Annotated in this window: 37 protein-coding genes and 1 pseudogene; 26 read left to right on the top strand and 12 right to left on the bottom strand. The window is 59.7% G+C overall.

Features of this window, described 5'->3' with window-relative positions; all coding sequences use genetic code 11:
- The 3 genes and pseudogenes from K8W16_RS08380 to K8W16_RS08370 all read left to right on the top strand — a co-directional run.
- A pseudogene (locus K8W16_RS08380) lies at positions 1–112 on the top strand (IS5/IS1182 family transposase); the annotation flags it as partial.
- Entirely contained in the window at positions 91–237 is a 147-nt protein-coding gene (locus K8W16_RS08375; RefSeq protein WP_304122693.1) for a hypothetical protein, read from the top strand. The pseudogene K8W16_RS08380 and the gene K8W16_RS08375, both read left to right, overlap by 22 nt.
- Before the next feature lie 67 nt (positions 238–304).
- Positions 305–1000 carry a Crp/Fnr family transcriptional regulator gene (locus tag K8W16_RS08370; protein WP_304122692.1) on the top strand — a complete coding sequence of 232 codons (696 nt, stop codon included), beginning with the start codon at positions 305–307 and terminating at the stop codon, positions 998–1000.
- A gap of 77 nt (positions 1001–1077) precedes the next feature.
- On the opposite strand, the gene K8W16_RS08365 is transcribed toward K8W16_RS08370, so the two are convergent.
- Both K8W16_RS08365 and K8W16_RS08360 read right to left on the bottom strand, forming a co-directional pair.
- Positions 1078–1941 (bottom strand): VIT1/CCC1 transporter family protein, encoded by an 864-nt coding sequence (locus K8W16_RS08365; RefSeq protein ID WP_304122691.1) that lies wholly within the window; start codon positions 1939–1941, stop codon positions 1078–1080.
- A gap of 213 nt (positions 1942–2154) precedes the next feature.
- Positions 2155–4155 carry an FAD-dependent oxidoreductase gene (locus tag K8W16_RS08360; RefSeq protein ID WP_304122690.1) on the bottom strand — a complete coding sequence of 667 codons (2001 nt, stop codon included), beginning with the start codon at positions 4153–4155 and terminating at the stop codon, positions 2155–2157.
- A gap of 166 nt (positions 4156–4321) precedes the next feature.
- Between K8W16_RS08360 and K8W16_RS08355 the strand changes: the two genes are divergently transcribed.
- Complete coding sequence (locus K8W16_RS08355; RefSeq protein WP_304122689.1) at positions 4322–5254, top strand: LysR family transcriptional regulator; 933 nt, start codon at positions 4322–4324, stop codon at positions 5252–5254.
- Positions 5255–5412: 158 nt separating this feature from the next.
- Here the strand turns inward: K8W16_RS08355 and dctP are convergent, their stop codons facing one another.
- From dctP to K8W16_RS08340, 3 genes are all read right to left on the bottom strand, one after another.
- A complete protein-coding gene (dctP, locus tag K8W16_RS08350) occupies positions 5413–6462 on the bottom strand; it encodes a TRAP transporter substrate-binding protein DctP (RefSeq protein ID WP_304122688.1) in 1050 nt (349 codons plus the stop codon).
- Positions 6463–6507: 45 nt separating this feature from the next.
- Positions 6508–8406, bottom strand: coding sequence for a TRAP transporter large permease subunit (locus K8W16_RS08345; RefSeq protein ID WP_304122687.1), 1899 nt, complete (start codon positions 8404–8406; stop codon positions 6508–6510).
- 145 nt (positions 8407–8551) lie between these two features.
- Positions 8552–9418 carry an amidohydrolase family protein gene (locus K8W16_RS08340; protein ID WP_304122686.1) on the bottom strand — a complete coding sequence of 289 codons (867 nt, stop codon included), beginning with the start codon at positions 9416–9418 and terminating at the stop codon, positions 8552–8554.
- A gap of 224 nt (positions 9419–9642) precedes the next feature.
- Between K8W16_RS08340 and K8W16_RS08335 the strand changes: the two genes are divergently transcribed.
- Positions 9643–11409 (top strand): formate--tetrahydrofolate ligase, encoded by a 1767-nt coding sequence (locus K8W16_RS08335; RefSeq protein WP_304122685.1) that lies wholly within the window; start codon positions 9643–9645, stop codon positions 11407–11409.
- Between the two features lie 150 nt (positions 11410–11559).
- Here the strand turns inward: K8W16_RS08335 and K8W16_RS08330 are convergent, their stop codons facing one another.
- Positions 11560–12300 carry a sulfite exporter TauE/SafE family protein gene (locus K8W16_RS08330; RefSeq protein WP_304122684.1) on the bottom strand — a complete coding sequence of 247 codons (741 nt, stop codon included), beginning with the start codon at positions 12298–12300 and terminating at the stop codon, positions 11560–11562.
- Positions 12301–12764: 464 nt separating this feature from the next.
- Between K8W16_RS08330 and K8W16_RS08325 the strand changes: the two genes are divergently transcribed.
- Positions 12765–14108: a sodium:alanine symporter family protein gene (locus K8W16_RS08325; RefSeq protein WP_304122683.1), complete on the top strand. Its 1344-nt coding sequence runs from the start codon at positions 12765–12767 to the stop codon at positions 14106–14108.
- 176 nt (positions 14109–14284) lie between these two features.
- Positions 14285–14974 (top strand): epoxyqueuosine reductase QueH, encoded by a 690-nt coding sequence (locus K8W16_RS08320; RefSeq protein WP_304122682.1) that lies wholly within the window; start codon positions 14285–14287, stop codon positions 14972–14974.
- 78 nt (positions 14975–15052) lie between these two features.
- Here the strand turns inward: K8W16_RS08320 and K8W16_RS08315 are convergent, their stop codons facing one another.
- Both K8W16_RS08315 and K8W16_RS08310 read right to left on the bottom strand, forming a co-directional pair.
- On the bottom strand, positions 15053–15481 hold the full coding sequence (locus K8W16_RS08315) for an ACT domain-containing protein (RefSeq protein WP_304122681.1): 429 nt from the start codon (positions 15479–15481) through the stop codon (positions 15053–15055).
- 19 nt (positions 15482–15500) lie between these two features.
- Positions 15501–15698 (bottom strand): twin-arginine translocase TatA/TatE family subunit, encoded by a 198-nt coding sequence (locus tag K8W16_RS08310; RefSeq protein ID WP_304122680.1) that lies wholly within the window; start codon positions 15696–15698, stop codon positions 15501–15503.
- A 166-nt stretch (positions 15699–15864) separates the two neighbouring features.
- Between K8W16_RS08310 and K8W16_RS08305 the strand changes: the two genes are divergently transcribed.
- From K8W16_RS08305 to K8W16_RS08285, 5 genes are all read left to right on the top strand, one after another.
- Positions 15865–16626, top strand: coding sequence for a hypothetical protein (locus K8W16_RS08305; RefSeq protein ID WP_304122679.1), 762 nt, complete (start codon positions 15865–15867; stop codon positions 16624–16626).
- A 2-nt stretch (positions 16627–16628) separates the two neighbouring features.
- Positions 16629–17306: an HAD family hydrolase gene (locus K8W16_RS08300; protein WP_304122678.1), complete on the top strand. Its 678-nt coding sequence runs from the start codon at positions 16629–16631 to the stop codon at positions 17304–17306.
- An 85-nt stretch (positions 17307–17391) separates the two neighbouring features.
- On the top strand, positions 17392–17754 hold the full coding sequence (dksA, locus tag K8W16_RS08295) for an RNA polymerase-binding protein DksA (RefSeq protein WP_077073906.1): 363 nt from the start codon (positions 17392–17394) through the stop codon (positions 17752–17754).
- Positions 17755–17776: 22 nt separating this feature from the next.
- Positions 17777–19333, top strand: a complete 1557-nt coding sequence (locus K8W16_RS08290) for an NFACT RNA binding domain-containing protein (protein WP_304122677.1) — start codon at positions 17777–17779, stop codon at positions 19331–19333.
- 29 nt (positions 19334–19362) lie between these two features.
- A complete protein-coding gene (locus K8W16_RS08285; protein WP_304122676.1) occupies positions 19363–20538 on the top strand; it encodes an AI-2E family transporter in 1176 nt (391 codons plus the stop codon).
- Between the two features lie 135 nt (positions 20539–20673).
- Here the strand turns inward: K8W16_RS08285 and K8W16_RS08280 are convergent, their stop codons facing one another.
- A complete protein-coding gene (locus K8W16_RS08280) occupies positions 20674–21162 on the bottom strand; it encodes a CinA family protein (RefSeq protein WP_304122675.1) in 489 nt (162 codons plus the stop codon).
- A 53-nt stretch (positions 21163–21215) separates the two neighbouring features.
- Complete coding sequence (locus K8W16_RS08275; protein ID WP_304122674.1) at positions 21216–22247, bottom strand: glucokinase; 1032 nt, start codon at positions 22245–22247, stop codon at positions 21216–21218.
- Between the two features lie 234 nt (positions 22248–22481).
- On the opposite strand from K8W16_RS08275, the gene K8W16_RS08270 reads away from it, so the two are divergent.
- The 6 genes from K8W16_RS08270 to K8W16_RS08245 all read left to right on the top strand — a co-directional run bounded on the left by K8W16_RS08270 (position 22482) and on the right by K8W16_RS08245 (position 33893).
- Entirely contained in the window at positions 22482–24578 is a 2097-nt protein-coding gene (locus tag K8W16_RS08270; RefSeq protein WP_304122673.1) for an amylo-alpha-1,6-glucosidase, read from the top strand.
- A gap of 38 nt (positions 24579–24616) precedes the next feature.
- A complete protein-coding gene (locus K8W16_RS08265) occupies positions 24617–25945 on the top strand; it encodes a glycosyltransferase family 4 protein (RefSeq protein WP_304122672.1) in 1329 nt (442 codons plus the stop codon).
- A 3-nt stretch (positions 25946–25948) separates the two neighbouring features.
- Positions 25949–27136, top strand: coding sequence for a glycoside hydrolase family 57 protein (locus K8W16_RS08260; protein ID WP_304122671.1), 1188 nt, complete (start codon positions 25949–25951; stop codon positions 27134–27136).
- Between the two features lie 93 nt (positions 27137–27229).
- Positions 27230–31507, top strand: a complete 4278-nt coding sequence (gene glgP / locus K8W16_RS08255) for an alpha-glucan family phosphorylase (protein WP_304122670.1) — start codon at positions 27230–27232, stop codon at positions 31505–31507.
- A gap of 711 nt (positions 31508–32218) precedes the next feature.
- A complete protein-coding gene (locus tag K8W16_RS08250) occupies positions 32219–33538 on the top strand; it encodes an ammonium transporter (protein WP_304122696.1) in 1320 nt (439 codons plus the stop codon).
- A 28-nt stretch (positions 33539–33566) separates the two neighbouring features.
- Positions 33567–33893 (top strand): P-II family nitrogen regulator, encoded by a 327-nt coding sequence (locus K8W16_RS08245; RefSeq protein WP_304122669.1) that lies wholly within the window; start codon positions 33567–33569, stop codon positions 33891–33893.
- A gap of 227 nt (positions 33894–34120) precedes the next feature.
- On the opposite strand, the gene K8W16_RS08240 is transcribed toward K8W16_RS08245, so the two are convergent.
- Positions 34121–34720: a nitroreductase family protein gene (locus K8W16_RS08240; protein WP_304122668.1), complete on the bottom strand. Its 600-nt coding sequence runs from the start codon at positions 34718–34720 to the stop codon at positions 34121–34123.
- 249 nt (positions 34721–34969) lie between these two features.
- Here K8W16_RS08240 and K8W16_RS08235 point away from each other — a divergent pair, with 249 nt between their 5' ends.
- The 8 genes from K8W16_RS08235 (at position 34970) to smpB (ending at position 40244) form a co-directional block, all read left to right on the top strand.
- Complete coding sequence (locus K8W16_RS08235) at positions 34970–35206, top strand: KH domain-containing protein (RefSeq protein WP_304122695.1); 237 nt, start codon at positions 34970–34972, stop codon at positions 35204–35206.
- Complete coding sequence (gene rimM, locus K8W16_RS08230; RefSeq protein ID WP_304122667.1) at positions 35206–35808, top strand: ribosome maturation factor RimM; 603 nt, start codon at positions 35206–35208, stop codon at positions 35806–35808. The genes K8W16_RS08235 and rimM overlap by 1 nt, the downstream gene beginning before the upstream one ends.
- Before the next feature lie 5 nt (positions 35809–35813).
- Positions 35814–37130 carry a tRNA (guanosine(37)-N1)-methyltransferase TrmD gene (gene trmD, locus K8W16_RS08225; protein ID WP_304122666.1) on the top strand — a complete coding sequence of 439 codons (1317 nt, stop codon included), beginning with the start codon at positions 35814–35816 and terminating at the stop codon, positions 37128–37130.
- A 28-nt stretch (positions 37131–37158) separates the two neighbouring features.
- Positions 37159–37506 (top strand): 50S ribosomal protein L19, encoded by a 348-nt coding sequence (rplS, locus tag K8W16_RS08220; protein ID WP_304122665.1) that lies wholly within the window; start codon positions 37159–37161, stop codon positions 37504–37506.
- 174 nt (positions 37507–37680) lie between these two features.
- A complete protein-coding gene (locus tag K8W16_RS08215) occupies positions 37681–38322 on the top strand; it encodes a ribonuclease HII (RefSeq protein WP_304122694.1) in 642 nt (213 codons plus the stop codon).
- Positions 38316–38768: a YraN family protein gene (locus K8W16_RS08210; protein ID WP_304122664.1), complete on the top strand. Its 453-nt coding sequence runs from the start codon at positions 38316–38318 to the stop codon at positions 38766–38768. The genes K8W16_RS08215 and K8W16_RS08210 overlap by 7 nt, the downstream gene beginning before the upstream one ends.
- Complete coding sequence (gene rsmI / locus K8W16_RS08205; protein ID WP_304122663.1) at positions 38695–39543, top strand: 16S rRNA (cytidine(1402)-2'-O)-methyltransferase; 849 nt, start codon at positions 38695–38697, stop codon at positions 39541–39543. The genes K8W16_RS08210 and rsmI overlap by 74 nt, the downstream gene beginning before the upstream one ends.
- Before the next feature lie 251 nt (positions 39544–39794).
- Positions 39795–40244 carry an SsrA-binding protein SmpB gene (gene smpB / locus K8W16_RS08200; RefSeq protein WP_304122662.1) on the top strand — a complete coding sequence of 150 codons (450 nt, stop codon included), beginning with the start codon at positions 39795–39797 and terminating at the stop codon, positions 40242–40244.
- Positions 40245–40322: 78 nt separating this feature from the next.
- Here the strand turns inward: smpB and K8W16_RS12400 are convergent.
- Positions 40323–40402 (bottom strand): IS3 family transposase (locus K8W16_RS12400; protein WP_369694453.1); only part of this gene is annotated, 80 nt, incomplete at its 5' end.

Genomic DNA, 40402 nt, shown 5'->3' with positions numbered 1-40402 from the left:
CCATCTCAAACGGTGGCGCGGCATTGCTACTAGATACGCGAAGATGCTCTCATCGTTTGAGGCTGCCGTACAAATCCGCTGTATAGCGATATGGCTCAAGCTGTTAACTTAACTCGTGTAGACACTATCTACAAAATGTCCGACATGTTCAGGCCGGGCCTCGTCATATCCGCAGCCTGGGTTGTCATCACCGTGGCCGTCATGTATCTTATCGCCAGGCCTCTCGGCCTCATGTAACCATTTCACCGCCGCGCGCCGGACGGGGACCCTCCCCGGCATATCACGGCGCATCCCCGGGAAAGCCATGTCTTCCGTCCCCCAGTCCGCCATACTCACCGCCACGATTCCGGGCATCAACGGCATGTGGGCACAGCTGCTTCATCTCGCCGCAAGACAGGAGCACGGCAGGGGAAACTACCTTTACCTGTACGACGACCCGAAGCACAGCTTCTATTATCTGGAGCGGGGGCGCATCACCATACTTCACGGCGCGGCCAACGGACAGATCCAGAATATGCTTTACATGCAGCCGGGCACGCTCATCAACGTGGCGTACGCGCTCGGCAGCTCCATGACCAGCTTCCTGGATTCCGGCTGCCAGTTCTACTGCCTCACGGACGTCACGCTCTGGAAATTCCCGGGCGAACTGCTCCACGACCGGCAGTTCATCCGCGATCACCCCGATTTCGTGGAAAATCTCATGAGCTCCATGGGCCTGAAGCTGCTGCTCATGCACAACACGCTCTCCAACTCCGGCACGGGAAACGCGCTGACCAGACTCTGCCGCTTCTGCCTGAACATGTCCCAGGCCGACAACAACGCCCTGGAACTTTCGCCGGGCATTTCCCAGAGGGAACTGGCCAACCTCCTCGGCGTGCACAGGATTTCCCTGCTGCGCTCCATCCAGAAACTGAAACGCGACGGCGTGCTGAAAGAACTGACCAGGGACCGCCTCATCATCAGCGATCTCAAGGCGCTGCGCGAGCTTGCCATGCAATGAAGCCCATCTTGCGGCAAAGCAAAACGGCACAAAAAAAGCGGGGAACTCCCCGCTTTTTTATGTATTCCTTACAAAAGTTACATCTCTATGCCCATCCAGGTCTTGGCAGCCCAGCCGATGAAGAAGGAAACGGCCGCCACGCCGAAGCTGATGACAAGCATTTCCGTAAACTGCGGGCGGAAGCTCTCGCGCCGCACCACGGCGACGAAGAACGTGAACAGGCAGATGATGCAGGCCGCATTGAACAGGCAGCAGGCCAACGCCGCATATGGAGAAGAAAACACCACATACGGCAGAAGCAGCAGGGCCACCGTAATCATGTAGGCTATGCCTGTATACACGGCGGCCTTGAAAGGATGCTTTTCTTCAGGTTCGGCCTTCTTGGCAAGGTACTCCGAAGCCGCCATGGAAAGCGTGGCCGACACGCCGGTAATGAAGCCAGCAAGCCCCACTGTGTCGTTGCTGCCGAGCGCCAGGGTAAAGCCCGCCAGAGCGCCGGTAAGTTCCACCAGCGCGTCGTTGAGGCCGAGCACCATGCTGCCTATGTACTTCAGCCTTTCCTCATCCACCATCTCGGCAAGACGCCGCTCGTGCCGCTCTTCTTCCTCCATGATGCCCCGCGCTTCCGGCACGTCCTCAAGAAGCCCGGAATAACGCCTGCCCGCATGATCTTCACCGGATTCCAGCAGATTGATGACGAAAGTCAAACCGAAAATCCAGCTCATCAAGCAGTAAAAAAGCACCTTGAGACGCTTTGCCTCGGCCTTTTTCCCGGTATAGCGTCCCCACACCTCGCAGTGGCGGGCCTCATCGGCGGCCATGCGGCGCAGAACCTCGCCGTTTTCCCCGCCCACGCGCCTTGCAAGGATGGTATAGATTTCACTGTCCGTTTTTTCATTGACCTGCATTTCTTCCAGCAGGCGCATCGTACTCTCTCTCATGATCTCTCCCCGGCGCTTACGCGCCTTTTTCTGGGGGATACGCCAAGCCGGCCCCTCTGGCAACCATGCGGGCATACGCTCGCCCCGGAATCCGGGGCTTTCCGTGCGCGTCTCTCCCGTCCTGAAAGCCGGAACTTCAACCCGTCGGAAGCGGGACATGAAAAAGGGGGAGCTTCCGCTCCCCCTTTATTACTGTTCAGGCCATGCGCCCGATCAGATGATGTTGCCCGCGCACCAGCCGCTGTCGGTGGCGTTGCGGATATTGGCCGGGCCCATGCAGTCGCCGGCGTTGATGACGTCGAACGCGGTACCCTGGAAGGAATCGCGCAGCTCCGCCAGAGGCTTGGAACCGGCGGAAATGATCACAGTGTCGGCCTTGAAGAAGACCTCGTTGCCGTCCTTGTCCTTCGCGCCCACGCCTTCGGGGGTGATTTCCGTACACAGGCAATCCACATGCACCTGTACGCCGTTCTTGATCATGTGTTCCTCAAGGCTCATGCGCTCGGCAATTTCCGACTTGGGAGCGAAGAAGTGCCCCATTTCCAGAATGGTGACCTTCTTGCCCTTTTCCGCAAGGGAGATACCGAGCTCGCAGCCCACGGAGCCGCCGCCGACCACGACGACGTTCTCACCCATCTTCTCTTCATTGCTGAACACGTCCCAGGCCATGACCACGTTCTTCCCATCAATGCCCGGAATGGGCGGAACAGCCTGTTCCGCACCCACGGCCACGATGACGGCGTCGTAGTTGGCTTCGGAAATCATGTTTGCGGTGACTTCAGATTCCAGAAGTATCTTGATGCTCTCGCGCTGGCGCACCTGATGGATGAAGTATTCGCGCAGGGCCAGAATTTCTTTCTTGAACCAGAGGTGTTCAGGATAAATGGCCGTCTGCCCGCCGAGGAAGGCGCGCTTTTCAAACAACGTCACGTCGTGCCCCTTGTCCGCCGCGGCCACGGCGGCCTGCATGCCGGCGATACCGCCGCCTATAACGGCCACGCGCTTGCGGCCGTTGAAGCGGAAGGCGCGCACGCGGGCGCTGCCCTGGCCCACCAGGGGGTTCACGGAGCAGCGGTTGTCGAAGGTGGCGTCGTTCAGGATAGTCACTTCCGTGGTGAGGGCGTTGCGGCGGCCGCCGTCCACGCAGAAGTCGCAGTGGATGCAGGGGCGGATATCCTTTTCACGGCCGGCGCGTACCTTGTTGACCCATTCCGGGTCGGCTATGGCCTGGCGGGCCATGAGGATATAGTCGGCCTGGCCTTCGGCAAGGATGCTTTCGGCAAGGTCGGGATAATGCACGGAGCCGATGACGCCCACGGGCTTCCTGACGCCCGCCTTCTTGAGGGCCATGGAGCCGTCCACATTATGGCCGGGAGTGACGAAGCAGGTGGGGTGCATCTTCGGACGGGCATGGGCGTCCAGACGGGTACCGCAGGAAACATGGAACATATCCACATATTCTTCCATGATGAGGGCCTGCTCGGCCGCGTCTTCGGGAGTGATGCCGCCCTCGGCCCTGTCGTTGCCGTTCATGCGGATCTCTATGACCATGGAATCGCCCACCACTTCGCGGATGCGCTTGATGACCATGAGCGGGAAGCGCACGCGGTTCTCCACCGAGCCGCCGTAGGCGTCGGTACGATGATTGCTCAAGGGGGAGAGGAAGTTGTTCATGAGCCAGCCGTGCCCGTAGTGCAGCATGATGGCGTCGAACCCGGCCCTCTTGGCGTCGGCTGCGGCGGTGACGTACATCTCGGCCACGTCCTCCATGTCCTTCTCCGTCATTTCGCGGACCATGCGCCCGTTGTACATGAAGGAGCTCGGCCCCATGAGGTCGCAGGTACCGGCCAGGGCACAGATGCCGGGATGATAGATTTCGCAGGCCGTGTTCATGCCGAAGGCATGGACGGAACGCTGAAGTATGTGCATGAACGTAAAGCCCTTGGACTTCTCATCCAGGCGGATGGTGCCGAAGTGGGCGCTGTGGCTGGGCACTTCCACGGGAACGGCACATGAAGCGAAGCCGCCCCGGGCAAGATCGGTATAATAGTCCACGCCATAGTCATTGATGGTGCCGTTGGCATCGGTGGAATATGCGCCGGAAACCTGCATGGGCCCCACCATGATGCGGTTTTTGTAGACAAGCTTCTTCTTACCTACGGTCAGAGGCTGAAACAGGTGGGGATACTTTTCCAGATACAGTGGCTTGGACATGGGGTTCCTCCTCAGATAGTGCGTTCAACAACAGCTTGTATCATCCTTATACGAGCTTCCCCGCTCTCCATCTATTGACCACAACATGATAGTGGTATAAAAAATTATTTGATACCAGCGGTTCTTGCCTAAAAGAAGGACCGGACTTCAGCCGCAAGGAGCAGGGATGCAGCTTCGCTATCTTGAGTATTTTGTCCAGGCCGTGGAATGCAAGTCGCTGAACAGGGCGGCACGCAAACTCGACGTCAGCCCGCAGGCTCTCTGCGCCGGTGTGGCCGCTCTGGAAAAAAAACTGGGATACGCCCTGCTGGAACGCTCCCCCATGGGGGTACGGCCCACCAAGAACGGGGAAATCGTGTTTCAGGATGCCCGCGACATGCGGGACGTCTTCCATAAATGGTTTCAGCTCTCCCATCGTCAGCCGGAAAAAGATACCGTCATGGTCAAGCTCGGAGCCTCCACTACGCTCATGCGCTGGCTGGTTCCCCAAGTCGTCCTTCACGTCAAGAGACTCTACCCGCACATTTATTTCAACCTGTATGAATCCTTTGTGGAGCAGGTGTTCCACACCGTGGTGGACCAGCGTATGCTGGGACTCATCACGTGTGTGAATGAGAGGGTGGAGAGCACCTACCGCGTACGCCTCGCCCAGAACGACATGACTTTTATGGAAGGACCGGAAGACGGCTGCGCCGTCATCATCAACAAATCGCATCCCTTCGCGAACCTGCACACTCTTACCCTGCGGGATCTTTCTGCCCTGCGCCTTGCATTCAACCCCCAGCGCGACCAGTATTTCGTCTACCGCGATATCTGCAAGCACTTTTCCCCTTCGGGCATCATCCATATCCCGGAGCAGGAAAATCTGCTCCGGCTCATTTCCATGGACGTATCCACCGCCGCCGTGCTGCCGCGCAGAGTACTGCTCGCCCCCGGAGGATGGGCGCAGAAGGTCTGCGCCATGGATGTAGCGGATTTCCCCATGCCGGGCCGCATCTGGTTCATCTACCCCGAGGACATGCGTTCTTCAGAAAAACTTGTGCAAGAAAGCATCGCGGAACTTCTGGATCTGCTGAAGAAGGAAGAAGCTGCTTCCTGACCCCAGACAGCCCTCCGACTGCCCCTTTTCATGCGTCACGCGCGGTCCGCCTGCGCAAAAAGGCCCCGCTTTCCGGCGGAGCCTTTTTTCATTGTTCATATCTGTCGGCGGCCCGTACCGCAAGCCCATGCCTCCAGAGACGGGCCTGAGCGGAAAGCCTACTTGCCGCCGTACTGGGCGTTGGCTTCTTCCATGCACTTCTCAAACAGTCCGAGGGCTTCCTTGGCGCGGGTCAGGCCGCGCTTTTCCATGGAGGAAATCCAGTTCTGCTTGAAGGGTTCCAGGAACTTCGCCATCTTGGCCTGTTCCTCGGCGGGCATTTCGTTCATGCGGCACTTGCCGTTGGAGAGCACATAATCCACGGAATCCTTGATGCTCGCATCCACGGCGACGGCAATGGCCTTGGCCATGGTCTCGCCGGTGGTCTCTTCCAGAATCTTCTGAAGATCGGCAGGAAGCGATTCCCACACGGAACGGTTCATGACCATGTAGTGGTAGCCGGGAGCGATGGGGTAGTTCAGGATTTCCGTAAGCACTTCATAGAGCTTGAAGGGCTTCAGAATGGTGAGGGCCATGAGGGATGTGTCGGTCTGGCCGCGCTGAATACTCATATAGATATCCGGCGGGGCGACGAAGATCGGTACTGCGCCGAAGGAGGTGATGAGCTCGTCCGCTCCGGAGATGTGATAGTTGATCTTCCTGCCCTTCAGGTCGGCAACCTTGGTGATGGGCGTCTTGGAGGTGAGCATCATGGGGCCGGTGCTCCAGATGGTAAGCAGCTTGATTTCCTTGTTGTCCAGTTCGGCCTTCACCCAGTCATTCTGGGTGACGTACTTGTAGAAGCCCATGGAGGCGGCCATGCTGCTCGCGCCGGGGACATTGGCTTCGCCCGTGTCGGAATAGCCGTACAGGCCGGGGTTCGCGCCGAAGAGGCTGTGGCCGATATCCACGCGACCCTTGACCACGGCATCGGGCACATCCTTGGAGGTGCAGATAGAACCGGGGCTGTAATACACGATTTTCAGGCGGCCGTTGCTGCGCTTTTCCACTTCCTGCATCCAGGGTTCCCATACCTGCTGATACACCACATGGTTTTCACGGTAGCCTTCGCTGGTGAACGCCAGTTCATAGGTGCGCTCCGCAGCCTGGGATGCGGCGGGACACAACAGAGAAAGCGCGAGCAGGGAAAGAAGCAGAGGTCGTTTCATGGTATCCATCCTTGGTTATGGGTTGCCTTCACCGGGAAGGGGGGTTCAGAAGAACTTGTTGGGCAGCCAGAGGGCTATCTGCGGGAAGAAGGTGAGAAGAAGGATGAGGAAAGCGATGCAAAGGAAGAAAAGCCACACGTCCCTGAATATGGCCCCCATGGGGATATCCTTGGCCATGGAACTGATGCCGAATACATTGATGCCCACAGGCGGCGTGATGACGGCCATTTCCGTAAGCAGTACGATGATGACGCCGAACCATACGGGGTCGAAGTTCAGGGCCTGTATGGTGGGAAACACTGTGGGGAGAGTGAGAAGAAGCAGAGGCAGCACGTTCATCATGCAGCCCATGATGATATAGAAAATGACGATGACGAGAAGGATGACGTGGCGATCCACGTCCAGCCCCGCCGCGTACTGGGCCAGGGTTACGGTAAGGCGCGTATAGGCAATGAACACGCCGAGCAGCGCCACGCACATGAGGATGAAAAGCAGCTTGCCGGCAATGTACACCGTGCTCACCAGACATTCCTTCGTCTGCTGCCAGCTGATGCGGCGGGCTGCGAGGGAAAAGAGCCACACGGCCACCGAGCCTATGGCGCCCGCTTCCGTGGCGCTGAAGAAGCCGGCAAGAATACCGCCCATGATGATGACGATGAGCAGGGCGATGGGCAGGATGCCGGAAAGGGAGGCCACCTTTTCCTTCATGGTATGGCGCTCGCCGCGCGGCAGAAGCTCAGGATGCCGGTATGCCGTGATGAGCAGCACGAGAATGAACAGGGAAGAGAGGATGATGCCCGGTATCACGCCCGCCATGAAAAGCCGTCCCGTGGAGGTTTCCGTGACTATGGCGTAAATGATGAAGCTCAGGCTGGGCGGGATAAGCACGCCCAGCGTGCCGCCGCAGGCCAGCGTGGCGCAGGAAAACGCAGGATTATAACCGTGCTTGCGCATTTCCGGCAGGGCCACGGAAGCCATAGTCACGCCGCAGGCCAGGGAATCGCCGCATATGGCGGCAAAGCCCGCGCAGCCTATGATGCTGGCAATGCCCAGGGAGGCGGGGGTACGCCCCATCCAGATGCGGGCAGCCTTGAACATGTCGGCGCTGATGCCGGAGACCAGCGAAAGTTCACCCATGAGGCAGAACAGCGGCACCACGGCGAGGGTGGCGGAAAAAGCCGAAGTATAGGAAGTCATGCTCAGGGTATTGAAGTGGGTGATGACGTCCGGCCTGAGGCACAAAAGTCCGATGAAGCCCGAGATGCCCATGGCGTAGCCCAGGGGGAAGCCGATGAACAGCACCAGCATGAAGAAGAGTATGCCGAATACGCCGAGCTGCGCGCGGGAAGGAAAGATGCCGCAATATTCCAGTATCCACGGAAGCAGCGCCACAAGCACGGTGACGGCGAAAATAACGGGGATGAACCAGGCTATGCCGTCGTGCACGAGACCGGAGAAGCAGCGCAGCGTCTTGATAAGGAGCGTCAGGGCAAAGACGGCCATACAAAAGCCGAAGAACATCATGGGAATGGACAGCGGGATATGAAGGATGGAGGTGACTTCGCCGCTGCCCGTCTTTTCAAAGGCGAGTACCAGAATTTCCCAGCCCAGCGTGGAAAAGAAGATCAGCCCCATGAACTCGAAAAGCGCATCGAGGAAGGACTTCACCTTCGGTGAAAAATGCTGGTAGAAGAAATCTATGGCGATGTGGCGGTCGCGGCAGGAAATGACGATCATGCCGGAAACGGCGAGAGCCCCCATCATGAGTTCCTGTATCTCGTAGGCCCCGGGGAAATACGACCCCGCATGGCGCAAGAACACGTCCAAAGTGACGGGCAGGGCGAGAAGCACCAAAGAAACTGCGCCGATGACCAGGGCGACCTTGTAGATAAGCGTCATAATGGATTCAAACAGGCTTTCGGCCTTGTTTTCTGCTGCTGTCATGGGCGGCTCCTGTCGGTAACAAGTTCAGCTCATCGATTCGGAAAGGTACTTTTCCAGATCGGAGTTTCCACCTACTTGTGCCATAAATAACTTGCGGCTTTTCATAGCTGGCACCGATCCGGATTTTTACGTCGGCAGATAGTGGTTACGGCTTCAGGTTCAAAAGCCGGGAAGCGTTGCCGCTCAGGGAAAGCTGAAGAGCTTCAGGCTCCCAGGCCTTTTCCTTCCACAGGCGCACGGCTTCCTCCAGCCCCCTCACCGGATAGGAGCTGGCAAAAAGCACCTGCTTTTTCAACGCGGTATTGAAGGCGGGCATGATATCCACGGAAGGCATGAACGGCAGATAGAAGAAAAAGTCGGGCACCCAGTACAGGTTGGGGTACTTAAAGGAAACGGCCGACATGGAAATGAAATGAGGCCAGCAGGCATGAGGAATAAGGAAAGGCGTGTTCCTGTGCCGGGAAACCACATGCTCCAGCCGCAGCGGATCGGAATAACTGAGATCCGGGCCGAGCAGATAGCTCATGGTAATCATGACGAACACACCCAAAGATGCCGCCGTCTCATAGATGGGCTCAAGCCTCGGATCGTCGCAATAACATGGTTCGGAGCACCAGCCCGGCTCTATGGAAATGCCGCGCATGCCCAGCTCCCGCACGCTCCGCTCCGCTATTTTCGGCGCCTGCGGATCCAAGGCGTCCAGGGCGGCCACGCCGAAGAGCCTTCCCTTATAGAGGTTGACAAGCTCATACACCACATCGGGGCTGACGTAGCCCTTGCTGAAGGTGCTGGAGCTTGTGGAGGCCCGTCCTGCGACCACGGCATAGTCGATGCCGGCGGCATCCATTTCATCCATGAATACGGAAATGTCCCTGGTCCGGACCGAACGGGGGGGAATGTAGCCGTACATCTGGCCGGGGTAGTCAGGGTCGAAGCCCGAAGCCTTCACATCGAAAGGCCCCATGGAAAGAAAATCCCCAAACGGCGGGCGGATACGAAAATCAATAATCATAACGCGGTCCTGTACCTCAGCAAAAAGAAATCCCGTAAACATTCAAGACTGCCACGATTTGATATGACATTAGCTAAAAAAATAACAAGAAAGAATACGACAATGTCTGATAGAGGAGTCAATTTTTTTTTGATACCTTGCTGCCGTCCCGGGGAAAAAGCCCTTGAGATAAAAGACCTGAGGCCGTATAACCACAGGCGAACCCCAACCACAAGGAGACGGACATGGCACTGGACCCCAAGCAGCACGCGGACTGGGAGATCGCACAGGATGCGGAAACCCGCATGAAGGATATTTACCGTATCGGCCGGGAACTGGGCCTTGAAGAGAAGGAGCTGCTTCCCTACGGCCATGTCATGGGCAAGGTGGACTACATGTCCGTGCTTTCCCGCCTGCAAGGCCGCCCCGACGGCAAATATGTCGACGTGACGGCAATCACCCCCACTCCTCTGGGCGAAGGCAAGTCCACCACCACCATAGGCCTCGTGCAGGGCCTTGCCGTGCGCGGCAAGCGCGTTTCCGCAGCCATTCGTCAGCCTTCCGGCGGCCCCACCATGGGTACCAAGGGTTCCGCGGCCGGGGGCGGACTTTCCCAGTGTATTCCCCTCACCCAGTATTCCCTGGGGTTCACCGGCGATATCAACGCCGTCACCAACGCCCACAACCTGGCCATGGTGGCGCTCACCTCGCGCATGCAGCATGAACGCAACTACGACGACGAAAAACTTCTGCGCCTCTCCCATCAGGAACGCCTGAACATCGACCCCACCAATGTGCGCATGAACTGGGTCATCGACTTCTGCTGCCAGGCCCTGCGCAACGTGGTCATAGGCATGGGCGGCAAGTCCGACGGCTTCATGATGGCCTCGCATTTCGATATTTCCGTGTCCTCCGAAGTCATGGCCATACTCTCCGTGGCCCGCGACCTGAAGGACATGCGCGAAAGGCTCGGCCGCATCATCGTGGCCTACGACCGCGCGGGGAACCCCGTGACTACGGAAGATCTGCAGGTCGCCGGGGCCATGGCCGCCTGGATGGTGGATGCAATCAAGCCCAACCTCATCCAGACCATCGAAGGCCAGCCCGTGTTCGTCCATGCCGGGCCCTTCGCCAACATCGCCCTCGGCCAGAGCTCCGTCATTGCCGACCGCCTGGGCCTCAAGCTTTCCGAATACCATGTCACGGAATCCGGCTTCGGCGCGGATATCGGCTATGAGAAATTCTGGAACCTCAAGTGCCATTACAGCGGCCTCGCCCCCGACGCTGCGGTGCTTGTGGCCACGGTGCGCGCCCTGAAGAGCCACGGCGGGGCTCCCCTGCCCCGGCCCGGCCGCGCCCTGCCCGAAGAATACCGGCAGGAAAACGTGGGCTTTGTGGAAAAGGGCTGCTGCAACCTGCTTCACCACATCCGCACCATCAAGAAATCCGGCACGTCCCCGGTGGTGTGCATCAACGCCTTTGTCACCGACACTCCCGCTGAAATCTCCCGCATCCGCGAGATCTGCGAGGCGGAAGGGGCCAGGGTGGCCGTCTCCACGCACTGGGAGCACGGCGGAGCGGGAGCGCTGGAACTCGCCGACGCCGTCATGGACGCCTGCAACGACAAGACCGATTTCCGCCCGCTCTACGACTGGAACGCCCCCTTCAAGGAACGCATTGAAAAGATAGCCCGCGAAGTCTACGGGGCCGACGGCGTGAACTACAGCTCCGAAGCGGAAAGCCGCCTTGCCGAAATGCAGGCGAGGCCCGACGCCGCAGAGCTCGGCGTGTGCATGGTGAAGACGCAGTATTCCCTTTCCGACAACCCCGACCTCAAGGGTGAACCTTCCGGCTGGAAGCTGAACATACGGGACGTCCTGCTCTACGGCGGCGCGGGCCTCGTAGTGCCTGTTTCCGGCAAGATATCGCTCATGCCCGGCACAGGCTCCAACCCGGCATTCCGCCGCGTGGACGTGGATGCCGAAACGGGCCAGGTGCGCGGCATATTCTGAGGCGTTGCATTCCGGGAACACAGAAAGGGCGCGGCATATTTTGCCGCGCCCTTTCTGTGTTCCGTCCGGTCTCGCCCCTAAGGGGCGCGCGGGCATGCTCCGCCAAAGCTCTCCGGCTCGGGGATACGGAGCACGCCCGGGCTGCGCAGCCTAGACTCCCATGCCGCGCACAAAAAGCATCGCAGCGGAAAATGCCAACATACCCAGAAGCCCCCTGCGGAAAATCCGGGGATTGACGCGCTTGATCACGGGAATGCTCACGAACACGCCAAGAACGCAGCAGGGCACTGCCCACAGGGCCCTATGCAGCATCTGCGGCGTGTACAAGCCGTCCCTCCACTGAAGAAAAACAAGAACCACCATGGCCAGTGTGGCAAGAGTATTGATCATGGAGAGGGTGACTTCCTTGCTCCAGCCGCGCAGCACGGCGTACATGGCAAGTACGGGGCCGCCCATACCGGTGGCACTCATCAGGATGCCGGAAAGCATTCCCACCGGGACAATGCTCCACAGAGGAACCCGGAGCGTGTTGCCCATACGTCCGGCCACGGCCTGCCAGACCAGAAAAAACAACAGAATCATCCCGGAGCCGAACAGCATGGCCTTCGTCGAGGCCAGCTTCAACATGACCATACCGAAAGGAACACCTGCCACGCAGGCAAGCAGAGCCATGGTGAACTCCAACTTCGGCAGCTCCTTGTGATAAAAAAAGGTAATGCTCGTGGTAATACCTGTCCCCACAAGACAGCTGAAAATAACGGCCTCCTTCGTATCCATGACCAGCGTCATAAGAGGTACGGCAAAAAGGTTGCCCCCGAACGACGTTACACCATTCAAGAATCCGGCCAGCAGCCAGACAATATTGATAAACAGTGCTGTGAACGTATCCACAAAAATCCTCCCGCGAGTGTATGATTTTTTTAGCCGGATCGGCTTATCCTGTAAAGTCCGCAGCCCTGTCGGGACAAGTTGCGGCAGGGCCGGAAGACTCCCCCGCGGCGTGCGCGGAAAATTTATTTTTACAAAAATGTTTATTGCATGTCCCAGTCTGCGATTTCCGTCACAAGGTTCCGGCAGAGGCTTTTTCGCTGATGATCCGTGTTTTCTTCAAGACGCGCATATTTTTCTTGCCATGCATTATTTTTCGATGCTATCAACAGAAATGTTAATGAGAGCATGTCCCTTTTCGCATGGGCATGAACCTTGCTCCCGGCCTTTTCCGCATGTTTGAAAAGCCCGGCCCTGCCGGGCTTCATGCACCGCAGGCGGACTTTTTATGGCCCCGCCGAAAGGGACTCCTAAGCGGAACATGCTCAAAAAAGGAAAGTTCCTGAACGGGGCGAGGAGTTTGCAACATGGAAGAGTTCTCCCAGTTTATCAAGGTGCTGGACGGATACGTCTGGGGACCTGTCATGATGGCCCTTATTCTCGGCACGGGCCTCTACCTTACCTTCGGTCTGAAATTCCTTCCCTGGATCCGCCTCGGCGCGGGCTTCCATCATACATGGAAGGGACGTACCAAGAATGAGAACGTACATGGGGAACTTTCTCCCTTCCAGGCTCTGATGACGGCCCTTGCCGCCACCGTGGGCGTGGGCAACATCGCGGGCGTGGCCACAGCCATATTCACCGGCGGCCCGGGAGCTCTCTTCTGGATGTGGTGCACCGCCATGGTAGGTATGGCCACCAAATATGCGGAAACAGTACTCGCCCAGAAGTACCGTGAAGTGACTCCCGGCGGCCATGTGGTGGGCGGCCCCATGTATTACATTAAAAACGGCCTGGGCAAAAAATGGGCCTGGCTCGGTACCCTCTTCGCTCTCTTCGGCGGCATCTGCGGTTTCGGCATCGGCAACATGACGCAGTCCCACTCCATCGCAGACGCCCTGCACGCCTCCTTCGGCATCTCACCCTTCATCTCCGCCGCCGTCATGTTCGTGCTCATCGCCCTAGTCATCCTCGGCGGCGTTTCGCGCATCGGTTCGGTGTCGGGCAAGCTCGTGCCCTTCATGTCCCTCATCTATATCGTCTGCTCGCTCATCGTCATCATCATCCACATCGACAAGGTGCCCGGCGTCTTCGCCACCATTTTCCACGACGCCTTCACCGGTACTGCGGCTGCCGGCGGCTTTGCAGGCTCCACCGTCATGCTCGCCCTTCAGATGGGCGTGGCACGCGGCATCTTCTCCAATGAGGCGGGCCTCGGCTCCGCAGCCATGGCCCACGCCACAGCCACCACCGACGACCATGTAGCCATGGGCTATGTGGGCATGCTCGGCCCCTTCATCGACACCATCATCATCTGCACCATGACGGGCCTTGCCATACTCTGTTCCGGCCTCTGGTCCGTGGAAGGGGCCCTCTCCGGCGCACCCCTCACCGCAGCCGCCTTTGAATCCGCCCTGCCCGGCATAGGCTCGACCATGGTTTCCGTGTGCCTCGCCATGTTTGCCTTCTCCACCATCCTCGGTTGGTGCGTATATTCCGAACGCTGCTGGATCTACCTTCTCGGCGACAAGGCGCTCAAGCCCTTCCGCATCATTTTCGTGTGCGTGGTGCCCGTGGGTGCGCTCATGTCCCTCGACCTTGTGTGGGATATCGCCGACGTACTCAACGCCCTCATGGCCGTACCAAACCTCATCGGCCTTCTGCTTCTGAGCCCCGTACTGTTCAAAATCTCCCACGAATACAACAAGTAAACCCCAAAACACCCTGGACGGCCTCCTTTGCGGGGCCGTCTTTTTTTGCCAACGGATCCGGACGCAACTTCTTGCCCTCACCCCACAGGAAGGATAATAAACAGAGTCTCCCCTTTCCCTCTTTGTCTGGATTTCCGTACCCCGGCATCATGCGGCGCACGCCGCAGGAGCAAGCCATGCCCCGTATCCTGCTTCATGTCTGCTGCGGCCCCTGTTCCCTCATGCCCGTCGTCCATCTTCGGGACGAAGGATTCGAGCCCACGGCCTTTTTCTTCAACCCCAACATTCATCCCGCCGACGAATGGAAAAAACGGCGCGATGCTATGCGCGAGGTATCGGCAAAGCTCAGCGTGCCCCTCCTTGAGGAAGGCGATCCTGAAAATCCCGGTCTCTGGGTGCGAGCCCTCGGCGGCATCACCCGGGAAGGGGAACGCTGCCCGCTCTGCTATCGCCCGCGCATGGAGCGAAGCGCTCTCTTGGCGGCGGAAAAAGGCTTCGACGCCTTCACTTCCAGCCTGCTCTATTCCCGCTATCAGCACCACGAAAGCATCATCGCCGAGGCGCAAAGAGCCGCCGCCCTTGCCGGAGCGACATTCCTTTACCGTGATTTCCGCCCCTGGTGGTGGGACGGCATCAATCTCTCGAAGGAGCTCGGCATTTACCGGCAGAAATGGTGCGGCTGTATCCTGAGCATGAAGGAAGCGCTTCGTCAGCAGAAGGAGGCGGCAGAGCGCAAGGCCGCACAAAAAGCGGAGAGGGCCGCGCGACTTGCCCGGGAAGAAGCGGAACGCAGGAAAAAGAAGGAGGCGCTCGCCGAAAAGGCGACGGAAAAAAAGGAAAGACGCGGAAAAAAAGTTTACGCATAACCGCAAAAGGCCCGGTTCATGGAACCGGGCCTTTTCATGATATTCGAGGGATCCCCTTAACCTTCCGGAGGGGGAAAACTATGCACCTATTTCATCCGGGCCGAGCACACGGAACCCCCGGTCAAGGAGAGCCTTGACCGCCTCATCCGTGCGGTCGAAGCGGAAAATGATGGTGGCACGCGTGGATTCCCGCTGCGTGTACGCATAAAGGTACTCCACATTGATGCCCTGCTCGGACAAAACGCCGAGCACATGTCCGAGCCCGCCGGGCCTGTCGGCCACCTCCACGGCAACCACAGGGGTGGAGCCCACGGTAAAGCCGGCCTTCACCAGTGCGTCGCGCGCTTTTTGCGTATCGTCGGCCATGAGGCGCAGCACACCGAAATCCGCAGTATCCGAAAGGGACAACGCACGGATGTTGACCTCCGCCTCCTCAAGGACGCGCGTCACGTCGCCAAGCTGACCCGACCTGTTTTCCACAAACACGGAAATCTGTTCAACGGTCATGGGAAATCCCGGCGCAGTCTTACGCCTTCTTGTCTTCGTCGGTATTGATCTTGTCCTTGGGGGTAATATCTATTTCATCCGGTTCCGACGAGGCCTGACGGAAATTGCGGATTGCGCGGCCGAGGCCCGAACCGATTTCCGGCAGACGCTTCGCGCCGAATATCACCAGCACGAGCACAAGGATAACGAGAAGTTCCTGCATTCCTATACCAAACATGGCAAACCTCCGGGGTCATTCTCTCCAAGTTCGTTCATACCCTATACGGGAGGGACAGGGCAAAGGTCAAGCATCCCTCTCCGGCGGCCAGAGGCGCGCCGGGCTTCTTTTCATTATTGCCTGAAAAGACGTCTGGCCGTATAGTAGGACAAGGAGCAATCATATTATGGATACATCCCTTCTTCTCTTCCTGCCCCGTCTTCATGCCGAGCTTTTCCCGCACGACACAAACGGCCTCACGCTCTGGCCGGGCCTTCCCGACAGACCTCCGCACGCGTGGGAACCGGCCATGCCATGGCCCGCGCCCATGGCCGCCGCCTGCCTTGCCGACTATGAACGCGCCTGCCGCGACGGCGCGAGCGGCTCCCCCGTGCTGGCCATGGGTGCAGAAGCCGCCCCGGCCGACCTTTCCCCCGCCGAACGCCGTGCCCTGCGCGAAATGGCCGGACTCCCGGTCGAACAAGAGGTCGCGCCTCTGCGCCACACCGCCCAGCAGGTACTTCTGCTCCTCTGGCTTCTGGAAAAGCAGGCCCTGGACATGGCCGCGCTGGAGCAAAAAATCAGCACGTCGCGCCAGGCCCTGGCAGGCCTCATCTCAGGCCGAGCGAAAGATTCCGTCCCTCCCGTACTGCCCTCGGAAAAAGACCTGCCGGACTGGAGGAAAGCGCTTTTCGCAGCCCTTGCCTTTGTGGAGGACATGCCCGCTTCCACCGCCGTCGCAGTCACAAGCGCCGCCATGGCCGACGCCCTTGCCGGCACGGGCGAGCCTCTGCCTCACGGAGACTCCGGCAAAAAGGCCGTGCGCATGGAAGTTTCTGCGCTGGCAGAACTTTGCGGCCGCGACGCATGCTCTCTCCTGAAACGCGGCCTCGAAGAGAAGCATTGGAACCGAACCCTTACTTTTTTCCTGCCCGAAACACACCGATAGCCATGCCACACCTCTGCGCCCCTGAACTTGCCGGCTGGATCCTTGAACAGTGCAACGGCCTGCCCTCCGGCATCATTTTCGACTGCGACGGCGTCGTCATCGACTCGCGCGAAGCCAACATCACCTACTACAACTACCTGCGCGCCTACCTCGGCCTGCCGAACCTCACCCGCGAGCAGGAAGACTTCGTACAGGCCGCCACCGTGCGCCAGGCCATGGACGCCATTTTCCCGAAGCCCCTCCAGCCTCTTCTGCGCGACGCCGCCAGGCGTATTTCCTATGTGCGTGATATCATGCCGCACATAGCCTGCTACCCGGGCCTGCACGAGGTGCTCGACTTCTGCCGCGGCAAAGGCCTCAGGCTCGCCATGAACACCAACCGCACCGACGGCATGGACATGCTTCTGGACACATGCCGCCTGCACGGCTATTTCGACCCCATCGTAATGGCAAGCCACGTCGCCCGCCCCAAGCCTGCTCCCGACGGGGCGCTGCTCATCCTCAGGCAATGGAATATCCCTCCCCGCCGCCTGCTCTTTCTCGGCGACAGCGCCTCCGACAAGGGCGCCGCGGGAGGGGCGGACATTCCCTTCCTCGCCTTCCAGACCGAAGGACTCGCCGAAGCGGCCGTAGAAGGCTTTCCCACGCTCCTTGAAGCGTTGAAAAGCCTTCCCGTGTAACACTCGGCCGCTTTACAACGGCATCTTTATGGTTTACACAACGGAAATTCAAACGGCAGGGCGCAACAGCCTGCCAGGAGGAACCTTGACCCCTGAAGATCTGGAATATTTCCGCAACCTTCTCAACCAGATGCTCGTCGAGGCCCAGCGCAACGGCGACTCCACTCTGGAAGAAATGACGGATAGCCACTCATCTTATGCCGACCCTTCCGACCGGGCCACCGCCGAGTCGGATCGTTCTTTCACTCTGCGCATACGCGACCGCGAACGCAAGCTCATCACCAAGATACAGGACGCGCTCAAACGCATGGACGACGGTGAATACGGCATCTGCGAAGAGTGCGGCGAGGATATCAGTCTCGCCAGGCTCAAGGCGCGCCCCGTGACCACGCTCTGCGTTTCCTGCAAGGCCCGTCAGGAAGAAGGCGAAAAAATACAGGGCAGCTGAGCATCTGTCCGCGCATACCGCCATGGACGCCCACCTCTTCCGCCGTTTCTGCGATGCGCTTATCCCCCGCATCATGGGTGCGCGCATGGAAAAAATCCATGCGCCGGGCCCCCATGTCACGGTATTCACCCTGTACGGGGGCGGCGGACGTGAAGGGAAACGCTACATGGTCCTCAAGGCGGACCGCAAATCGCCTTTCATCTTCGTTGCCGCGCATCGTGTGCCCGTCAATGCGGAGCCTCCGGCATTCGTCATGCGCCTGCGCAAATACCTTTCCGACAGGCGGGTAACGCATGCCGTCTGTGCGTGGCCCGAGCGGAAACTCTTTCTCGGCCTCGCCGGGGCCCCCGACGCCTGGCTCTGCCTCGATCTGCGCGAAGGTCCCTCCCTGTGCTTCGACGCGCCCCCGCCTTTTGACGATCCGCCCTGGCCCGATGCGGCTCTTCTCGCTCTTCCGCCCGAACGGTGGAAGGGGCATGCCGTGCTCACTCCCGCCCTGCGCCGCACCCTCGCCCGCCTTGATGCTCTGGACGCGGGAGCGCTGCTCATGGATCTTGAACTCGGCGGGGGCGACGTGTTCCTTTATGAAAGCGATGCCGGGCGCTGCGAAGTCTCTGCATGGCCGCTTCCCCCGGAGCAGCTTGCTTCCATGGGCGGAACATGGGCGGAACAGGTCTTTGAAGATCCGCTGGAAGCCCTTTCCCGGGCGGGAGAAATCCTCGTATATCAAAGCCTCGCACAGCAGGCCAGGGAAAACGCCGCACGGCCCTTTTCCGCCGAGGCCGCCCGCCTGAAAAAGCTCCTGGAAAAGCTGGACGGGGAGGAAACGCGCCTTCTGGCCATGAGCGGAAAGCAGAAGGACGCGCTTCTTCTGCAAAGCCAGCTCTACCGTTTTTCCCCGGAAGAAAAGGCCGCTGTCGTCACGCTGGACGGGCCGGAAGGCCCTGTCGCCCTCAGCCTCGACAGGAAGCTCACCGTGCGGGAAAACATGGCAGCCCTGTTCCATCAGGCCGGACGGGGAAAGCGCGGGCTGGAACATCTTGCAAGGCGTCGCGCGGAGGTGCGGGCGCAGAAGGAACAGGCCGAGGCCGCCATGCTGCGCAGCCTTGCCTCTGTAAGCGGCGCATACCCCGCTTCTGCGCAGGAAAAGTCCAAAACGGATAAAAAGCCCTCCGCCCTGCCCCGGGATCTGCCGAAACAGGTACAGGCCTTCCGCAGCGGAGACGGCTTTCTCATATTGCGCGGGAGGGACACGAAAGGCAACGCCCTCGCGCTCAAGCTTGCCGCCCCCCACGATTACTGGATACACACGGCCGACGGGCCGAGCGCGCACGTCATCATCCGCCGCGACTACGCAGGGCAGGAGGTACCGGAAAGGACGCTCCATGAAGCGGGTATCCTCGCGGCCCTCAAGAGCTGGCAGAAGGATCAGGAAAGTGCCGATATCCAGTATTCCCTGGCAAAATACATCCATCCCATGAAAAACGCCGCGCCAGGCATGGTGCGTATCGACCGCAGCGAGGGTGCCTTCCGCGTCCGGCTCGATGCGGGCCTTGAGGAACGGCTGGGGAAAAACTGACGAGGCCGCGCACGGCCGGAGGATATGCCATGCACGACAACATGCAGCGCTTTGAAGCGCGCGCCTTTCTTTTTCTTCTCGCCGCCTCCTCCGTGCTTTTCGGCTGGCTTCTTCAGCCTTTCTTCGACGTGCTGTTCTGGTCCGTAGTCATCGCCGTGCTCTTTTCGCCGGTGAACGCGCGCCTGCGCGACCGCTACGGCCTGCGGCCGAACCTTGCATCCCTGCTTACTGTGCTCTTGTGCCTGTTCATCATCATCCTGCCCCTCTCCTGGCTGCTCTACTCCTGCGTGGCGGAAGGCGTGGCCCTGTACGACAGGCTCTCCTCGGGAACGGCCTCCCTCATGAACGCAGTAGATCGCCTGCGCGAACACTTCCCGGAAGCGCAGGCATGGCTTGCCGAGTACGGATACACCCCCGAGCAGATCAAGGCGTCTCTGAGCAAGACGGCCCTTTCCATGGGCAGCCTCATCGCCAAGAACACCGTGGCCCTCGGCGGAAGCGCGGCGCAGCTTCTCACCAATCTTGCACTGGTACTCTATATTTCCTTCTTCCTCGTGCGCGACGGGGGGCGCATCCGCGCCCTGTTCATCCGCGCCATGCCCTTCGGGGATCACAGGGAAGAGCGCCTGTTCCAGAAGTTCGCCGGCGTCATGCGGGCCACGGTCAAGGGGAGCCTGCTCGTGGCCATGGCCCAGGGCGCTCTCGGCGGCGTCATGTTCTGGTTCCTCGATATCCGCGGCGCCGTGCTGTGGGGTGTGGTGATGACTGTTCTCTCCCTCATCCCCGTAGTAGGTTCTGCGCTCATCTGGCTGCCCACGGCCCTGTACCTCATCGCCATAGGCCATTACTGGGAGGGCGGCCTGCTCATCGCCTACGGCGCATGCGTCATCGGCCTTGCGGACAACATCCTGCGGCCCACCCTCGTGGGGCGCGACACCAAGCTGCCCGACTTCATCGTGCTGCTTTCCACCCTGGGCGGCTTCATGCTTTTCGGCATGGACGGCTTCGTCACCGGGCCCACGCTGGCCGTGCTCTTCGTCACCGTATGGCAGATCTTCATGGAAGAGTGCGAAAACGGCGTGTACGGAAAATATCTGAGAGGAGTCGTCCCCCCTTACACCCCGGACGGCCTATGCGCAGCAGAAAGCACTCCAGAGGAAAAGGCAGCTTCCAGCACCCCGCCTTCAGAAAAAGACGAATGCTGACGCACACGCGGAGCAGGCCGTCACTCGAGGCATCCCTACCCCAATCGGGGCGCAACACGCCCGCCGTGCACGGGCAGCCGCTGCCTCCCCGGATGCCGAAAGCGCCGGACATTCCTCAGCCCGGGATCCCGCGCATCATGCCTCTTCCAGCCACGCGGCAAGGCCCTCTATGGCCGCCCTTGCGGCCTGCACGCGCACCTCATCGCGGCTGCCGGGAAAATGGAAAAGCCGCGCCCGGCTCTCGCTTCCCAGCGCCCAGCCTATCCACACCGTGCCTACGGGCTTTTCCGGGCTGCCTCCGCCAGGCCCGGCCACGCCGCTGGTGGCGACGGCCGCTCCCGCCCCCGTCGCCGCACACGCGCCGAGGGCCATGGCACGCACCACAGGCTCGCTCACCGCGCCCACAGAGGCAAGGTCTTCCTCGCGCACATGCAGAAGACCTGTCTTCACGCTGTTGGCATAGGAGATCACGCCCCCCAGATACCAGTCGGAAGAACCGGGTACAGCCGTGAGCATGGCTCCCACAAGGCCGCCGGTACAGGATTCGGCGCTCGCGCAGGCAAGGCCCCGCTTTTTCAGGGCGCAGGCCAGAGATTGAACCAGGATATCGTTTTCCTCAAACATGAAAATCTCCTTCCTCCCCGCCCCTCCGGGGGGCATGAAAACGGGGCTGTCCTTCAGCAGGCCCGGACTTCTGCATCCGAAGCGCCCAGGGCCGCTCCGGCGCGGGCCGCACCCCATAAGCCGGCCAGAGGATGTCTGTTCAGCCATACGGGAATCTCGGCAAGCAGAGCCCCCTGCCCACCCCCGGCGCGGAAAAACTCGCGGGCAAACTCCCCGTGCCGTACCAGGGCCGGGCTTTTGCCCGCCACCCCCCCGGTAATCACCACGGCCTGAGGCAGAAACGCCAGAGCAGCCATACGGCAGAAGCGCCCGTAAAAACGTGCGTACAGGCCGCAACAGGCGGAATCGGCAAAACCCGGCTTTCCGGTGAACACCGCAGGCGCCTCCGCCTTTCCGCAAAGGAACTCATAAAGCCGCGCAAGGCCGGGGCCGGAAAGCACATGTTCCGCCGTAATCGGTCCTCCGCCCAGCCTCGGGGAAAGCCAGGCAGCAAAGGCGTTTTCCTCCTCCCCCTCAAAAGGAAAAGGTATGTGTCCTCCTTCAGAGGGAAGCACGCGGGTCGCTTCCCCTTTATTCCTGCCGGGCAGAAGCCAGGCCGCGCCGAGCCCCGTTCCCGCACCGAGTACCGCCACGGGTGCGCCGCTCCCCGGAAGTCCCGACAGAGAGGCCGTATCAAAGCCTGCGCTTTCCCGGGGGACGCCGCGCCCCGGCAGAATAAGCTCCGCCTCCCTCATGGCCGGAGAAAGACAGGCCCAGGCCTGGGCCTCGAAATCATTCATCACAATACAGCGCGCACCGGGAAAACGCACCCTCGCCGGGCCTTCCTCTACGCGGAAAGAGGCGTTGGTCATATCCACATGCCCCTCCTTCACCGGACCGGCGGCGGCAAAAATCAGCAAAGAGACTTTTTTAAGGCTCTCCGTATCTTCCGGCCAACATGAAAAAATTTTCCCAAGAAGGGACTCAAAACTATAATATCCCGAAGAAAGAACCAGCCCTTCTTTTATTGCTATCTCGCTGCCATTACAGGAAAACCTGAAAAAACGGCTCTCAGTGCCGCCAATATCTGCCGCAAGTATATCCATGATAACCTCCCTGCATGGCCATGCAGATAGCACAGGCACGGCAACATTGCCATGCCCGGGCAAACAAGATATCATTCTCATGGGGAAAGGGCTTTTCCGCGCTCTGAAAAGGGACTATGCTCCTTTCTTCACCTTTTGCAGTTAAAATCTTGCCATTTCGGCGCAGCGTGCCAGAATCCCGGGCGCGCCCCCTTTTTTCCTGACGGGCAGGACTTCCCCAAATCAGAGTTTTCCATGGAATATCATATTCGTCCAGATGCGTCACACCCCACCAGCGACATGAGCCGGGAATGGCTCCTTACCAACAGTCTGGGGGACTATTCCTCCGGTACCGTGCAGGGATGCAACACCCGCCGCTACCACGGATTGCTGGCCGTACAGACTCCTTCGGGGCGATATATGCTCCTCTCCTCCCTTGAGGACTCCATTTCCGTAAACGGAAGAGTCATCCCGCTTTCCAGCCGCATGCATCCCGGCGTCGTCTATCCCGAGGGCTGGCGCTTCATCAAAGAAGTCACCGGTGATCACGACAAGGTGACGTTCGCCTTCCGCCTTTCCGGCGAGGGTGAAGAGGAACTCACCCTGTACCGCACCCTCATTCTCTGCAGAGATTCCTCGCGCCTCATCGTCCGCTATGCTCTGGCCGACACTCCCGCCGCCCGCGAGCTCGGCCCCGTGCGCCTCGTACTGCGGCCCCTCCTGAACGGCCGGAACATCAATCACCTCTCTTCCGCCACTTCCTCCGCCTTTTCCATCCACTCCCTGGGCATAGAGTATGCCGACTACCCCGGTTTCTTCTTCCAGGCCGGGAAAGACATGCCGCCCCTCTACATGCAGATTTCCCACCCCGGCCTGCACCGCTCCTCCTTCGCTTCCGCGCCCGACTGGTACTTCAAGGTGCTCTACCCCGTGGAAAAAGAACGCGGCTACGACTTTTCGGAAGATCTGTTCATGCCGGGCGAATTCACCACAAACCTTGAAGCGGGATATCCCGTCTGGTTTTCCGCAGGCACCAGCGCCCTTTCCTATGCGCCGGAGACGCTGTGGGAGCGCCACACCGCAACCGCCCCCAAACCCGTATTCAAAGAAGAAATCCTGGAGCATCTGCGCCGCGAAAACGATCGCTTCCTCATCACCACGGGCGGAGAAGCCGTGGTACCCGCAGGCTATCACTGGTTCGGTCCCTGGGGTCGCGACACGCTCATCGCCCTGCCCGGGCTTACCTTCCTTTCCGGCAGGTTGAAAGAGGGAAAGGCCATTCTGCGCCAGATAGGCGGCACGGTGAAAAACGGCCTGGTGCCCAACCTCATCGGCGCGGGCAACGGGGAGCCGGCCTTCAATTCCGCCGACGCCTCGCTCTGGTACATGCTTGCCGTGCATCGCCTGGCCCTTGCCTTCCCCAAGGAAATGCCCTTCATCAAAAGGACGTGCTGGCCGGTGATGAAGAATATCATCGGACATTTCGCCGCAGGCACCATGCCCGATGAGAACGGTACGATGCTCGTTTATGCCGACGATGAAGGCCTGCTGCATACGGGAAACGCCGCGACGCAGCTCACCTGGATGGATGCGTCCACGGACGGCCTGCCCGTTACCCCGCGTCACGGCTGCGCCGTGGAGCTGAACGCCCTGTGGTTCGACGCCCTCACCTTCGCCAGGGAACTCGCCGAAAGTTTCGGGGAAATGCCTCCCGCGGCCACGGCCCTTCTGCCCCGTCTGAAAAAGGCCTTCAGCCGCGTATTCCGGCCATCGGAGGAAGATGCCGCGCTCATGGGCGGAGGCTTGTACGATACCTGGCATCCAGAGGAAGAACCGGGCAGGCACATACGCCCCAACCAGATCTTCGCCGTAGCCGTGCCGAACTCCCCCCTGCCGCAGAAAATGCAGGCGGCCGTAGTGAAGTGCGTGCGCGAACATCTGCTCACGCCCTTCGGGCTCCGCACGCTCTCCCCCTCAGACGCGGACTATCAGCCCGTTTGCCGGGGCACACAGAAAGAGCGCGACAAGGCCTATCATCAGGGCACGGTATGGCCGTGGCCCGCAGGCGCGTACATGGACGCCGTGATCAAGACGGCCCGTACGCCCAAATCCGTGCGCGACGCGCTCAATATGCTCACGCCGCTTTTCACCTCCCATCTGGAGGAAGCCGGCCTGGGAAGCATGTCGGAAATTTTCGACGGGCAGGAGCCCCATACGCCGGGGGGCTGCATAGCGCAGGCCTGGAGTTCGGCTGAAGCGCTCCGTCTGCTGCTGCTCGTCAAACAATACAACACGGAAGAATGGAAACGCTGGCTGGAGACGCTCCAGAAAAACGACCGGGACATCCGTTAGTACAGTTTTCATTATCCGATACAACGGGGGATATCATCATGCGCGTTCTGATGCTTGGATGGGAATTTCCGCCGCACATCAGCGGCGGGCTGGGCACAGCCTGCTACGGTATCACGCAGGGTCTTATGGAAAAAGGAACGGACATAGCCTTTATCCTGCCCAGCATGAAAACCGATAAATCGACCACGGGAACCTTTCTGCGCTCCGCCTCCGGGATTCCCATTTCGCGCGCCCTGAAAAAAGCCGTGGAAAAGGTGCACCATCAGCAGGAGGCCGACGAGTTCTCCCACCTGTTCATGCGCCCCGTCAATGCGAAACTCAACCCATACGGCAGCTACGACTTCGGCCAGTTCGGCATCGACCCCGACGTTTTCAGTGAAAACGACCAGTACGTTGAGGAAATCAGCCACTTCCGCGGCGGCTATCATGACGACCTCATGGACGAGGTGTACCGCTTCAGCACCGCCGCTACCGCCGTGGTACTGGAAGAGCACATGAAGAAGAAGGCCGACGTCATCCACGCGCATGACTGGATGACCTATCCTGCCGCCATAACGGCCAGCCGTCTGAGCGGGCTGCCCTTTGTGGCCCACCTGCATGCCACGGAATTTGACCGTTGCGGCGATCATGGCTATGATAAGATCTACAACATCGAACGCGATGGTCTGCAGGCTGCGGATCATGTCATTGCGGTAAGCCAGCGCACCAAGCAGGTGGCTGTGGAGCGATACGGAGTTTCTCCGGAAAAGGTCTCCGTGGTATACAACGGCGCTTTCCTGCATGAGGAAATTCCCACCTTCGAGATTCCCGAACTTATACGGGATGAAAAGCGCGTCCTGTTCATGGGCCGCGTTACGTTCCAGAAGGGGCCGGAATACTTCGTGGAGGCTGCACGCCTTGTGCTCAACGAGATGCCCGACGTGCGCTTCATCATGGCCGGCAACGGCGATCTCCTGCCGCGCATGATCCGCCGTGTGGCGGAATTGCGTATGGGCAGCCGCTTCCACTTCCCGGGCTTCATGCGCGGCAAGGAAGTGCAGCGCATGTATTCCATGGCCGACCTGTATGTCATGCCCAGCGTGTCCGAGCCCTTCGGCATCGCCCCGCTGGAAGCTTTGCAGTGCGGCGCTCCCATCCTGCTTTCCAAGCAGTCCGGCTGCGCCGAAGTGCTGCCCGGAGCCCTCACTGTGGACTACTGGGACGTGCGCCAGATGGCCGACAAGATCATCGACGTGCTGAACCATCCCGAGATGGCCGCCGAAAGCCTCAGGCTCTGCCAGGAAGCGTTGCAGACCCTCACCTGGGAACGCGCCGCCGACGGTATTCTCGATGCCTACGCCCATGTCTGCCCCAATGCCCGGAGTTGAGCCATGCCTTCCGTATGCTTTGCTTTTGAAGTTCATCAGCCCTGTCGCTTCCGCCCCTATGGTTTTTTCGATATGGGGGCGAAGAGCGATTATGAAGATGTGGAACAGAACCGCAGCATCATCCGTGAGGTGGCCCAAAACTGCTACCTGCCCATGAACGCCCTGCTTCTGGAGCTCATCGAACGTCATCAGGGACGCATGCGCGTTTCGTTCTCTCTTTCCGGCGTCGTCATCGACCAGCTTGAGTCTTATGCGCCGGAAGCGCTGGAAAGTTTCCAGGCCCTTGCGCGCACAGGCTGCGTGGAATTTCTGGACGAGCCCGACAATCACGGGCTTTCCTGCCTCTTCTCTGAAGAAGAATTCCGCGCGTCGGTACTGCGTCACCGCGAGCGCATGCAGAAGCTGTTCGGCCAGAGCCCCCGGGCATTCTGCAACACCGATTTCATCTACAACAACGATGTGGCGCACATGGTGGAGCAGATGGGCTACTCCACCATTCTTGCCGACGGCGTGAACCATGTGCTCGACTGGCGCAGCCCGCACTTCGTCTATCGCCCGGAAGGCTGCCAGAACTTGAAGCTCATGTTGAAAAGTCGTTCCCTGTCCGACGACATAGCCTTCCGCTTCTCCGACCGTTTCTGGGCGGCCTATCCGCTCATGGCCGAAACCTTTGCCGACTGGCTGCACCGCGTCAAGGGCAACGGGGAAGTCATCAACCTCTTCATGAATTACGAAACCTTCGGCGAGCATCAGCGGGCCGATACCGGCATCTTCGATTTCATGAGAGCGCTGCCGGATCAGATCCTGAGTGACCCGGAATTTGATTTCCTCACCGTGTCCGAAGCGGCGGACCGCTACGGCGCCTATGCCTCGCTGGACATACCCTACCATGTGTCGTGGTCCGAGAACGGCCTTGCCCCGTGGCTCGGCAACGATATGCAGAAGGACGTTTTCCGCGCCGTCTGCGAGTGTCAGGGACTGGTGAGCTACCTTGATGATGAAGAATTCACCGGAACATGGAGGAAACTGCAGACATCCGACAATTTCCGCTACATGAGTACTCCCGCCTCCACACACGACAGCGCCCGTCAATCTTTCTCCCCCCACAAGACGCCGCTTGAGGCTTATACCAACTTAATGAACATTCTGGCAGACTTGCGCGTACGCCTTGTCGCCAGGTCCAGCCAGTAACCATACCAAAGAACTAGCGCCTTCGGCCCCGCTTTCCCCCTTTCGGGGAAAGCGAGGCCATTCGCGTTAGAATCCACCCTTTACGGAGTTTTCATGAACCAACCTTCACGCACCCACCTTTTCGAGGTCAGCTGGGAAGTGTGCAACAAAGTCGGCGGCATCTATGAGGTCGTCGCAAGCAAGGCGCAGCAGGCTATGAGCGCCTCAAACGGCGATTATTTCCTCATCGGCCCCGATACCAAGAAAAATACCGAGTTTACCGAGACCGACGAACCTTGCTGGGACGCCTTGCGTTATCCACTGAAAGACAAGGATCTGCGCTGCCGTTTCGGGCGCTGGGAAATCCCCGGCCGCCCTCGTGTCATCCTCGTTGACTTCAACGGCCGCCACGACTCGAATCAGATACTGCGCCAGCTCTGGGAACGCTTCGGCGTCGACTCCCTTTCCGGCGGCTGGGACTATATCGAACCTGTGCTCTTCAGCTACACCTGCGGCGAAGTCATAGCCACCATTCACAAGGTGCTCGCCACCCGCAACAAGAGCCACGGCGTAGCCCACTTCCATGAATGGATGTGCGGCGCGGGCATTCTTGCGCTCAAGCAGCTCGCCCCCACCATGGGCACGGTGTTCACCACCCACGCCACCGTGCTCGGCCGCGCCATGGCCGGAGCGGGCGTGGATATCTACGCCCGCATGTCGGAAATCTCCCCCTCGCAGGAAGCCTATCGCTATAACGTCACGGCCAAGTGCTCCATGGAAACCGTGAGCGCCCGTGAAGCCGACGTCTTCACCACGGTGAGCGGCATCACCGCCGAAGAAGCCCGTGTCTTTCTCGGCCGTACTCCCGATATCATCACCGACAACGGCCTCGACCTTTCCGTCATCCACGACTACAGCGCCGACCGTGAAAGCGCCCTTGCGAACCGCAAAAAGCTTCTCGAACCCGTGAGCCGCCTGCTCCGCCGCGAGATCTCCCCCGATACCCGCATCCTCGTCATTTCCGGCCGCTACGAGTATCACAACAAGGGTGTGGATCTCTTCCTCGACGCCCTCGCCAAAGCCAAGAAGTCCATGCAGAACACCTCCAGCAAGGTGCTCGCGCTCATGCTCATGATGGGCGGCCATACCGGCGTGAACGAAAAGGCCATAAATGGTGATCCTTCCGTGGTGGCCGATCCCTCCATGCCCGGTGCCGGCTTCATTACCAGCCACCAGGTCTATGACGCCCCCAACGATCCCATCCTCACTGCCTGCCGCCGCCTCGGCCTGAACAATGAAAAGGACGACAATGTGCAGGTCGTGTTCGTGCCCGCCCTGCTCGACGGACACGACGGCTTCTTCAATATGCCCTATTTCGACGTGCTTTCCGGCTGCGATCTCGGCGTGTTCCCCTCCTGGTACGAACCCTGGGGCTACACTCCTCACGAAAGCGCAGCCTACAGCGTGCCTACCATCACCACAGACTTGTCCGGCTTCGGTCTCTGGATACGTCAGTTGGAAAATGAAATCGGTCCCCAGCCCGGCATAGGCGTCATCGCCCGCCGCAATACCGATTACGCCAAGACTGTGGAAGATCTGGCCAACGTCATCGTTCATTCTGCCTCCTGCTCCTGTGAGGAACTCGACCAGCGCCGCCGCACGGTACGCGCCGCCGCCGCCCATGCTTCCTGGGATCAGTTCTTCCGCCTCTACAAGCAGGCCTATGACATGGCCAACGAAAAGGCCCACGCGCGCCGCTTCGCTTCCAGCCACAAATCCTCCTCCATCACCAAGGAACTCGCCATGCGTCCTTCTTCCATTCCCTTCCTGCGCACGCTGAACGCCGTGTCGGAACTTCCCGCCGAACTGACCCGCCTGCGCGACATAGCGAACAATGTCTGGTGGTGCTGGAATCCCGAGGCCATGTCGCTCTTCAAGGGAATGGATCCCGACCTGTGGGAGCAATGCGGCCACAACCCCATCGCCATGGTGGAAAGCACCCCGCCGGCCCGTCTGCACGCCCTTGCTGCCGACATCACCTTCGTGAACCGGCTGAAGAAAGTCGCCCAGGACTTCGACACCTACATGGCGCAGCCTCTCATCACCGACACGCTGGAAGACGGCACCACCGCCATTTCTCCCGAAAGGCCCATCGCCTACTTCTCCACCGAATACGGCCTGCATGAAAGCCTTCAGCTCTATTCCGGCGGCCTCGGCGTGCTTTCAGGCGACCACATGAAGTCCTCCAGCGACGAACGCCTGCCCCTCATCGGCGTGGGCCTCTTCTACCTGAACGGCTACTTCCAGCAGACCGTGGACAAACGCGGCCATCAGAACCCGCAGTACCCTGAAAATCAGCCCGCCTGCCTGCCCCTTGAAGCCATGCTCGACGACAAGGGCGACCCGCTCATGATTTCCCTTCCCCTCGGCTCCCGCACCCTCTATGCCCGCATCTGGAAGCTTCAGGTGGGCCGCGTACCGCTGTACCTCATGGACACCAACGTATCCAAGAACAGCGACGACGACCGCCGAGTCACCGCCCGCCTCTATGAGGCCGACCGCGACGTGCGCATGCGTCAGGAAATCCTGCTCGGCATCGGTGGCGTGCGCATGCTGGCAGCCCTCGGCATCACGCCTTCCGTGTGGCACATGAACGAAGGCCATTCCGCATTCCTCGTGCTGGAGCGCCTGCGCCAGCACATGAAGGGGGACGACCTCACCCTGGAAGAAGCCAAAACCCTCGTGCGCAGCTCCTGTGTATTCACCACGCATACCCCTGTGGACGCGGGCAACGAACGCTTCTCCGTGGATCTTATGAGCCGCTACTTCCAGCCCTACGCCAACATGCTCGGCCTGGAATGGGCCGAATTCCTTGCCCTCGGCCGGCAGGACGGCGGCGACGCCAACAACTTCGACATGACGGTGCTTGCGCTGCGCATGTCCTCCCAGGCCAACGGCGTGAGCGCCATGCACGGCATGGTTTCCCGCCGCATGTGGCGCAACATCTGGAAGGGCTTCACCGAAGCGGAGCTGCCCATCGGCCATGTGACCAACGGCGTGCACACCGCCTCCTATGTGGGCCCCGCCTTCCGCATCCTGCTGTGGCATTACCTCGGCGCCAACTGGCTCGACCTGCGCCCCGAAGATCCCGCATGGAAAAAGATCCAGACCATTCCCGACGATGAATTCTGGGCCGCACGCCGCGCCCAGAAGCAGACGCTCATCGACGCCCTGCGCGAGCGCCTGCCCCGTTGCTCCGCCTACTCCGATATCTCCGGAGAACAGCGGGTGCAGTGGCTCTCAAACCTCTCGCAGAACACGCTCATCATCGGCTTTGCCCGCCGCTTCGCTCCCTACAAGCGCGCCACCATGCTCTTTGCCGATCCCGACCGCCTCGCCCGCCTGCTCAACGACCCGAACCGCCCCACCGTTCTCATCATGGCCGGCAAGGCGCATCCTGCGGACAGCAAGGGCATTGAGCTTATCGAAGACGTGGTACGCTGGTCGCGTGATCCCCGCTTCTTCGGCAAAATCTTCTTTGTGGAAAATTACAATCTCGAAGTGTCCCGCCTGCTCTCCCGCGGCTGCGACGTATGGCTCAATACGCCCCGCCGTCCCCACGAAGCGAGTGGTACCAGCGGCGAGAAGGTGCCGGTCAACGGCGGTATCAACCTCAGTATCTCCGACGGCTGGTGGGTGGAAGGCGACAACGGCAAAAACGGCTGGACTATCGGCCCCAAGGCCACCTATGCCACCCTTTCCGCCGAACAAAACGACTATGCCGACGCGGAAAGCCTTTATCAGATTCTGGAAAACGACGTGGTTCCGCTCTTCTTCCAGCGCGACTCCGATGCCCTGCCCCACGGCTGGATAGCCATAGCCAAGAATTCCCTGCAGAGCCTCACCGCCATGTACGGCTGCCGCCGCATGGTGCGCGACTACATGGAAAAAATCTACATCCCCGCCGCCCGCCGCGGCGTGGCCATGGACGCCGACCATCAGGCCAAGGCACGCAGGATCACCGAATGGCAGAAGAACATCCCCGGCCGTTTCAATACCGCCAGTATTCAGTCCATTGAGGTCTCCGGTTTGGAAGGCGACACCGTATACTGCGGTAAGCCCTTCACCGTGAAGCTCACCCTGAACCCGGGCGAAATGAAGAGCGACGAGATGCTCGCCCAGTTCGTTCTCGGCGTGAGCGATGGTGCAAACTTCACCGACGAGCCTCAGATCATCAACCTCACCCTCACCGGCGAGGAAAACGGCATCCTCACCTACGAGGCCGAATGCATGGCCAAAGCCAACGGTCTGCATGCCTACGGCCTGCGCGTGGTTCCCTTCGCCGACCCCATGGACAATGTCCTGCGCGCCGGCCTGGTTCACTGGGCCTAAGCTGACCAACCATTAACCGCACATGCGCGCGAGGCCTTGGCTTCGCGCGCATGCCTTTTAAAAAATCCGTGTACGGGAAAACGGGAACCCTCTCTCCAATATGCGCCATCCGGAGCCTGATTTGCACAATACTTTATTCATCCCGAATATTCCGTGCTCCTAGGCTCAGAGCTTCCAACGCCCCTGTTGCGCTCATCGAAAAAACTGTCTTTCCGCATCTTCGATACGCAGCTTCTCCGTGCCCGTATCGCGCCCTCCCCGCCGTGCTCCTCCCTGGGGCCGAACAGCCCACCCCACTCTCCGTCTTCCGCCTCATCCTCCCGGCTCCATGTTCCCTCACTCGGAAGGTCCTTCAGCGACCTCAGCACAACTCATGACATGCTCCCCGTCCCTACCGGAGGATTCATAAGCGGACCTTGTTCCAAAACAAAAGCGGCCTGTTTTCTACTGTCATGTTAGTCATAAAAAACGCAGGAACTTATAGGAAGCATAAAGAAAAAATGAAAATGCGGGCAGCACAAAAACGTACTAAAAAGCTGCCTGAAAAATAGCACAATATAAAATAACCCGTGGAAATATCAGTAAAACCTCATCATGGCATGCTTCATGCATATAACAAGGCATTCAGCGATACCCTCAGGAGGTCATCATATGTTCCACGGTACGCACCTTTCCTTCCGGCCCCTGCTCACACCGCTTTCAACGGCAGGCATGGCTCTCTGTACCCTGCTGCTTCCCCATACGGCCCTTGCCGATGAAGCACTCTCCTTTCTGAGCCAGAAAAACGGCGATATCCTCTGGACCATGCTGGGAGCCATACTCGTCATGTTCATGCAGCCGGGCTTCGCCCTGGTGGAATGCGGTCTCACCCGGGCCAAAAACGCGGGTAACATCCTTATGAAGAACTTTGTGGACTTCAGCGTAGGCATGCCGCTTTTCTTCCTCATCGGCTTCGGGCTCATGTTCGGCACCTCCAACGGATTTCTCGGCACTCCCTCAGTGGGGATGCAGTTCATCGATCCCACCACAACCGAGGGCGGCTGGGCCTGGACCTTCTTTTTCTTCCAGGCCATGTTCGCGGCCACATCGGCCACCATCGTATCCGGCTGCATCGCGGAAAGAACGGACTTCAAGGCCTATATACTGGTATCTGTTCTGGTGAGCGCCTTCATCTACCCCATAAGCGGCGGCTGGTGCTGGAACAGCCTGTTTGGCGAAACCAAGGGATGGTTGGAAAATCTGGGATTCATCGACTTCGCAGGTTCCACGGTGGTACACTCCGTGGGCGGATGGATAGGGCTTGCAGGGGCTCTCTGCGTGGGGCCGCGCCTCGCCAAGTATTCCCCGGACGGGAAATCCCTGGCCATTCCCGGGCACAACATTCCCCTCGCGGCTCTCGGTGTGTTCATCCTGTGGTTCTCCTGGTTCGGCTTCAACTGCGGCTCCACCACCACGCCCGACGGAGTCGTAGGCTATATTGCCGTGAACACCTGCCTTTCCGCCTGCACCGGTTTTGCCGCCGCCATGCTGACGGTATGGTGCATCACAGGAAAGCCCGATCCTTCCATGGCCATGAACGGCGTCCTGGCCGGGCTTGTAGGCATTACTGCAGGCTGCTTTGAAGTTTCTCCCCCCGGTTCCATCTTTATCGGCATCATCTGCGGTGTTCTTGTGGTGTTCTCCGTCCTCTTTCTGGATCAGGTTCTCAAAATAGATGATCCCGTAGGCGCAGTTTCTGTTCACGGCGTATGCGGTTTCACGGGAACCGTGCTGGTCGGGCTCTTCGCCGCCCCCGGTTACGGCGCCCATGTCGGCCTGCTCTACGGTGGAGGCATGGACCTTCTGTTCGTCCAGCTTCTCGGCGCGTTTTCCGTAGGCATGTGGGCCTTTCTTATGGGCTGGATTACCTTCAAGCTGGCCGACAAGCTCATCGGACTGCGCGTGAGCCGTGAAGTGGAACTCAAGGGCCTCGATATGACGGAACATGGAACCGACGTGTACAGCGGTTTCCAGATTTTTTCCAACGAATAACCCCTGCATAAGAAAAGAGAGCAGAAGCATGAAACTGGTAGTTGCCTATATCCGCCCCGAATGTCTGGGAGCCGTCAAACAGAAGCTGTATACCGAAGGCCTTTACAGCATGTCCGTCACCAATATTCTCGGTTCCGGCCGTCAGAAGGGCTATGTGGAATTGTATCGCGGCATCGCCACGGAAGTGACGCTGCTCAAAAAAGTACGCCTGGAACTCTGCTTGCATGAAGAAAACGTACAGAAAGCCATGGATGCCATTGCCGCAGGCGCGGCCACAGGCCATGAAGGCGACGGCATCATCTATGTGGTGGACGTCGTGCAAAGCCGCAGGATACGCACCGGAGACAGCCTGTAATTCCTCCTTCCACGGGCGGAAAGCCCGCTCACAGGCTGCGGAAAAAAAGGAAGGTGCGCATCGGTCGCACCTCCCTTCCTATTCCTTTTTTTCCAGCTCCGCCGGGACGAAAATATTGCCTCCGGGCTCCGCAGCGCATGCCTCACGGCACAAGCGAAAAATGCACCCCGAAAGAGACCGGCCCTCCAGCAGACAAAGCCTGCGACAGACCGCATCACACCTGCGGCTTACTTCGCAGGATAGCCCACGGGCTGAATCATATATACCTTCCACCCTTCGGGAAGAGGCAGTTTGCCTTCCAGCCTGTCCGTCTCCTGAGCCTTCATCACATTGGCAAGGCCCATGGACGCGCAATAAAGGGCGACGTTTTCATACATGGAGCCTATGTGCATGGCGGAGTAGCGGTCGCTTTCCAGCGCAACGTGCAGAAGAACCATGGGCGCGCCGTTGGCATACATTTTCAGGTATGCATCGCCCTGAAGCACCTGCTCCAGTATGTTCTGCCGCGCGTCGTAGCGGTACACACCGTCGGGCAGGACTGCATACACGCCGATGCGCTGGTAGTTCATGGCCGTGGGCACGGTAAGCCTGCCGTCCTCCCGGCTCACGCCGCAGGCGGCCCACAGGATGTTCGACACTTCCTGCATCGGCAGGGAACGGCTGTCGAAAGCGCGCTCCACATGCCTTCCCGCAAGGGACTCCAGCAGGGAAAGCCCCCCCGCCTTCTGCGGCGCGGGAAGCTCCACCAGAACCTCAGCAAAAGCGGATGCGGGAACAGCCAGAGCGGCACAGCACAACACGGAAAAAAGCATCTTCTTCACGGACATGGGCACTTCCTGTATGGAGAAGGGTTCATTCTTTCAGCGAAGGCACAGCCTTCGCCCGGGGGCTTTACGGAAAAATTCTATCAAAAAAGCTCCCTCCCGTCCTGCAGGTATTGACACTTTGTAAAATTTTCCCGGGAAAAACATGTCCGCGGCGCACCTGCGCCCCTTGATTGACGGGCAGCGGAAGGGGATGCTACTGTGCAGAAAATTTCGCGCCTGCCCATGCGGCAACGGCGCGTGGAGATCTTCATGCAGCAGAAAGAACTTGTGGAATTCATCGCCAGGTCGCTGGTGGATAATCCCGATCAGGTGGCCGTACGCGAATCGGAAGGAGATCAGGGTTCCGTGCTGGAACTTTCCGTTTCCCGGGACGACCTCGGTAAAATCATCGGCAAACAGGGGCGCACGGCGCGCGCCATCCGCACCATTCTCGGTGCCGTGTCCGCCAAAACGAAAAAACGCGTCGTTCTGGAAATTCTCGAATAATGCCTGCCTCCTCTCTCGTTATCCTGGGGCGACTCACCAAACCCCACGGCGTCAAGGGCGAGATCCGCGTGGACTACTACGCCGATTCCGCCGATCTTCTGGAAAAGCCCCTCATGCTGCGCGCAGGGCGTTTTGCGCCGCGCCCCGTGCGCATCCGCGAATGGCATCTGTGGAAAGACCAGCTCATCCTGAGCCTAGAAGGCTGCAACGACCGCTCTGCGGCTGAACAACTGCGCGGGCAGGAGCTGCTCATCGACGCATCCTTCCTGCCCGAGACCGAAGAGGACGAACCGTACCTGCGCGACCTCATCGGCCTTTCCGTACGCCTTGAAGACGGCACCGTAGTGGGGAAACTCGAAGACGTGGACTTCCCCGCCGGACAGGAAATGTGGATCATACGCGCGCCGGAAGCGGACGGCGGCTACGAGATACTGTTCCCCGCCGTGCCCGAGTTCGTGCTGGATATCGACCTTTCGGCCGAAACGGCCACCATAGCCCCGCCGGAAGGCCTGCTCGACCTGTATCGGGAAGGGGCCGCAGCGAATGTCCCCGACGACGGGAAGGATGAAGAAGGCGCGACAGACGCTTCTTCCAAGGCATAGACGCCATGCGCTACAATCTGGTCACCCTGTTCCCGGAGTGGTTCGACTCGCCCCTTTCCAGCGGACTCATGGAAAAGGCGCGGGAAGCCGGGATTGTGGAATTTTCCTTTTTCAATCCGCGCGATAAAAGTACGGATCGCCATCATTCTGTGGACGACCGTCCTTACGGCGGAGGCCCGGGCATGGTGCTTATGCTCGACCCTCTCGTGCGGACTTTGCGTGAACTCGCCCCCTGCAACGGCAAAAAAGGCAGGCTCATTGCGCTCACGCCCGCAGGCAGGCCCTTCACCCAGGCCCTTGCCCGGGAGCTCGCACAGGAAGAAGAGCTCACCCTTGTCTGCGGTCGCTATGAGGGCTTCGACGCACGCCTTTTCGAGCTTCTGCCCGTTGAGCCGATATGCGTGGGCGAAGCGGTGCTCAACGGCGGGGAAGCCGCCGCCCTTGCCGTCATCGAAGCCACGGCACGCCTTCAGAGCGGCTTCATGGGCAAGGACGAATCGGGCGACGAGGAAAGCTTCAGCAACGGCCTTCTGGAATACCCGCAGTACACCAGACCGGAAAACTTCGAGGGGCTGGAAGTTCCCGCCGTTCTCCAGGGGGGCAATCATGCCCTCATTGCCGCGTGGCGCAGGGAGCAGGCGGTACTCGCCACGGCCAGGTACAGGCCGGACATGCTCGACCACGCCGTGCTCACCCACCACGACAGGGAAGTATTGCGCGCTTCTCCACGCTTTCGCCCGGCGAAAAACCTCTTTGTGGCCCTTCTGCATCATCCCGTACGATTAAAAAATCGGAAAACGGGCACAACATCTTTGACAAATCTCGATATTCACGATATAGCACGAATTTCCCGCACCTATGGGATCAGTGGATTCTTCGTGGTCACGCCGCTGAAGGATCAGCTCAGACTCTTGGCAACACTGCTCTCTCATTGGACGGAAGGGCCGGGACTGTCGTTTAATGCCGACAGGGCCGAAGCCCTTCGACTGGTCAGGCCTGAGGAATCTCTGGAAAGCGCGATTGCGACGTTGACAACCGATCGCGGCCTGCCGCCCTTCGTGGTCGGCACCAGTGCCCAGCCTCTCCTAGATAAAAAACACCGGGAACGCCGGCCGGCCTCCACCTTCGACGAAGTGCGAAACCGGCTTGCGGACAGGCCCGTACTCCTTTTACTGGGAACCGGGCATGGCATTGCGCCTGAGGTGTTGGAGCAATGCGACGCCGTCCTGCCGCCCCTGCGCTGGATGGACGAGTACAATCATCTCCCCGTTCGTGCCGCCGCCGCCATCCTTCTGGACAGGCTGCTCGGCGATCGGGGATAAACACCATTTCCTCAAGGAGAGTCCCCCCATGGATATCATCAAGAAGATTGAACGCGAACACATGCGTATGGACATTCCGTCCTTCAAGCCCGGCGACACCATCAAGGTGTACCTGCGTATCGTCGAGGGCGAAAAGGAACGTATCCAGATGTTCCAGGGCAACGTGATCCGCATCCAGCGCGGCACCACCGGCGCCACCTTCACCGTGCGCAAGATTTCCGACGGCGTGGGCGTGGAACGCATCCTGCCCATGCACTCCCCCTTCATCGACCACATCGAAGTGGTGACCGAAGGCCGCGTGCGCCGCTCCCGTCTGTACTACCTGCGCGATCTGCGCGGTAAGGCTGCCCGCATCAAGCCCCGCAACCGCTACTAAGATTCCGGCCCGGCCTGCCCGGGTCCTCTTTGAGCAGACAATCCCCTTCCGGCTTCTTCCGGCGGGGGATTTTGTCTATCAGGCACTCCATTCTTTCCCGCTTGCAGGTTGCCCATGGCCCGTATCCGCAAAAAAGCCGTCATCGAACAGGGGCTGCTCTTCAGCGCCCCGGATATGCAGGAACCTTTTACCGCCGGTACCGACGAAGCGGGCCGGGGCTGCCTTGCCGGTCCCGTAGTGGCCGGAGCCGTCATTTTCGCCGACGGCTTCGACCTCATGGGGCTGGATGATTCCAAGGCGCTCAAGGAAAAAGAACGGGAGCGCCTCGCCGTGGAAATACGAAGCCTCGCCGTGGGGTGGGGTATAGGCCTCTCGTGGATGAATGAAATCTCGCGCATCAATATCCTTCAAGCCTCGCTCATGGCTATGACGCGCGCCGTGGCCGCCATGCGTGTGCGCATGAAGGTGAAAGAAGACGCCGTGCCCGCACGCCTTCTCATCGACGGCACACAGATCATTCCCCCGCTCTATTTCCGTCAGTTCGGTATTCCGCTCCCCGAACAGGAAGCCGTGGTGGACGGCGACGCCCTCATCCCCTCCATTTCCGCCGCCTCTATTCTGGCCAAGACCTTCCGCGACGAACTCATGACAAAGCTCGACACCCGCTGGCCCGAGTACGGCTTTGCCCGGCATAAGGGCTACGGCACTAAAGAACATCGGGAAGCTCTGAAGCTCTACGGCCCCTGCCCGCTCCATCGCCTGGATTTTCACAGCGTGCTCCCGAAAAAGGTGCAGGAGCAGGGCCGCCTGTGTTGAAATTCTTCCGAAAAAAAGCCGAAGAAAATGCTCCTTCCCCGGCCAGAACAGGCGCGGAAGGAGAAGAGGCGGCGGCAAAGCTCCTTCGAGGCATGGGCTGGGAGATACTCGCCCGCAACTGGAAAAGCGGCCGTCTGGAACTTGACATTGTGGCCCGGGAACGGGACACCATGGTATTTGTGGAAGTGAAAACCCGCGCACAGGGCGGTATGCAGAGGCCCTTTGAAGCCCTGACCCCTGTCAAGAAGAGCCATCTGCAACGCGCCGCACAGCTCTGGCTTGCCGAACACGACGCCTGGGGTATGTCCTGCCGCTTCGACCTTGTCTGTGTGACGGCCGCACAGGGAACCTACCAAACGGAGCTCATACAAAATGTCATCGAATACGCAGAATCAGGAGCCGGGCACGCTCTGGGTGGTGGGCACTCCCCTTGGCAACCCTGGTGACCTTTCTCCCCGCGCCCGAGCCTGCCTGGAAGAGGCGGACATGGTGCTCGCGGAAGACACCAGGCGCGAAGGCCTCGCCTGCGCACGCTGGGGCGTGACGGTACGCCGTTTTCTCAGCTACCACGACCACAACGAAAAGGAAAAGGCCGCCTCCGTGCTGGAGCTTCTGCGCGAAGGAAAAAACATCGCCCTTATTTCCGACGCAGGCATGCCCGTCATGGCCGACCCGGGCTATGTCGTCATACGCGCCTGCCGGGAAGCGGGCCTGCCCGTCTCCGTGATCCCCGGCCCCTGCGCGCCCGTCACGGCTCTTGCCGGTTCCGGTATTCCGCCGCAGCCCTTCGTCTTCTTCGGCTTTCTGCCGCGCAAGCGCTCCGAGCAGGAAGAAAGCCTCGCCCCCTATGCCGCCCTTCCCGTCACTCTGGTCTTTTTCGAGCGCAAGGACAGACTTCAGGAAACACTGAAAAACGCCCTTGCCCTGCTCGGTCCGCGGGAAGTGTGCGTGGCGCGGGAACTGACCAAGACGCATGAGGAATACCTGCGTTTCCGCCTTGACGACATACCCGACCTTTCGGGCATACTCGGCGAAGTCACTGTAGTGCTCGGGCCTCCTGAAGGGCATGTGAAAAGCAGCCGGGAAGAAATCCTTGCCTTGATCGCGGAAGAACGCCCCGCAGGAGGAGCGCCCCGCGCCGTGGCAAGGCGCGTGCAGGCCCGATCGCGCGGCTGGACCACCGGGGAAATCTACGCCATTCTTTCCGGCATGAAGGGCTGACATATTCCCCGGCCACCGGAATACGCCGGAAGTCCTGGGAAGGAAAAGCAAGATGCCCGAAAGGTGAACACCTCGTTTTTCACGGCCGGGGCAGCGCCGCGTCTTATCGCCATACTCTGGGCCGGACAGGCTTTTCTTGCAGGGAAAAGCCTTGTATGTTACCAGAATGACATGGAAATTGTTTTCCATCCCTTTTTATTCACCGGAACTTGCGCAAGGGTTCCCTTTCTTTAGGATTTCTGGAGTCAGCCATGGCCGACACGCCGCGCATAGACAACCGCAAAGCCCGCCAGTACTATGAATTTCTGGAATTTTTCGAGGCGGGCATCGTACTCACCGGGCCGGAAGTAAAAAGCCTCCGGGCCGGGCAGGTCAGTTTCGGAGACAGCTTCGTGGAATGTCGCGACGGCGAGGCTTTCGTAGTGGGCATGCGCATAGCTCCCTACGAGCGCGGCGGCTATGTGCTTCAGGAGCCGGATCGCGACAAGAAGCTTCTGCTTCATCACCGGGAAATACACCTGCTCGCCACGCGCATAGAACAGAAAGGCCTTACCGTGGTGCCTACGAAGATTTACTTCAAGCACGGCAAGGTCAAGCTGGAAATCGCCCTTGCCCGGGGCCGCAAGCTGCACGACCAGCGCGAGGAATTGAAGCGCCGCGCCGAATCCCGCGATCTGGAACGGGAACTCGCGCGCCGGTGAAGCCCTGTACGGAACAGCCCCCGCCACTGGTCTGCTCCCCGTCAAGTAGACCTCTAAAAAGCCCCAGCAGCGTTGATTCTAAGCGGCCAGCTTTTCCCGATACTCTATCGGGGAAAGCTGGCCGAGCCTTTTCTGAAAACGCTCAGCATTGTAATAGG

Source organism: Mailhella massiliensis (genome assembly GCF_020741395.1).
Taxonomy (GTDB): domain Bacteria; phylum Desulfobacterota; class Desulfovibrionia; order Desulfovibrionales; family Desulfovibrionaceae; genus Mailhella; species Mailhella massiliensis_A.
Note: the sequence above shows the minus strand (reverse complement) of the source record. Positions and strands in the feature narration are given on the sequence as shown.

Coding starts and splice junctions, on each gene's coding strand:
- K8W16_RS08375 (WP_304122693.1), top strand. CDS start 91: ATGGCTCAAGCTGTTAACTTAACTCGTGTAGACACTATCTACAAAATG.
- K8W16_RS08370 (WP_304122692.1), top strand. CDS start 305: ATGTCTTCCGTCCCCCAGTCCGCCATACTCACCGCCACGATTCCGGGC.
- K8W16_RS08365 (WP_304122691.1), bottom strand. CDS start 1,941: ATGAGAGAGAGTACGATGCGCCTGCTGGAAGAAATGCAGGTCAATGAA.
- K8W16_RS08360 (WP_304122690.1), bottom strand. CDS start 4,155: ATGTCCAAGCCACTGTATCTGGAAAAGTATCCCCACCTGTTTCAGCCT.
- K8W16_RS08355 (WP_304122689.1), top strand. CDS start 4,322: ATGCAGCTTCGCTATCTTGAGTATTTTGTCCAGGCCGTGGAATGCAAG.
- dctP (WP_304122688.1), bottom strand. CDS start 6,462: ATGAAACGACCTCTGCTTCTTTCCCTGCTCGCGCTTTCTCTGTTGTGT.
- K8W16_RS08345 (WP_304122687.1), bottom strand. CDS start 8,406: ATGACAGCAGCAGAAAACAAGGCCGAAAGCCTGTTTGAATCCATTATG.
- K8W16_RS08340 (WP_304122686.1), bottom strand. CDS start 9,418: ATGATTATTGATTTTCGTATCCGCCCGCCGTTTGGGGATTTTCTTTCC.
- K8W16_RS08335 (WP_304122685.1), top strand. CDS start 9,643: ATGGCACTGGACCCCAAGCAGCACGCGGACTGGGAGATCGCACAGGAT.
- K8W16_RS08325 (WP_304122683.1), top strand. CDS start 12,765: ATGGAAGAGTTCTCCCAGTTTATCAAGGTGCTGGACGGATACGTCTGG.
- K8W16_RS08320 (WP_304122682.1), top strand. CDS start 14,285: ATGCCCCGTATCCTGCTTCATGTCTGCTGCGGCCCCTGTTCCCTCATG.
- K8W16_RS08315 (WP_304122681.1), bottom strand. CDS start 15,481: ATGACCGTTGAACAGATTTCCGTGTTTGTGGAAAACAGGTCGGGTCAG.
- K8W16_RS08310 (WP_304122680.1), bottom strand. CDS start 15,698: ATGTTTGGTATAGGAATGCAGGAACTTCTCGTTATCCTTGTGCTCGTG.
- K8W16_RS08305 (WP_304122679.1), top strand. CDS start 15,865: ATGGATACATCCCTTCTTCTCTTCCTGCCCCGTCTTCATGCCGAGCTT.
- K8W16_RS08300 (WP_304122678.1), top strand. CDS start 16,629: ATGCCACACCTCTGCGCCCCTGAACTTGCCGGCTGGATCCTTGAACAG.
- K8W16_RS08290 (WP_304122677.1), top strand. CDS start 17,777: ATGGACGCCCACCTCTTCCGCCGTTTCTGCGATGCGCTTATCCCCCGC.
- K8W16_RS08285 (WP_304122676.1), top strand. CDS start 19,363: ATGCACGACAACATGCAGCGCTTTGAAGCGCGCGCCTTTCTTTTTCTT.
- K8W16_RS08280 (WP_304122675.1), bottom strand. CDS start 21,162: ATGTTTGAGGAAAACGATATCCTGGTTCAATCTCTGGCCTGCGCCCTG.
- K8W16_RS08275 (WP_304122674.1), bottom strand. CDS start 22,247: ATGGATATACTTGCGGCAGATATTGGCGGCACTGAGAGCCGTTTTTTC.
- K8W16_RS08270 (WP_304122673.1), top strand. CDS start 22,482: ATGGAATATCATATTCGTCCAGATGCGTCACACCCCACCAGCGACATG.
- K8W16_RS08265 (WP_304122672.1), top strand. CDS start 24,617: ATGCGCGTTCTGATGCTTGGATGGGAATTTCCGCCGCACATCAGCGGC.
- K8W16_RS08260 (WP_304122671.1), top strand. CDS start 25,949: ATGCCTTCCGTATGCTTTGCTTTTGAAGTTCATCAGCCCTGTCGCTTC.
- glgP (WP_304122670.1), top strand. CDS start 27,230: ATGAACCAACCTTCACGCACCCACCTTTTCGAGGTCAGCTGGGAAGTG.
- K8W16_RS08250 (WP_304122696.1), top strand. CDS start 32,219: ATGGCTCTCTGTACCCTGCTGCTTCCCCATACGGCCCTTGCCGATGAA.
- K8W16_RS08245 (WP_304122669.1), top strand. CDS start 33,567: ATGAAACTGGTAGTTGCCTATATCCGCCCCGAATGTCTGGGAGCCGTC.
- K8W16_RS08240 (WP_304122668.1), bottom strand. CDS start 34,720: ATGTCCGTGAAGAAGATGCTTTTTTCCGTGTTGTGCTGTGCCGCTCTG.
- K8W16_RS08235 (WP_304122695.1), top strand. CDS start 34,970: ATGCAGCAGAAAGAACTTGTGGAATTCATCGCCAGGTCGCTGGTGGAT.
- rimM (WP_304122667.1), top strand. CDS start 35,206: ATGCCTGCCTCCTCTCTCGTTATCCTGGGGCGACTCACCAAACCCCAC.
- trmD (WP_304122666.1), top strand. CDS start 35,814: ATGCGCTACAATCTGGTCACCCTGTTCCCGGAGTGGTTCGACTCGCCC.
- rplS (WP_304122665.1), top strand. CDS start 37,159: ATGGATATCATCAAGAAGATTGAACGCGAACACATGCGTATGGACATT.
- K8W16_RS08215 (WP_304122694.1), top strand. CDS start 37,681: ATGCAGGAACCTTTTACCGCCGGTACCGACGAAGCGGGCCGGGGCTGC.
- rsmI (WP_304122663.1), top strand. CDS start 38,695: ATGTCATCGAATACGCAGAATCAGGAGCCGGGCACGCTCTGGGTGGTG.
- smpB (WP_304122662.1), top strand. CDS start 39,795: ATGGCCGACACGCCGCGCATAGACAACCGCAAAGCCCGCCAGTACTAT.